Below are 54,483 nucleotides of genomic sequence, written 5' to 3' on the forward strand. Positions count from 1 at the left end.
TGGAAAAGAGTTCATAGGTTTGTTTTTCTGTTTGCTTTTTGGTATAATTTTGTCAGAATTCATTCTAGGTTTGGTGGACCTCCGGGTGATGTTACTGAATGGCTTCAGGAGGTGATACCCCAGTTATCCTAACAGTATCATCTCTAATCTCACAAGTCACAAAAAGAGTAAACTTTAATTATTTCAACCAGCAAATATCCCCCTCGGTGATACTAGATGGGCTCTCCTATCGAGGAATTTATGAGAGAGATTGAGTTAAAGGAGCAAATTCGAGAGAGTGCAAAGAAACTTGCGAGTCTGTCATTTAAAGATGCTCTTTCATTTGCAATCAACTGTGAAAAGGAAGCAACAAAGTTATACATGTATCTTTACAAGAATTTAGAAAGAGATTACCAAAAAGAGAATTTCAAAAAATTTGTCGAAACTGAACGCTTCCATGATAAAAAAGTTGAAGAAATATTCAAAACACTCTTTCCAAATGAGCGCCCAAAGCCCGTAGACCTCAAAGCATGGGAAGAATTATTCAAGAAGAAACTGAAAACCGTAAAAGACTATCTGGACATCCTTGAAATTGCCATGGAGATTGAAAAACTTGCGGAGGAGGTATATTTAACACTAAAAGAACATTCTGAAAATCTTGAATACAAAAAGATATTCATGGAGTTTGCAAATGACGAGAAAGAACATTATATGTTCGTTGTAGAAGAATATGAGTTCTACAGAAGATTTAAAGCTGAAGAAGCCCTAAAAGAATTGATTAAAGACCTCTATAAGGAGAAAAACAAAGAAACCTAAAAAATAGAAAATCAAAGGTACTCCCAGACACCGTAGCCCTTGAAGTTGTGCACTATCGTTTTTGTCGTCGTAAGCTGCTCGACAGAGTAGCCTATGCCTTCTCTTCCCACACCGCTGTCCTTCATGCCGCCAAATGGGTAGTAGCCTATGCCATGCCTCGGGTACTCGTTGATGAAGACACTCCCAACTTCAAGCTTCCTCGCGACCTTCCTTGCCCTCCTCTCGCACTCGCTGAAAACAGAGGCATCTAATCCAAAGCGGGAGGAATTCGCTATATCAACTGCTTCGTCTTCATCCTTGACTTTGATAATCAGAGTTAGCGGGCCAAAGACGTCCTCTTGAAAAGCTCTAAGCTCTTTAACCTTCTCTTTGTCCACTTCAAGGAGTATTGGCCATACATAGTTGCCCTCTCTTTTGAATTCGGTCAAAGGCTTCGCTCCCTTCTCTATGGCGTCTTTGTAGACTTCCTCAATATAATCCGCAGAATGTTTGTCAATAAGGGGCCCCATTACAGCGTTTTCATCCTCCAGCGGGTTTTTGGGTTCTATCTCTTTCAGCTTTTCAAGAATCTTCGCCTTCAGTTCCTCATAGATTTCCTCCTGAGCGAGTATAAGCCTTATTGCATCACACCTCTGGCCAGAATAGCTCACCATACCCTTAATGATTTTTTCACTCGCAAGCTCAAGGTCTGCATCATCCAAAACTATGGCAGGATCCTTGCCCCCAAGCTCAAGATGGTAAGCTTTTATTCCACCGGTTCTTATTATGTGCTCCCCAACCTCTGTACTGCCAGTGAAGGTTATAGCCCTTATACGCTTGTCCTTTACCACATCATGCATAAATCTTCCAGGTATTGTTAAGAGAGCAAAGCTCTCCTTAGGAAAGCCCGCAAGTTCTAAGACCCTAATAAATAGAAGTGCCGCGAGAGGATCTACAGATGCAGGTTTTAACAGCACTGCATTTCCACTGAAAAGGGCGGGTATTACTTTTGTTGCGGAGATAAACAGGGGATAATTGAAGGGACTTATTGCCAAGATAACTCCATATGGTTCTCTCTTTACTATTCCCTCACTTTCGAGGGTCTCTTCACTCCAGTCTCCGGGGATGTAATCACCAAGCATTCTCCTTGACTCAAAAGTAGTTTTTTCGAGCCTTTCAATGGTGGCTTTTGTTTCCCCAGTTGCATTGCTTTTCGGCTTGCCAGCATCAAGGATCAAAACTCTCACAAAGTCCTCAAATGCTTCCCTCATCAACTGTGCCGCCTTCAAAAAGCTTTCTATTCTCTTTTCCCCAGGATAATTTCTTATTTCCTCTCTTCCTTTTTCATAAACCGTGGAGAGAATTTCCTCGGTTTGTTCTTTGCTAAGTCTTGAAACCCTTGCTATAGTCCTGCCATCTATGGGACTTTTAACCTCAGAGAAACTTTCTCCAAAAACCCACTCTCCAGCGGCGTAGGTTTTAAATTCAGGGACACCATCTTCGCCAATTCTGTATATCTCATCAAAAATTTTGTTACGGACAAGTTTGTCCATTTGTAATCACCAATATATACTATTGCACACACCTATAAAAGGTTTTATCTAACCAAACTGAAATTTTATCTCCCAAAAACTTTCCAAGGAACGAATCACCAAAGTTCCGAAAACGTTAATAACTTTAACGAGAATATATAACCGGTGGTTTCTATGAAGATAACGGATAAGGAAGTTTTTGAAATTGCCGTAAATGCCGAAATAAAAGCAAAAGAGGCATACGAAAAGATGGCTTCGCTTGTAAAGAGCGATATTATTAGAGATGAGCTCCTGTTTCTGGCTAAGGAAGAAGATAAACACAGACAAATAGTAGAGAAAATGGCCGAGAAGTTTAAGGAGAGCGAAGAAGAACCAAAACAGATCGAAATTGAAATAATGGGAGAGTTCAAAGTTATTGCAGAAAAAATGAGTGAAGCCATTAAAAAACCAGATATCAACCTTGACGAAGTTTACGAGATAGCCATGGAGGCTGAACTCGTGAGTGAAAAACTTTACAACGAACTTGCAAAGTATGCAGCAAATGAAAAAACCAAAGTTCTGCTCAACATGCTTGCCGATATGGAGAGACAACACTTTAACATCCTTAAGAAGCACTATGACTACATGATGCAGTATCCCGATGTTTATAAAGAGGAGCTCTACGACCAGCTCATGAAAGACATAAACTTCAATTTCTGACGCTTTTTAACCTTCTTTTCTTGTTGTATAGAAAAGAGTAAGTAGAACTCTCTTCAATCCCTCACATCCTTGAAACTGAGTACAGCAGGCTAACCCCAAAGAGTCCGCTGAGCGAGAGCAGAATCAAAGGGCCCGCAACTTCCTTCCCAAATCCCATACTTGCCCAGTGGATGTAGAAGGCTATGGCTAGAAGGCTCTGGACTATGAAGACGAGGGAGACTCCAAAGAGCCGCTTCCCCAACTTTGTATTCTTCATTCCCAAGTAGTTTCTAAGGAGCATGAGAGCTAAGACCAGCTCGATTAACACTATGAATATATTAACTTTCCAATAAAGCCCTATCACTTTCTGTTCACCTCTACTAAGTTTTCAATTTCATTCCAACTCTCCTCCACCTTCTCGGAAGGGATGTAAATGGCCCCATAGTCTTCGCCAACCTTTTCCACGATGCCGTGTTCGAGCATGAGCTCAAGGTGGTACTTTACCGTGCGGTAGTTGAGGTTAAGCTCTTTGGCAATTTGGTATACGTTGGAAGGCTTCCTCTTGATTAACTTAAGAATTTTAATCCTTGTTCCACCACCTTTTGACCCCACCAGCAACCAGAGAAGGATGTTCCTGAGGCTTCTGTCCATGTTCAGTATTTGGTGCTCACTCCTAATAAAATTAACCTAAAAATAAATTAAAGGAAGGATCACGGGAAGTTGAAGGGGTTCACAACGAACCACACGTCCTTGACTCCCTGGCCCTTAAGGTCTCCCCTCTTCTTGTCCATGAAGAAGTAGTAAAGCGGGTAGCCCCTGAATGTTGTTTGCTTCATTCCGTCTTCCCTCGTGATTTCCCCAAAGTCACCAGCTATGACCGAAGGCGCCACTGGGTTCTCGCGGTAGAATGCTGGCCATTTTTGGGCACAGTCCCCGTAGCAGACACTCATATTGGCGTTGTCTTTGACGAAGTAGTACAGCGTCATCCCCATGTCGTCGACTAGATAAGTCCCGACGCTATCCTGGTAGGCTATCATTACGTCGTAGTCCCTCATCACGTACCAGACGTGCTTGACGTCCTCACCATTCGTGTCTCCAGCTTTCTCGTCCATGAAGAAGTAGTACAGCGGCCATCCTTTGTATGCGAGCTGTTTACTGCCGTCTTCCCTCGTTATGTATGTGAAGTCGCTCGGGCTGAGCGTTGAGGGTGCTGAGACTTCCTCCGGCGCAAAGACGGGCCACTTCTGGGCACAGTCGCCGTAGCATACGCTTGTGCCGTTTACGTCCTTGGCGAAGTAGTAGAGTGCCATTCCGCTCGGATCAACGAAATAAGTGCCTATCCCTTCTTTGTAGGCTATCATGAGCGTATAGTCGGGCTTCATGACGAACCAGACGCCCTTAACGCCCTCACCGTTCGTGTCTCCAGCTTTTTCATCCTTGAAGAAATAATACAACGGCCATCCCTTGTAAGCTAGCTGCTTGCTCCCATCGTCGCGCGTTATCACCGAGAAGTCCTCTTTGTCGAGCCCGGGCGGGAGGTTCAGCTCTTCCTCGTAAAAGACTGGCCACTTTTGTGCACAATCGCCATAGCAGGCACTTTTGCCCGAGTTAGGGACGTCTTTGGCGAAGTAGTAGAGCGCTCTCCCCTCTTTGTCCACGAGGTAATACCCCACGCCATCTTTGTATGCGATGTTTACAGTGTAGACCATTCCCTCAAGTTCACTTACCCTCTTCTCGTACTCGTTTATCTGCTCTTTTAGGTCGCTTACCTGTTTTTCATAGTCACTTATCTGCCCTTCGTACTGGCTAACTTTCTCCTGAAGGTCACTGACCTGGTTTTCGAGGCTTTTCACCTGCTCCTGGAGGGCGTTGTACTCTTCTTGGCTCACCCCTTTGGGCGCAAGCCCGTATCCGGCGAGGGTCCCAATGAGGAGCCCCACCAAAAGGAATCCCAAAACTTTTACGTCCATTTTCAACATCTCCCTTGTTATATAACAATATGTTGCCATAATATAAAAGTATTCTTTACTATTGACACAAAAATTAGGTATAAATTGGGTATGAATGTTACATAAATGGAAAATCTTAAATAATTTAAAGATTAAAATACAATGTAGGTGACGTTGGATGGAAAATTTGAAAAAACTCAGTTTTGTTGTTTTGTTCTTTGTTGGAGTAGTGTTTCTAAGCGGTTGCACCGGGGGCGGGGGCTACGGGACTCCTTCCACAACCCAAACGACTCAAAGTGAAATCCCCATCCAGCTCGGAGAATGGAATGCCGATGGCATCATCGGTGAGAACGAGTACGCCCATGAGCTCTCCCTCGCCGGAGGAAAACTCACCGTTTACTGGAGAAACGACGACACTTATCTTTACATGGCCCTTAAGGGGCAGACTAGTGGTTGGGTGGCAATAGGTTTTGAGCCCACTGACAAGATGAAAGATGCAGACATGGTTTTTGGGTGGGTTGAAAACGGGGAAGTGAAGATTATAGATGCTTATTCCACCGGAACCTATGGTCCGCATCCACCAGACGAGCAGCTCGGGGGAAGTAGTGATATTCTTGAGTATGCCGGGAAAGAGGAGAACGGCTATACTGTGATAGAGTTCAAAAGGAAACTCAACACGGGCGATCAGTACGATAAGGCCTTTACTCCCGGGCAAAAAATAAGCTTCATCTTTGCTCTAGCCGATGCGGATGACTTCACGACCAAGCACAACATAGCGAGGGGTTATGGGGAGCTACAGCTCGACGGGTGATTTTAGTGGAGCCGTTCCAGATACACGCAGTGGTGCAGACTACTGCACTCCTTTTCTTTCTCTTGGGAATTTACTACGCCAGGAGGCATAAACGAAGGTGGCATCATTTCTTTGTGTACTCCGCTGTGGGATTGCTGACAATTGGTGTGGCCTACATGCTATACATCGTCGGAGGCGTGCCCTCAATCCATGGAAAATTTGGGCTTTTTGTATACTTATACGTCCTCTTTGCGGCTATGAGCGGGAGGCTGTTCTGGGGGAGGAAGATAAAGAGAAATACACACAAGCTAATAGCGCTCTCTGCAGTTTTGCTCTTATCCCTTCAAATACTGCTTGCACTTTATCTATATGTCCTCTAACTCTCTTTTTTCAGCACAACGAACTCTTTGTAATCCATGAGCTTTTTGAAGCCCTTTTTAAGATAGTATGAGTAAGCCTCAAGATGCGGAAAGGTTATCACATATGCTTCTTTTCCGAGCTCCCTAAGCCTTTCAACTGCAAATTCCAAAAGCTTTGAGCCATAGCCTTTTCCTTTGTAGGCTGGGTCGACCATGAAGAACTCGATAAGACCAGTCTTTTTGCCTTTTATCTCCTCCGGCACCCACCATGCTTCTTTGCCTTCGAAGTTGTACACTAGAGCAACGGTACCTATTAGTCTTCCATCCTCGTTGCGAAGAACATAGAGCTCATCAAACTCATCCCTAAGCCTGAACTCAAGAAAAGGCTCATAAACTCTTTTAAATCCTTCAAAATCATCAGGGGATGGTTTGTTTTCTACCCACTCCAATGCAGGGTAAGCTCCATTTGTTCCTTGGTAGACTCTGAAGACAAATCTAAGGAGTTCATCCTTGAGGAAGAGCGGATTTTCAATTTTTACAATCTTCATGGCATATCCCAGAAATTTTTACTCTGCTTTCCTTAAAAAGCCTTGCGAGAAAAGTTTATGAATTAGGCTGCCCTAATAATTTTGGTGATCGCATGAGCTACCTCGATATTAAAGTTACAGATGAAGAAGGGAAAGAGGCTCCCTTGAGGGAGTTTGTGAAAGGAAAGTGGACTGTGCTGTATTTTTATCCCAAGGACAACACTCCTGGCTGTACAACGGAGGCAAAGGAGTTCTCTGAGCTTATTGAAGAATTTGAAAGGCTTGGAGTTCAAGTTATAGGCGTTTCCAGGGATTCCCCAGAGAGTCACAGAAAATTCAAAGAGAAGCATGGACTAAAGGTGAAGCTTCTCAGTGACCCAAGTGGCGAGCTCCACAAAGCTCTTGGAGCTTGGGGAAAGAAGAAACTATATGGTAAAGAATATGAGGGGATTATTAGGAGCACCTTCATCCTTAGCCCAGAGGGGGAAATAGCTTGGAAGAAGATAAAAGTTAGAGCCAAAGGACACGCGAAAGAAGTGCTTGAAGAAATCAAAAAGTTAATATCTCCAGAAAACCAAATTTAAATCGGTGATAGGATGAAGGAAATCAACGCACTCGCACTCGCTTTAGAAGTTGAAAAGGCAGAACTCAGGTTTTACATCGAGATGGCCAAGAGGGCAAAGGATGAAAGGGCGAAAAAAATGTTCCTTTTTTTGGCTGGAGAAGAGGCTGAACACTGGGATGTTTTTGAGAAGAAGTTTGTAGAAAAGCTCCTTCAAAAACCAGAAATGCCCCAGGTTGACGAGGAACTTTTGGAAAAGCTTACCCCGAAGTATGAGGGAGAGCTTAGCGAGGTTAAAGCTGTAGAGTTGGGGATGGAGCAGGAAAAGCTTACGTGGGAGTTTTATGAAAAAGCGGCGGAAGAAGCCGAGGATGAAAACGTTAGGAAAATCTTTAACGAGCTGGCAAAAGTTGAGAAGGCACACTATGAGCTTTTGAAAGCACAGTACGACTCGGTCATGAAGACGGGCATATGGATGGATTATCAGGACTTTAGCCTTGAGGTTGATTGAAGAGGAAGAGCTTCATCTGCCCTTAATTAGAACGTTAACAAGCTTTACTTCTTTTCTTAGCTTTTCTTTAATCAGTTCGATAATCTCCGGATCGGTAAGATCGACTATTTCACCATTTTCAATCAAATTCACATGAGGTTCCGTGTTGATCTCAATCCGGGTCTCTCCTTCAACGGAAAAAACCTCTATGAGGCCAAGTTCTTTTAAAGCCATGACATTAGAGTACAAGGTAGAGAAGCTCATGGTGGGGAACTCTTCTTTGATCTTCTTGAAAACTTCGCTGAGGGAAGGGTGAGAAGGGCCTAGTTCATCTATTACCTCAAGTAACTTAAGTCTCTGGGGAGTAAGCTTGTATCCATTTTCCCTTAGCACTCCAACCGCTTTTTCTTTCCACATGTTTTTGAGTATGCACTGCACTTTATAAGCTTTCCTAATTAGAAATTATTTCTAAATAGAAAAGCTTATTAAGAAAAAATACATACTAAAATTGGTGAAACCCATGTCGGAACACAATAGGAGATTAATTGAAAGGGCAGGAATAGATGTAGAGAAATTGCTAGAACTTCTCGTTAAAGCGGCTGCAGCAGAGTTCACAACATATTACTACTACACCATACTTAGAAACCATGCAACAGGTCTAGAAGGAGAAGCCATTAAGGAGATAATTGAAGATGCAAGGCTTGAAGATAGAAACCATTTTGAAGCCCTTGTACCGAGGATATACGAGCTCGGAGGGGATCTACCAAAGGACATTAGAGAATTTGCCGATCTAGCCTCTTGTAGAGATGCCTATCTGCCAGAAGAGCCCACTATCGAAAACCTTCTAAAGGTTCTTCTTGAAGCTGAGAGGTGTGCCGTTGGGGTTTATACGGAGATATGCAACTACACACTCGGAAAGGATCCAAGAACCTATGACCTTGCACTTGCTATTCTGCATGAGGAAATAGAACATGAAGCATGGTTTGAAGAGCTCTTAACTGGAAAGCCGAGCGGCCACTTCAGGAGGGGGAAACCCGGGGAAAGCCCATACGTCTCAAAGTTTTTGAGAACGAAGTGAGTTTTGAATTAACATCCTTTTTATTTTCTTTGGAAAACCTTATTAACATGAAAGTCGAACATTAAAATGGTGATTTGAGTGTTGGCAATAAACCCAACTCTGATAAATAGGGATAAGCCCTATTCTAAGGAAGAGCTTATGGAAGCCCTAAGGCTGGCAACCATAGCCGAGCTCGATGCTGTAAACTTGTATGAACAGATGGCAAGATTTACGGAGGATGAAAGGTTCAAAAAGGTCTTCTTGGACGTTGCAAGAGAAGAAAAGGCACACGTGGGGGAGTTCATGGCTCTTCTGCTAAGCTTAGACCCAGAGCAGATTAGTGAACTTAAGGATGGATTTGAGGAGGTTGAGGAGTTAACAGGAATTAAAACCGAACTCAACTCTCAGGAGGAGAATGAAATGGAAGAAAATGGATATCTCAAGGTTTTAAGGGAAGCCCTTCTCGATGCAATTGAAAAGGGGAGAACGTTAACTCATTCACTTCCAAAAACAAAAATAACTGGCCAATCATTTAGAGTGGACATCATAAGCTTCGAGGATGGCGTGAAAGTAGTTAAACAGGAGTACAGGCCAATCCCAATGCTCACAAAGAAGTTCTACGTTGGACTGAGAGAGCTTAACGATGGAACTTACGATCCAGCTATAGCTGTGAAAGCTGGAGAATTGCTTGTCAAAGACGAGGAAAACCTGATAATAAATGAGATACTTTCAACTGGAGGGATAAAAAGATTAAAGCTCGGCCCATGGGAAAACACAGAAGAGGCATTAGATGAACTTATGAATGCTCTCCAAGAAGCATCAAAGGCCTCTGCAGGTCCTTTTGGAGTAATAATCCATCCAAAGAGATATGCCAAGCTCTTGAGAGTTCACGAGAAGGGTGGAAGAATGCTCATAGAGGTTTTGAAAGGGGTATTCAAAGGTGGTATCCTAGTTACCCCAAGCATCGACGAAAACAAAGTAATCGTGTTCGCAAACACCCCAGCAGTTCTTGACGTTGTCATCGGCCAGGATGCAGATCTAAAAGAGCTCGGACCAGAAGGGGAAGAAGTAGCGTTTTTAGCAAGTGAAGCCCTAGCAGTAAGGATAAAGAGCCCAGAGGCAATTGTAGTCCTCGAATGACCCCCTTCTTATTTTTTGGAGGAAACTTAATGGAAAAGAACGCCCAAAAAGATATTAAAAAGACAAAGAACAGCCTCAAAAGGCTCCTAAAAGAATTACCAACAGAGGAACTTTTATCACTTTATTTTGATTTTATTCTTCAAGAAAAATTGTTAAAAGAGCTCCCTAAAGCAGAAATGGAAATAGAGAGAGTTTTGGGAAAGTTTTGGAGCGACAGTGTTGTGGAGAACGTTGAGGTGTATAATCTCGGCGGAATGTGTTATAAAGAAAAGGTTCCAGCAGTCAGAATGGGAAGAGAGGAGCTTGCAGAGAGAAGAACCCTTTTTTATGCGGAACCCTTTCCAGAGAACCTTCCCAAAGAAAAGAAAGCTACTGTTAAAGATATAGTGTTCAGATTAATTGAGGTCAACAACGCGGAACTTGAAGTTTTTGAAAAATTAAAATCAAAATCTCCCTTAGAAGACGTGATTTTCAAACTAATTAGGGAGAGTTTACTTCAGCATTCGAGACTTTTAAAGGAGTTGCTGGCTCTTCTCTGACGCTATAATGGGAAAGGTATATAACTTTCAAATACCATATTATGAACTGGTGATTCCTATGGTCGAACCTCTTGTTAAAAAGGCTGCCGAAGTTGAGGATAAGGCAGCCAAAAGCTATACCGAAGGACTGGCAAAGATTAGGGGACAGGGGTTGAAGTACACCGATACAGAGGCGGTTGTGACAAGAATAGCCGTCGATACAATTATACACAAACACTTAATGAAAGCAATCCTTGAGGCCCAGAAAGAGCTTGAGAAATTTAGAAAAGGTTATGAACACGTGAAAGAACCAGGGGAAATAGAACCTTCCAAAGAACAGGCTCTTCTTGTGAAAAGGTTTGCCGAGATGCACTTAGATATTGAGAAAGACATGATAGAAACATACAAAAAGATGGCAGAAAAGATGACCCATCCGCTCTTCAAAGGGCTCGCTGAGGCCCTTGTTAAAAATGAGGAAGAACACCACAGACTTTTGGCTGAGCTTATAGCGAAGTATAAAGAATGAGGCAAACAAAACGTCTTCCCTTTTTCAGCTTTTTTAGACTCTAGGCTCTCATTTTAGCTACTCATATTGACTCAAAGCCTTCAAGGCTAAAAGCGCTATTCCCAGAGATGCTCAACATACTTCGTTCGAAGGACTGGCTAATAATGCTCTAAGGGAGAAAATTTTAAGTACAACAAACACAAATTATTAAAGAGGTGATTGGAATGGTTGTCCTTGAGAAGCCGCTCCCCTACGTGGGAGTGAAGCCTGTTCAGGTGATAACTGCGATAGCAGTACTCATAGTGGGCTACATCGTGGCAAAGATCGTCGTCAGCATGTTCAAGAAGGGCCTGAAGAAGACGAAGCTCCCGGAGCTCGTCGTTGAGTTCCTCGGGAGGTTCCTAAGTGCCCTCCTCTACGTTGCAGTGATACTGCTGGCAGTTAGAGCGTTAGGCGTCGAAGTCGGTTCAGTAGTTCTCGGCCTGTCGGCGGTCATAGGCTTGATCTTGGGCTTCGGCATGCAGGACACGCTAACAAACCTGGCAGCCGGCGTCTGGATTGCCGCTTTAAGGCCAATTGACATGGGTGAGGTCGTTGAGGTAGCTGGAAAGGTCGGTAAGGTCAACGTCGTCGGCATAATGAGCACCGAGCTTTTAACAGGTGACAACGTGCTCATAACGATCCCCAATAAGCTCGTCTGGGGCAACGTAATAACCAACTACACCAGGATGCCCACGAGGAGGGTCGACGTCAACGTCGGCGTCGCCTACGGAACGGACCTCGACAAGGCCATTAAGATCGCCATGGACCTCATGCAGAACCACCCGAAGGTTCTCAAAGACCCAGCTCCGACGGTGGTTATAACAGAGCTCGCAGACTCGTCAATAAACCTCCAGCTCAGGGCTTGGGCTAAGACCGAAGACTACTGGGCGGTCAAGGGAGACATCACCAAGGGCATCTACGAGGCCTATGTGAAAGAAGGAATAGAGATACCATTCCCACAGATGGACGTTCACATAAAAGAAATGCCAAAGTGAGCTAAAAACTCCTCTGCTATCTCTTGCTCTTCTCTTTCTTCGAAGTCAAACTTTCTGTTGAGTTCTCTCATAGTTTCAACGCTGATTTTTTCTTCAAGCCTCTTTAGTGTAGTAACAGCTTTTTCAGGTAAGTCTTTGCCGATTATGATCGCCTCATAAACCGGAATTGCCTTTTTGTCGTCCTCAAGTGTCCTCAGATTAAACACTATTACTCTTGCGTCGGTCGTAAAGGCAGTGATCACATCTACTTCGCCCTTCGATATGGCCTCGTACATCTCCCGGGGCATAAGGGGCTTTATCTCCCTGAACTCAAGGCCGTAAACAGCCTTTAGCCTCGGCAGACCGTCGGGCCTCTCGACGTAGGGAGCAGGACAGGCGAAGGTAAGGCTTTTCGATATCCTCGCGAGATCGCTTATGGTTCTAAGGTTATTCTCTTCGGCGAATTCCTCTCTTACAGCCAAGGCAAAATCATTCCGAAAGCCGAGCCTCGCAACTACTTCTATTCCCTTCCCTTTGAACCCCTCCCTGACGGCCTCAAAGACCTTCTCCTCGTCCCACTCCTCCATGGGCGGGAGCTTAAGAAGGGCGTTGTAGGCCGTTCCGGTGTACTCGACGTAGAGGTTTATCTCTCCCATCTCAAGCGCCTCAAAGTTTGCCTCCAGCCTCGGTTCGCTTACCCTCACCTCGTACTCAAACCCTTCCATCTGGAGGAGCTTACCAATGATATGGGCGAGGATCTTCTGCTCGTTGAAGGGCTTTGCCCCTATGACAACCTTCATTCAAGCACCCCCTATGCCCTTTGGAGTAATTCTTTTTTCGATGTAGGAAAAGCTAACGTCAATAAACACCGCCATCAGTATGGCTGGAATCGAACCCGCGAGGATTTTGTCCGTGTTAAAGCTAGCTAAACCCTCAAAAACTAAACTTCCCAGCCCTCCGGAACCAATTATTGCGGTTAATATCGCTATCGAGTTTGCCAGAACGGCGGCAAACTTTATGCCTGCAAACATGGCCGGATAAGCATGTGGAAAGCGTACGTACCTTATGATTTCCCATTCCGTAAGCCCAATACCCCTAGCAGCGTCTATCATTGCTTCATCCACCTCGCTGAGACCAACATAAGTATTCTTCACTATAGGGAGGAGTGCCCGAAGGAATATTGCAAAAACCGCAGGGGTAAACCCTATTCCAAGGAGAGGAACCACTATCGCAACAACAGCAAAGCTCGGTATCGCTTGCACGAGGTTGGCGAAGCCCATTATAAATGAGGCTAACCTTTTGCTCTTGAGTGAGAGTATGGCTAGAGGTATTCCAACGGCTATGCTCAGGAAGAGAGAAGCATAAGTCAAAACGAGGTGCTCCCCAAAGACTCCAAGAACCCTCTCAACGCCTACCATAGCGATCCCTCAGATAGCGTTCTATTAATGCAGCAACTCCATCGAGTATTAATGCCAGAATCCCAACCCACAAACCTGTGACGATAATTATGTCCCTGTCGTAGAGGTGTATGCCCGTCTGTATCGGAGCCCCAAGGCCACCAGCCGCTATCAGGCCGCCAAGTGTAACGACGCCCATGGTAAAAACAACAGCTATTCTTACGCCGGCCGCTATTAAAGGTAAGGCCAAGGGAAAGCGCACCTTTATGAGCATCTCCCGCTCGTTGAGGCCTATCGCTTCGGCCACCTCGATGTAGCTCCTCTCAACGCTCGTCAGCCCCGTGTAGGTGTTTCTAGCTATGGGAAGGATGGAGTAGATGACCGAGGCCGCTATCGTTGGCCTCTCCCCGAGGCCAAGAATGGGCAGGAGGAGAACGAGGAGTGCGAGCGTTGGCACGGTCTCCAGGATGTTGAGGACGTTGAACACTATTGGAGTCAACTTTGGCCGCCTGTAGAGGTAAAGGCCGAGGAGAACGCCGATAACGATCGATAAGGCCAGGGCTATCCCGAACATGCGGAGGTGCTCAAGCGTCCTTTGGGTGAGGTTCTGGCTCTCCCATACCCATCTAATGTCCATTAAAGACCCTCACAAGAGCTTTAAAAGAACTTCATTAGCAAGTAAAATGCCAACGGGCTTTTCCCTCTCAACTACAACTCCAAGAAAGGCATTCCTGCGTTTCATCTCAGCCAAGGCGGAAGCGAGTGAATCATCGGGAGAAAATACAAGGGGCTCCATAAGAGCTTCCTCTAAATCCTGCGACTTTAAGAGAGATTTTAAATCCGTAACCCCTTTAAGTGCTCCTTTTTCCACTATAACTGCAAATTCGATGTTTTTATCTTTCATCCACTGGAGTAACTCGTCCTTTTTCTTCACTTCCACTGTGTATCTCTCAACGTCCACCATGAGGTCTTTCACCTTCAGGGTGTCGAGATGCTTGAACTTCTTGTCCGCATTAACTAACTTAGCAACGAACTCATCCGCTGGATTAAGCACTAGCTCGTCAGGATACCCCACCTGAACGAGCTTTCCTTTTCTCATTATCGCTATTCTATCGCCGAGCTTGAAGGCCTCCTCTATGTCGTGGGTTACAAAAACAATAGTCCTTCCAAGAACTTCTTTTATTCTCAAAAACTCCTCCTGGAGTTGCTTTCTCAAAATAGGGTCTAAAGCCCCAAAGGGCTCGTCCATAAGGAGGAGGGGAGGGTTCAAAGCCAAGGCCCTTGCGAGGCCAACCCTCTGCTGTTGACCACCACTTAGCTGGTGAGGATAACGAGTGGCGAAGTCTTCAGGAAGAGCTACGAGGTGCAAGAGCTCTTTAACCCTCTTATCAATCTCTTCCTCACTCCAGCCCTCCAGTTTCAAAAGAAGTCCTATGTTATCTCTCACGGTCATGTGGGGGAAGAGTCCTATCTGCTGGATAACATAACCAATGCTCCTCCTAAGCTTTACAACATCAAACTCCTTAATGTTTCGCCCGTTGATAAAGATCTCACCCTCATCTGGCTCAATAAGGCGGTTTATAGTTCGCAGAAGAGTTGTTTTTCCAGAACCGCTTGGCCCTATGAGTATTAAAAGTTCACCGCCTATGATCTCAAGATTGACATGATCAACAGCCGTGAAATCCCCGTATCTTTTTGTAACATCTCTGAGCTCGACGGTCTCTATTCTGTTGAAGAGCATTTCAATCACCATAAAGAAAAAAGAATCAGCCCTTAAGGAGGCCTTTCTCAATTAAAAACTCTCTCGCTATTTCCCTCGCATCCTTCTTCTCCACGTCGTACTGGTAGTTAAGTTCTCTCATCGTGTCAGTGTCAATGAGCCCCTCGAGCTTCTTGAGGACTTCCACTACTTCCGGATATTTGTCGGCGAACTCCTTCTTGATGAGTATGACGGCATCGTAGGGCGGTAGAGCTCCTTTATCGTCCTCGAGGATTTTGAGGCCGAATAGGTCGACCCTCGCATCGGTCGTGTAGGCGGAGATGGCATCAACCTGTCCGTTCTTTATTGCCTCGTACATAAGCGTTGGCTCCATCTGCTTTACTTCCCCAAAGGTGAATCCGTAAACCTCCTTAATCCTAGGCAGGCCGTCCGGTCTCGTCGCAAACTCCGGGTCGGTTCCTAATGTCATCTTAGGTGCGTATGGAGCAAGATCACTGAGTTTTTCTAAGTTGTTCTTCTCTGCAAATTCTTTCTTAACGGCTATTGCATAATCGTCTCTAAAACCAAGCTTTACAAGGGTTAGAACGCCATCACGTTTTAACATCTCTTCCTTGCTTTTCTCATAGACGTAGTCGGGATCCCACTTCTCCGGGGGATCGAGCTTGAGGATGTTGTTGTAGGCAGTTCCCGTATATTCTACATAGACGTGAATCTGCCCCCTCTTCAAGGCTTCATAATTAACCAAAGTCCCTCCAAGGCCCTCCTTAACCTCTGCCTTGAAGCCGTTCTCCTCAAGGAGAAGAGCTATCATGTGGGCTAAGATGTACTGCTCGTTAAAGGGCTTAGAACCTATCACTATAGTGGGAACTTCTTCCTTCTGGCCAATGCAACCGCTTAAAAAAGCGACTACAATCAAACCAGCTAAAGCCAATGCACCAAACCTGTTCATCTTTACACACCTGTATTTAATTGTTCGGTCTTTCTAATAAAGTTTTCGAAAAATTAAAAACAAAAGTACCAACTTCGAACTACCCAAGCATCGAATCAAGGAAGAGCATTATATAAAAACCTAGGAAAAAGCCAGCAGTTACTAAAAGTTCATTCTTCTCGTGTTTATAAATCTCTGGAATCATTTCCTTCACCGTTACATAGAGCATTGCTCCCCCTGCTAAACCAAGACCATAAGGGAGCAAACCATGAAATATGGTGAAGAAAAACGCGCCCACAAGAACCATAACCCATTCTGCAACTCCGCTTAAAGCTCCCATCAGAATGGGCTGGAACCTTTTCTTTTGAAGAGTCGCAAGAGGTAATGAAACAACCGTTCCCTCGGGAAAATCCTGTATTCCTATGGCTATTGCCGTCACAATCCCTGTCTTTAGGTCAAAGACAATAGATGTTCCAACTGCTAAGCCCTCGGGCAGGTTATGTATTATAACTGCCAAAACTATCAGCCAAACAACCCTCAGCTTGTTTTTGAGCTCTTCGGGGCCTTCGTAGCCTTTAACCAAATGCTCATGAGGTACAAAGCGGTCGATAGCGTATATAAGAACTATTCCGAGCAAAATTCCCACTCCGGCAGGTACGAAGCTACCAGTGGCTTCAATCCCCGGGAGTATTAAACTCGTAAAGCTCGCAACAATCATTACCCCAGCGGCAAAAGATAAGCTGAAGTCCATGCCCCAATCAGGCATCTTATGGGAAATTATCGCAAGCAACGAGCCAAGAGTCGTCATTAAGGCCACAAAAAGACCTGCATAAAAAGCAACCATCATCAGACTCCCGTTGGAAACTGCAAGAAGGTACGTGCTCAATGATGTTACGAAGTTTTCTAACATAATTAGGTCACCCTAACTAAAAGTTAAGCGAAGAAAATATATAAAAGTTGCGGAGGATCAAATCGGAGTCACATGCCCCCACTTTTCTAAAGCCCTTGCGAGCTCTTTATGGGTCTTTGCATATTCTTCTAGAGATATTCCCTGCATTATGGCATCTATTGCCTGTCTTACCGCCTTAGCTCCAGCAACAGGTCCGTCCGGATGACCGAGGGTTCCTCCACCGAGCTGGAGAACAATGTCGGTTCCAAGAGCCTCTATGACCGCTGGCAGGTTGCCCGGATGTAATCCACCGGAGCTCGTTGGGAATGCCGGTTTTATGTGGTAGAACTTCTGTTCAAGATGGAATACGTCGTTTTCATCGGGCTTGTAGTGGTTCTCCCTTAAGATTCTAGCGTTTTGAATAACGTCCCACTTGCCACCTTCGAGCTTTCCAGCACCAGCAGTTCCCACGTGGAGCTGGTCAATACCTATCAACCTGTAGAGCTTGGCAAGGACGAACATTGAAATTCCGTGGTAGGGATTTCTTGTGAAGGTAGCGTGCATTGCCCTGTGTCCGTGTATAGCCAAGCCGTAATCCTCGGCTAAGTCCCTTATATACTCCAACGCTCCCCAGCCGGTTATAACGACATCAACCATCGCATGTTTAAGTCCAAGGTCTGCAAGGAGCTCAAGCCTAGTTTCCATTTCCCTTATGTCCGCAGTTATGTTGGCGAACCATGTCTTCTTCTCTCCGGTTTCGCTCTCGACTTTTTCAATTATTCTCGCCATTATCTCTGCTCTCTCCTCGAAGCGGTTGTACCATGGACTTGTAAGATTTTCATCGTCTTTCATGTAGTCCGCTCCTGCAGTGAGAAGATCGTAGGCAAGCTTCTCAAACTCTTCTGGAGAATAGCCGACCTTTGGCTTTGGGACTACACCGTAAAGGGGCCTATCTTTGATTTCAAGCATCTTCCTTACTCCCTCTATACCAAAGGCAGGCCCATTGAACTCCCTGATAATCTTCTCGGGCAAGTAGAGATCTTCAAGGCGGAGACCTTTCACTCTCTTCATTCCAAAGACGTTTCCTGCAATGCTCGCAAGAAGTCCCGGTAAATTGGCTTCTTCAAAAGCGTGGAACGGATAGGCAATCTTAACTATCCAGCTTCCATCCCCCATGTCGTGGAAGTCGTAAGCTTTTGCAGATAAATCCGCCCACCTTTCTTCCTCATACCATGGATAGAGGGTAGTCCATGTTCCCGTTGAGCTTTCAGCAGCGACTCCTCCAGCGGCTTGCTCAATTGTGTATCCCTCAGCCGGAGTTATCCTAAAAACGGCTATGATGTCTCTCTTCTTGTTGGGCTCATAACCTTTGTCCACATAGTAGTCATATATCTTGTCAAATTTTTCAGGCATTTTTCACACCTCCTTATTAGTTAGGTTTTCCTAATTATTAAGCCTTTCGTTGGGTGGCATAGAAATAGAAAAGCGGAGGTTATTAAGCTTTCGATAACGGCAAAAAAGAAAAAGAAAGACGTCTCCATGAAAAGCCATCATTTATGTTTGTCATCCTCATTGATGGTTATTGCGGGTGTTTCCAATACGATGATGCGTTCTACTCTTGATATCTCCGACCTGAAGTCAAACCTGCCGTCAGCTCCAATCAGCTTTATGAAGAGCACCATGCTCTCTTCGCCCGTAGCCGGGTCCCTGAGGGTCAGGACCTCAATGATAAGCCTGTCCGGGCTGTGCTCTCCCAAACTCAAGGGTATCTCCATGATGTACTCTGGGATTCCGTTCTTAACCCCACCCCCGCCGGCTATTATGACGAAGGGTATCTGGCCTTCATCTGATGTCCCGTAGTCGGGGTGGGAAAGCCTCTCTCTAACGGCAGAGGGGACGGGCAGTTTTGCTATATCGTTTCCCTCGATCGTCTCTCCCGTGAAGGAATTCTCCATATGGAAGGGACTCAGCGTTCTCGTCAGGAACGGGCTGTAGGGGCCGGGATACGCTGTGGTTTCGTTTACCGTCAGCGGGAAGCCCCACGGCGTGCCGTTGAATTCCCCATCAATCCCATCGAGTTTTATGAACATGTCTACTGCAGATTCCGGATCGAGGACGTCCCTCATCTTCACGGGATCATGGGGTGTATCCGCGGACTCATTAAGGCCTTTGATGTCCATACTAATCCTCTCCACGTAGCGTTTTCCCTTGTATTCTTCGTTTATGGTCATTCTCATGGCAGTCATGTTGCCTCCTCCCACGAAAACGTCCACCTCCTCCAGCGGAATGCGCTCCACTTTTGGAGCATCAACCGAGCTTTCGGGACTTACGCGGAGAAGAACAGGGAGACTGCATTTTTCTTTTATGTTGAGCGTTATATCCCCATTTTCGTCCGTTTCAGCCTCCCAGCAGCCGACCTTTGCCGCCTCGGGAGTTCCACCCATAACGGCCAAAAAGAAGTCCCTTGACACCGGATTGACGGTGATGTCCTTCCGGATATCGCTTCCCTGCAATGCTGCCTCGCCAATTATCTCTCCAGTTTCGGCATCCACCATTGCGAGACCAAAGCCCATTGTGGTTACTTTGTACTCTCCAGCAGGAATTCCAATGGCCTTCGAATAGCCCTTTGCCTCCGGGATTTCCCGCTGTATCTTGACAAACTCCTCCGAGCTGAGCTCCCTGGCTTCGCTGTAGTTTCCTACCACCAGCAGCGTGCCGTTAACTGGGTAGCTACATGAGATGAAGGGGTTGTAGGGGGTTATCGTTATGACGTTGTCACCGGTTAGTATCTCGTCGTGGGGGAGGTTGGCTCCAATGCACCCAACGCCCTCGATCGCGTACACTCCCGGGCCGAGCTTAACTCCCTGTGGCTCTCCGTAGGGGATTTCACTGATGAAAGAACCCCTCCTTACCTCTTTCACCACTATATTGCCCTGCGGAAGCGCCCTGTTCACCGCTTTGGCGAGCTCGGAACCTGCCTTGAACTTCACGACCTTGAGTGAGGGAACCACGATTCTGAAGGGATTTTGGGGGACGATTTTCCACCCCTGGCTTGGGTCTTTGGTATCTGCAAACCTCAGACCGCTCGCAGGGTGGTATATCTCAATGGAGACAATTTCCTTACCCTCAACTGCCTTTAGGGTATTCTGGGCCATCTCTCTTGCCGAGACCCTCTTTCCATCCACCAGAAAAATCCCGTCCTCGTTGTAGAACTCGTTAATGGCTTCTCCTTCCTTTACCCTGTCCCAGTAGGTCCTTTCAACTGCAGCGGTTATAAGGGCGTTTCTTAGGGTCACCAGTTGGGCAAAGCGAATAATGTATGCATCGGAGAGGTATTCAAGCTTCTTGGTCTTGTTATCTTCGTTTTCGGCAAGTCTCATAAGCCTGTGAAATTCTTCCTCTTTTGGTGATGCTCCCACGAGGGAAGGTGTGCGTCCACTACCGAAAACACTGTCAATTAGCCCCACTGCTTCCTCAAGCTCCTTCAGCTTTACATCAATCTGGGCATCCTTCTCTTCTCGGGGCTGAGTTTCTGTGGGTGGCGTTGTTTCTGTTTGGGTCTCCGTTGGTGGGGGTGTTTCCGTCTCGGTTTTAGTTTCGGTTTCCGTTTTCGTTACTGTTTCTGTTGGCTTGCTGGTTGTTTCTGTGTTAACGCTTTGGTTTATACATCCAGAGATGAAAGCTCCAAGCAACACTACACTCAAAAGCAGGGCAAAGCCTGCAAACCTACCTTTCATTTTTTCACCAGCTTTTTCACACGGCGACAAAAAACGTCAAAAAACCATGTGATTATGATTTGTAATAAGCCGTCAAACTATAAAACAATTTCTGTTTAACATTTGCATATGAAGTAAAAAGATTGACTTAACAAAAGGAAAACCAAAAGAAAAATTTTAATGAAAAGCTTCACGGTCCAACATGCATCATCTGGCTGTACATCTCCCAGTCGAGGAGGAGCTCGTATTCCGTCTTTAGGATGAAGTAGTGTGTATTTTCCATCGAAGCCAGATACCTAAGAAGACCTTTCTTTGCATTGTCATCCGTCATCTCTTCGAGCTTAGAATAGAATTCTTTGGCAATCCTCTCCGCTTCCATAGCCCATCTAATCAGTTCCAACATATCCTGAACGTTTTTAATTTTCTCCGCAACGGGCTTTAACTCTGGCCCCACATGTTCCTTGGGGAACACTATCTCCTCTCCGGGGAACGACTGGGCATAAAGCTTCCTTAAAAATTCCTCGTGCTTTTCCTCCTCCCCAGCGAGAAATTCCAGCTTCTTCCTTAGAGTCTCTATATCAACATTTGCGGCCATGCTTTTGTAAAACTCCCTTGCTCCTATTTCTGCTTTTATAGCCATTCCCAAAAGCTCCTTCAGAGAGAACTCATTCACCTTTTCAAGGGGAATCCCCATGTCAATCTCCACCATTTCTTCCACCTCATTTCAAAAACAAGACATTTATTAATAGGGCTTTTCCATACTAAAATCTTTCCATCAAATAAAGGTTCTAGTGACAAACCCTCTAACTCGAATATAAAAGTCTCATGGTAGAATTGCCAAGCCTTTCAGCTGCCACGTAATGAAGCCTCACTAGGGTGTAAATCCACAAGCTTATGGAAAAGAAGTACACTGCAGGAGCTATTTCTGGAGCAAAGATGTTGAGCCAGATAAACACTACAAAAGCCCAAGACGATATTCCTGCAAGCCTCTTGTACTCTTCAGGGGTTCTAACATAGCCCGATATGGCATTGATGAGAAGAAGAATGGCCACTGAAGAGGCCAGCTCAACGGTATAAAAGCTCTCCCTTACAAAGATGGCACTCCCGGCTACAATACTAACTTGCAAGAACATTGTCCAAGTAGCCCTAACAAGTCCACTTTCCGAGAGGGAATAGGCTATTAAAACAGGCCCCAAAAGTATTGCAATAGTTATAATGCCCCTATGAACGTCAAACATTGTCGCGATAAAGCCGAGTGAAGTTAGTATTCCTCCAAAGAGGATGTACCAAGAAAGCCTCCTATGTCCTAAAAAGAAGTTCTCAATCTTCCTTGAAAGGTTCCAGGTAAGGAAAATTCCCACAAGGGTCAGCACTCCACAGAGACTCATGAGAGTTTGATAAACACTTATCATGCTTCCATCGTCCAAGTTTTTACTCAGATAATTGGGAAGAAAACTAAATAAACCTTCCGGTAAACTTTTGTAGATTTTAAAAAACATGCTAAGTTTGTTCCCAAGAAAAACTCCTTTTCTTTATGTTCTTCAAAATTTCCACACCCTCAAACATCTGGAGGGCTCCAAATAACATCCCGCTGAAAAACGAGAATTCACTAACAAGATGGTATCCCATCAGATGGGAGAAGAAGCTAATGAAGAAGAAAAGGGAAGAAGTTGCCAGAGCATCGGTGTGAAGCCAAGGAAGGAGGTTGTTAAGTCTTATTCCTAAGAGAGCAGAGAGTGCAAATAGAAGTGTCATCAATGGGAAAAGCAGTTCAACGGCCGCAAAAACAACATAAATCCCAACAGCAGCTGAAAGACCAACATACAGCCATGTCCATGCTCCAAGTCTACCAAAAGAAAACGCAAGCACAACAAAAAGAAAACTAATAGCCCCTATGAATCCGATAACGTTTCCAAACTCTGGAAAAGTGAGTTCGAGGAGAAAACCCAGTGCAAACATTGCAGAGGATAGATACATTATACTCCCCTGTGTTCCTTTTACTTTCCATGCCAGCGCCGCACCAAGAATTGAAGCACTGAGAACCAGGTAGGAGAGAGCTATCCCTATCATTCAAAGCCACCTCCTGAGGTAATCGTATATTCCCATGGCGGAGTACACCCAGAGAATTACAGCGGATGAGTAAAGGAGAACTATGAGGAAAGACGTTCCTCCCAAAGAACCCTTGTTAATGAAGTACCTCAACCAGCTGTAGGCCACAAAAAGCCAAGAGGAAAGCAAGAGGGAGTACCTCAAAAAGGGGGAAAGAATCCTAAGCATTAAAAGGGAATGAACCAGAACAAGAAGGGCTAAAAGAACGCCTATGTAAATAATCTGTGCTGTGGTATCCGAAAAGCGAGAAGCGAGAGAGAGCGATGAAAGGATCAGAAGAAACTGGACAACGAACCTCTTCGTTGGAACAAGGACTCCCAGCGTGCTAAATGAATAGATCATTATCCCCGGTCCTGCAAGAAGAAGAATGGTGATAATGTTCCTCTCAACTGCACTCGTTGGTCTCATAATGCATAAGAAGCCGATTGAAATTAGAATTCCCGCCAACAGAGGGGCAAAAACGACATACTTTTTTTCAGAAACATAACCTTTCAACTTATTAAAGATTAGGGTAACATAAGCTATCCCTAAAATCGTGAGGGCCCCGTTTAGTGCCATTATGATATGGTATTCAATCATCTCATCCACCAAACCTTTTCTCCCATTGTAAGGAACAGGAATAATATTGCTGCGAAATATAGGAACGCACTGACAACCTCAAATCCAATCAAAAACGTTGTGATGCTTAAGAGGGCAAATATGCTAGAAAAAAGCAGGGTATCCCTTATCTCCTCTCCGAGAAGAGATGCATTCTCCCTGAGGTTTAAAGGCAGGATAAGGAGAACCAACAGTGTGCCCACATGGAAGTATTCTAGATCACGGGATATAAAAACGATAAGCAGTGTAAGGGCAACAATCAAGAGGAAGTACTCGTAGCGAATTCTCCTGGCAGTGTTGACTGAGATGAACCTCTCCATAATCAATAGAATCCCTAGAATTCCAAAAAACTCTATCATATCTAAGCTGATCCCAAAGGCAATTTCTCCAATACCTGCTCCAATGAAAAACAGACCAAGTAAGAGTGCGTAGGGCTGATGGTATAAGATGGGGTTCTTTTTTGTGGAAAAGCCGGTTATTATGAGAAGGCCAAGCAAAATATCAGGCAGGTTTGAAAGTAGAGCGCACTCCACTAAATCCACCTCCTCAATGTTTCGTATGTTCTAAGTGTAGAATATACCCACATAAGTAAACTTGTGAAATAAATCAAGAGAACCCCATAATGGATGCACGTTTGGGGGTTTTTGAAGGAATAATAGCGGAGCCATGCATGGAGGATAAGAAGCCAAGATGCAACCCTCGTGAGGTTTTTGTTAAAGCGTGTGCAAGTTGGCAAAGAGGAAATCAATTTCATGAGAAAAACAAGAGAAATGAGAATAAAACTGGCTAATGCTCCTACAATTTTCCCCAAAGCAGGAAGTGGAAGAAAATAATAAATAAGGAGCGACAGCAGGAGAACAGAGAGCTGCGCTTTAAATTCCTTATCAATTTCAAAATGCCTTATTGCAAAAAAAGGCAGGAGTATAAGGAGGGATCCGGTGAAAGGTAAGAGAATGATAAAGAGGGCAGTACTGGGCGAGGAAAAGATAACTCTAGTTGCCCTTAGAACGATCATTCCTCCGGCAATCATAAATCCACCAATTAATTGAAGGACTTCAAAGAGTTTACCCTTCTTGATGTACAAGTTAAGCTCATGGAATATCAAAATAGCAAAAGAAACTCCAAGTAAGATCGTGAATTCAATAATAGGACTCAACAGCGTGTATTCATCCAAGGGGCTCACCTATGATAATTTCCTTGTTCAGTTCGAGCTTGTAAAAGCCCGTAACTCCTTTAGGAGACTTCTTAATCCTTATTCCCCTCGTTATTTTAAATCCATCAACAACCTCGACTATATCTATAACATGCGTTGCAGACTCCTCAAAAATAGCCAGGGTCTTCTCATCAAGCAGCCTCTTATCTACCATCGACATTAAGACAAAGCCACGTTCCAGAGCTATGTTGGCCAATTCAGAGAAGAAACGGTGGACTGTCTCAGGAGGATGGAAAACGAGAAGGGGCTGAAGGAAGAATATGCCAATTAAGTGATCCTTTGGTATCTCTCTCATTGCATGACTTACCTTGAAGAGCTCCTGTGGAGCAAAATCTTCTCCTAGGGTAAAGAAAATAACCCCCTCAATCCCCTCTATCTTCTCAAGTCTCTTTTTAAGGCGAGGGGTTACAAAGACAACAGCCTTTTCTTTATTCTCTCTTAGAACAGCTAAAACTATTTCTATCCCCAGCTCTCCGATGGTTGATATTAAAATCGTGCTTCCCGGTTCAACTTCTCCGAGGAGCTCATCAAGCTTAGGGACGCCAAGTTTCATATTCAGACCCCGTGAAACAGAACTTCTTGGTGGTAAACTTCAATGCCCTTGTCAGTTATCTTATAAGGCCTAATCTCCTCATCAAAGGTACTCCCTCTGAACTTCGTTATCTTAATGCCTCTAAGGGTCTTTCCACGCTCTTCGATTGATCTCAGCTCTATAACCCCGCTCACAAGATACTCCTCAATATCACTATCTCTAAGCTCTGAAGTAAGGATAATTGTAGCCTTATACTTGGATATCGTCTTCAGAAAAGCCATAAAAGTTCTTCTGTACTCAAGCTCATCTATAATCGTAAGCCTGATCATTGTTAAAGGATCTATAACTATTCTTGAGTAATTTTCAGCATTGAGTTCTTCGCTTATTGCCCTTGTAAGCTTTTCAAAGCTGGTTGCAAATTCTTCATAAAGGACGTCGGCAAAGATAGTCTTCTTTTCTCCTACGGGTGTTGCATCCACGAGCTTTATATTGGGGTGATCCAGATCAAAGCCAAATTTGCTCATGTCCTCTTTGAGGGTTGAAATGGGCTCTTCAAAAGTAATATACAGACATTTTTCTCCTTTTTTAGTCCCTTCCATCAAAAACTGCATTGCCAACGTAGTTTTACCAGCTCCAGGTCCTCCTTTTATAAGATACGCCCTCCCGGGGATGAGGCCACCGTTGAGCATTTTATCGAGGCCTTCAACCCCTGTAGAAATTCTCTTCATGTTACTCACCACTGTGAGTTAATCTACTCTCAACTTAATAAACCTTTTTAATTGTACAAGATGTTTTAATTGTATAAGGCCCTGCTTCAAAACCCCACACTATAAGTAACAAGAAAAGTAGAAAAACACCAAAGAAATCATAAAGAGGATCACTCAAGCTGAACCTCGTTCTCCCAGAGGCCGTGGATGTTACAGTAACTCAAAGCATAGAGCTTGCCCTTCTTCTTGGTCTTGAGTACAAAGTAAGCTATGGGCTCTGTGTACACATCACTCGTGTTTGGGCCGTTTACAGACTCTCCATGGGCTGTAAACTCAGCCCTTCCAACATGGTAAACAAAGTTCTCGCCCTCTGGTAAGAAGTAAAGCTCTATGTATCTGATGTGGTGCTCGGTGGTGTTTGGATGCGGGATTTCTTTACCAACTTGCACCTTAACTTTAACAAGCTCTCCTTCTCTTTCGTACTCTATAACGGGGACGTGCTTTTCTCCTTTCCAGTCCCCACTCCTTATGGTTTCACCAATCATCCCGACCACCTCAATCCTCTATCTTTTCAAACATGTCTTTTGGAGCTCCACAGAGCGGGCATACCCAATCATCCGGGATGTCCTCAAACTTTGTTCCTGGGGCAACTCCACTATCCGGATCCCCTGCTTCCTCATCGTATATGTATCCACAAACTATGCACTTCCACTTCGCCATGTTTCCACCACCCTAATATTATTAGATTAACCTTATAAAGTTTGCGCTCCGAACTAAATGGAGCAAAAAACGAAAGAGTTACTCAAACACTACGAACTTGTCCCTTGAAGTGCCACAGACTGGGCAGTACTCTGGAGCCTCGTCAACTGCTGTGTAGCCGCAAACTGGGCAGATGTAGACCTTCTTTATCTCTATGTCCTTCTTCTGCTCTGCAAGTTCTTTTGCCTTTTTATAAAGCTCTGCATGGATTTTTTCGGCCTCCAAGGCATAGTGAGTGCTCCTAACGGCTTCTTTCTCTCCTTGGAACTCTGCCACTTTATTGAAAACAGGGTACATTTCTTCAACTTCATAGGTCTCGCCATCAATAGCAACTTGAAGATTGCTTGGGGTGTCCTTAACGTTGCCTAAAGCTTCATAGTGATTTTTTGCATGAACGAGCTCTGCATAGGCTATAGCTCTAAAAAGCTTCGCTATGTTTGGAAATCCTTCCTTCTCAGCCACATCCGCAAAAATCATGTACCTCATGTGGGCCATGCTTTCCCCAGCGTATGCTTCCTCAAGAAACTTCTTGGTCATTTTTCTTTCAACCACCATACCCATCACCTCAAAACGGCATTATTAATTTCGATAGAGAAATATAAAAGGTTTTCTCTCCGAAATTTATAAGATAGGGAAAGAACATCACAGTTCATCTATGCTAACTCCAGCTTTTATCTTCCTCTCCAGCATCATTGCCTTCCTTATGTCCTCCATAACAACCGCTCCGACTATCTTGCCTCCTTCAAGGAAAACTTTTGTCTTCTCATCCAGCCACTTTCCCTCTCCCCTTGTTTTTCCAATCAGGGCTATTGAGAAATTTCCAAATTTAAAAACTGTGGAACGGAATTCAAAGTCATACCTGTCTTCTATACCTCTTAAAAGGTTAGCAAGGACTCTCGCATGCCCCATGGCAGCCTTTGCAGTGCCGCAGATTATTCCATTGTACTCGGCGCAATCTCCGATAGCATACACATCCTTTGCTGAAGTTCGGAAGTGGTCATCAATCAATATTCCCCTCCCAGCGTGAATACCGCTTTTAACGGCTATTTCCTTGTTGGGAACAATTCCAAAAGCGCATATCTTGACTTTCCCATTTACGTAACCCTTATCCGTAAGAACTCCCTCATTATCTGCCTTCAGCGCATTTGCATTGAGATAAAACTCTACCCCATCGCATTCGAGCTTCTCCATCATTACTTTCGTGAGCTCTTCATCAAGGCCAAGAAGATTACTCCTTCTGTGAACTAACTTAACTTTGTAGCCTGCTTTTGCCAGGTTCCCAGCAAGCTCAAGACCTATAAATCCGCCGCCAAGTATCAGAACGTCTTCATATTTTTCTATTTGCTCTTTAATTCTCTCGGCATCCTGGAGTGTTCTAAGGGTGTGTACGAACTCTTTGCCCTCAAGAGTTGGTTTTCTTGGCCTGGCACCGGTGGCTATAACTAAGACATCGTAGGGTATCTCGCCTTCACTTGTTATCAGCCTTTTTCGAGCCCTGTCTATTAACTCCGCTCTTACCCCTAGATTCAGGTCTATTCCTTTCTTTTCGTACCATTCAAGGGAATACGGGAAGAGCTTTTCCTTCTCAATGAATCCTGCTATGTAATGGCTTAACATAGGTTTGCTGTAATGGGGAACCTTCTCCTGCTCAACTATGCTTATCTCTTCTCCAGAAAGCTGATTGGCTAATTCCACTCCCCCGGGCCCATTTCCAACTATGACAATCCTCATATGCCTCCCTTCAGAGAACTCTTGGCTTGTAGTAGATTTCCACCTGATTGAATATCACATGAGCGGGGATATCGGCATAATCTGGCCTTCCTCTCATGAGCCCCTCCAGATATTCCTTGTGAACTTCGATTGCTTTGTAATGAGCTCTCTCCTGCGTTGCCAAGAAGTCAAAAAGAGCCTTATGCTCAGGCAGTCTCTTGGCTAGAAGTTTATAAACTCTCTCTGCAACCTTTTCATTCATTAGTGCAGTCCTCATAGCCTCAACCATTGCGCCCAGGGTTACGGCATTGACAGTGCTCTCAAGGAAGGGAATTCCCTGAGGCACTGGATAGCTCTCATCTCCGAAGAGTTTTTTGTATAAGTTTAGCAAGAGTAATCTATGCGCCTCTTCCGCCTTTGCGAGGTCTTTAAAGAAGTTCTCTATAAGCTCACCCTTTCCCTCCGCAAGTTTGAGATAAAAGGCTTTGGCATCTTCTTCAGAGGCTATTGCATAGCCTAAAATTTCCTTTTCAGAAAGGGCTTCCAGTCTTTTAACAATATCTTCTTCCATGAATACACCTCCTACGTTAAAGATTTTCTCATGGGTATATTTAATGTTTACCACTCCACTTCTTCTGAAGAATCAATAGGGTTTTGTCCTCGGCTTATAATACTGTTCAGGGTTTGAAAAGAGCTGTGCTGTTATAGGGGTTTTGGAGATCTCATTCCCCTCAAGTTGGGCTTCAAAATAGTCCTTGTACATTTTTAAGGCCTCTATATGGCCTGCTTCTTGAGTTGCCAAGTATTCAAAGACGTCCCTATGTTCAGAGGCTTTTTTGGAGAGATAATTATAAATTCTGTATGTGTTTTCTTCATTTTCAAGAACGATCCTAAGGGCATCAACTAAGTTCTGACAGGTTTCGGTGGATAGAGAAGCATGAACTGACGATACGCTTTCAACTAACTGCAATGTTTCCTCCCCAAATTTTTCTCTATAAATTCCCAGAAGGACTTCCCAATGAGCTTTCTCATCGTTGGCAACCGTTTCAAGAAACTCTGCTATCAGCTGCCCCTTATCTTTTGAAAGGTCTCTATAGAAAAGTTCGAGTTCTCTCTCAGAAGCAATCGCATAGCTTAGTATTTCTTTTTCAGAAAAAGCCTCCAGTTTCTCAATAATATTGCTCCTTTTTTCCACAAAAATCACCTGAATATAATTGCACCTAATGTTATTTAACACTTCCTGAAAGAAATCTTCATATGAGTTCGTTTAGCGAATTTAAAAGCATTTGTCCCCTTTTTAGTGCCCCCAAAAGATATTTGTCCCTTATTTCACCTCTTTCAAGGAACTCTTCGAGTTCCTTCCTTATGTTCAAAAGATGAACTCGTCTTTGCTCTTCGTTTAAGGGTTTTTCGGCCTGGAGTTTTTCTCCTCCTTCTTTAAAGCCCTCCGGAAAGTACCAGTCCTTGAACCACGTAAAGCCCAAGTTAAAAAGCTTAAAGCCGAGCCTTGTTGTTGGAGCCGGAGCCCCAAAATAGAGAGCCCTTTTGGTTTCAAGGTCTTCAACATAGCTAACAAAGATATGCTCTCCGGGTTTTAAATGACTCGCAAAAAGCTCCAGCAGGGTCTCTTCTACGGGGGAATTGAAGTACAGCAGCCCAACGTTTGGAGTCGGATTTATGGAGGAAACCTCAACCCAAGAGCTGTAGTACCTCCTACCAAAATAAATCCTTGCGTAAAGGAGGTGATCCCTTAAAGAACCTTTCTCAATGAAAATCTCAAGAAGAGCCTCGTTTGGAAATCTGCCGGGGTATTTTTCCGCATATATCTCAAATTCTCCAACTTTAATTCCACTCAGCAGTTCTTCAACGGCGTTTTCAATCATAAGGGCACCTCTAAAAATAAATTAAAGATGAAGCTCACCTTCTGAGCCTTTTTACGAGTTCTCTAACCCCTTCTCTGATTCTTACCTCATCTTCTGGCGTAGTTCTGCCCTTTACCTCTATTGTATCCACGTGATCGAACTTTGACCTCTTGATTAGTGTCTCTATCTCTCTTCCAGCCACTCCTGCCCATCCGAATGTTCCTAGTATAAGAACAGGCTTTTCATAGTTGGCTTTATCGAGCATCTCATAGAGAAGATACCTTATTCTCGGGTGTATGCCTGCTTCATATGTTGAAGCTCCAATGATAAGGGCTTCACTATCTGGAACTTCTCCAAGAATGTCGCTCACCGCTGGAGCCTCTTTGTCGGTGTATCTGTAAACTACCGGAGTGAAGCCGAGTCTTTCTAGCTCGTTAACTGCCACTCTAACGCTTTCCTCAACGAAGCCATACATTGAATCGTAAACCACCAAAACTTTGCCTTTCTTTGGAACTCCAGCGCCGACATTTGCATAGTGTTCAAAAATCTTCTGTGGGTTCTTACGCCATATCAATCCATGCCCCGGAAGAATCATCCTGACATCGTCCACTATGCCGAGCTCTTTTATCTTCTCAATGTTCTCCACGATGTACTTGTGGTAGTGGCCGATAACAGTAACTATGTACTTGGTAACGTAGGGGAGATATTTCTCAACGACTTCATCGTCACTGTCATCTATGGCTTCGGGAATTGAGTATCCTCCTCCTGCATCACAGCCAAAAATTATCTTGTCCTCAACAACATAGGTTATCATGGTATCGGGCCAGTGAAGCCATGGAACCGTTATGAACTTTAAGGTCCTGTTACCTATCTTCAGTTCTTCTCCATCTTCAATTGCATGAACGTTCTCTTTGATATCATAAAACGCCTCTAAAAGTCTCTTTGCAAATATAGTGCCTATGATCTTCGCCTTGTACCCGTTTAATTCGAGGATTTTTGGTAAAGAGCCGCTGTGATCCGGCTCCATGTGGTGGACAACTATGTGGGTTATCTGCTTGGGGTCAACTATACTTGAGAGTGCCTCAAGAAATTGATCCACATAGTCTTTTTTCCAGGCATCAAAAAGGACAACCGCACTATCTGTCTTCATGAGGTAAGCATTATAGGTTATTCCCTCTGGGATATCCCACGTTGCCTCGAAGTATTTTATTTTGTCATCGTCAATCCTCAAAAGGTAGAGCTCAGGTTCATCAAGAAGTTTCTCTATCCAAACCTTTGGCATTTTTTCATCACCCCAATTTAGTTTAAAAATAGAAATATAAAAAGCTTTTCACCCTTCCAGAAACTCGAATATCTCTTCCAAGTTGGGAAGCTCCCCTATTGGGTAAACTTTGTAGAAGGCTATCTTTCCTTCTTCATCAACCAAAACGTTTGCCCTTTCTGAAATGCCATCCTTTTCTCTAAAAAGTCCATATAGCTTTGCAACCTCACCATGAGGCCAAAAGTCGCTCAGAATCCCGAGTTTCTTAAGCCCCATGTGTTCAGCCCAGGCCTTTTTACTCGGCACGGGATCAACGCTTATACCAACCGGGAGAACGTTTAGGGTTTCAAATTTTTCGTAGTTTTCTTCCAAAGCTTTCATCTGCTTTTCGCAAATACCTGTCCATGCCAGTGGGTGGAAGGATAGGAGAACTTTCTTCCCTCTAAAATCCGAAAGCTTAAATTCCTCTCCATTTTGGTCTTTCAACACAAAATCCGGTGCTTTTTCTCCAATCACCTTACTCACCTCAAAAATTTATTAAAAAATCAAAACGTTCTCTTAGCCTCCAAAATTTTTCCAATTTCTTCAAGCTTAGGATTCCTCTGCCACAGCGGTGTTTTGTCCCTTTTATAAGCTGGAACCAGCTCTTCAAAGGTTGGCTTTTCGTGGATGTAGAACACTCCCAGCGGGAGGGGATCGCTCTCTATAGCTCTCTTAAATGCCTCCTCCCTATCGTACGGGTTGTGGTCTTTCATCCAGTAAGTGTGCTCGCGATACCATTCGTAGGTGTTCACCTTGTTGAAGCTCACACATGGATGGAAGATGTCTACTATGGCTAATCCTTTATGCTGGATGGCCTTTTTGATTATCTCCACGCTCTCTTTGAAGTATCCCATGAAAGTCCTTGCTACAAAAGATGCATCCAGGGCTATTGCCAAGGCTATTGGGTTGAATGGCTCTTCAAAGACTCCCCAAGGTTGAGTAGGAGTTTTCATCCCCAGCATTGTTGTGGGAGAAGCTTGGCCTTTAGTCAAACCATAAATCTGGTTGTCGTGGACTAAAACCGTTATGTCTGGGTTTCTTCTTATGGCATGGAGAAGGTGGTTGCCTCCTTCAGCGTACATGTCTCCATCTCCACCCTCCGCTATTACCGTCAAAGATGGATTTGCAGCTTTAACAGCTGTAGCTATTGGAATTGAACGACCGTGAAGGGTATGGTAGCCGTTAACGTTTATGTAGTGGGGCATCTTTGCAGCTTGGCCAATTCCACTTATTATGACAACATCCTGCGGCCTTAGGTTGAGCTCGGCAAAAGCAGACCTCAAGATGTTTCTAATACCGAAGTTTCCACACCCGGGACACCAGGCTATGTCCTTGCTTCCGGGTCTTTCGGGTTCAAAAATAAGCGGAGAGATCATTCTAACACCTCCTTAAGAGCATCAAGAATCTCTTCAACGGAGAAGGGCCTCCCATCATACTCCAAAATCTTGTGATGCACTTCTACTCCAAACTCTTTCTTTAAAAGCTCTGCGAACTGTGCTGTAACATTTTGCTCGATGTCTATTATCACTTTGCCTTCCAAGAGACCTTTAACCTTCTCGGGCAGAGGATACACCCACTTAAAGTGCAGAAACGCTATGTCTTCCCTGTTGAGAACTTCGAGGGCTTCTCTTATCACATGGTAGGTTGAACCCCATGCGACAATGACGTATTTTGCATCCTCTCTCCCCACAAGTTCTGGCATCATGGCATTTTTCCTTATTGTTTCAAGTTTCTTTATTGCCCTTTTCTCCTGCATCAGCCTTGAAAGTTCCTCGTCTTCGGTTATGTCTCCCCACTCGTCGTGTTCGTTTCCGTTAGCCACCACAACACCCTTTCCGTATCCGGGAATGCTCCTTGGAGAAATGCCATCTTCGGTGAGCTTGTACCTCTTGTAGTCCTCATCGCTCTCCACAATGTACTTTTCCACCTTAATTTTGCTTAGATCAAGCTCTGGAAGGTTGTAGTAGGTATCGACAAAGTATTGATCCGTTAAGATTATCACAGGCACTTGGTATTTGTCCGCTAAATTGAAAGCCTCTGCCGTAAGGTAAAAAGCCTCCTCAATGCTCCCTGGCGCGAGAACTATGCGCGGAAATTCACCATGGCCAGAATAAAGAACAAGGTTCAGGTCGCCTTGCATTGTTCTTGTGGGCAAACCTGTAGCAGGCCCCGGCCTTTGAGCAAGGTGTATTACCACTGGATTTTCTGCCATTCCAGCTAAGCTTAGGGCTTCGCTCATCAAGGCAAAGCCGCCTCCCGAGGTTGTTACCATTCCCCTTGCACCGGCAAACCATGCTCCCAGAGCCATGTTTATTGCAGCTATCTCATCCTCTACCTGCTCCACTATTATTTCAAAGTCCTCGGCATGCTGGGCAGAAAAGACGGCAACACCTGTGGAGGGGCTCATGGGATAAAAGCTCAAGAAGTTCATTCCCCCCGCAACTGCACCCAAGGCTACAGCCTCGGTGCCGCTTAAAAGAACCTCTTTCTTAACGTTTTCGTCTCTTTTAACCTCAATCCCAATTGTTCCATCTTCACACAGCTTTACTCCAAGCTCATAACCTTTCCTAGCGGCTTCAATGTTTTTTAACACAACCTCTTCTCCTTTGCTGCCAAATCTTTTTCTCAGATATTCCTCAAGAACCTCAAAGTCCCCGTGGAAGAGTCCAACCACAACTCCCGCTGCTATTGTGTTTAAATACAGAGGACTGCCAACTTCTTTTGCCATTTCATTGAGAGGCACTTCAACAAAGTTTACTCTGCTGAGGTATTCCTCCTCAACGTTTTCCTTTTCGCCCAAAACCACTGTGTTCTCTGTGAGCCTCTTTTCCACCCAAGGAAGAACTCCACGTTTGAACGGGATTAAGATATCGATTCTCCTTACAAATGCTCTTACCTTTTTTGATGATACTCTGATTTCGGTGGTGTTTATACCACCTCTAACCCTCGACATGTACTCTTTGTTTGCATAGACGTTATAACCAGAAAGCTTCAAAACCCTTGTAAGAATCTCTTCAACTGTCTGAATTCCCTGACCTGCTGCACCACCCAAAACAATAGAAACATCTTCCTTAAACTCGACCATATGCCATCACTTCCAATAAAGTTCGACTTTCGTCATAATAAGGTTTGTGGATTAGGTTTATATAATTTTCTTCCAAAGCCCTAACAATGAAGAAAGCAAACAAACTCTGGGAAAAAAGACAAAGTTAAAGAAAAGAGATCATTCAAGCTTCTTGTAGCAGAACCACCAGTCGTAGCACTCTATCTCGCCCTTGGCTTTGGCCTCTTCGCGTTCTTTAACTTGGTCAACTGTGCTAGCTGGTGGGACAATGACTTTGTTACCTATAAGCTCATTGTTGGGCCACTTGTGAGGCAAAGCAACTCCCTTTTCTGTGCTTATCTTTAGAGCCTTGACGAGCCTTAAAATCTCGTCCCAATCTCTACCAACTTCGGCTGGGTAATAGACTATTGCCCTGATAACGCCTTTGTCATCAACCACAAAGACCGCCCTGGCTGTTATTGTTGCACCACTCGGTATCATGCCGAGTCTATCAGCCAAGTCTCCCCTGTCGTCAGCGATAACTGGGAAAGTTATTTCCTCACCGAGGTTCTCCTTGATCCATTCCATCCATTTGATGTGGCTGAATACTTGGTCAACGCTGAGTCCTATAGGCTCAACACCAAGTTCTCTGAACTTATCAATTCTCTTTTGTAGAGCGTAGAACTCGGTAGTACAGACGGGAGTGAAATCTGCTGGGTGGCTGAAAAGCAAGAACCACTTGCCCTTTTCTGCAAAGTAGTCTGGAAGCTTTATTACCCCGTGGGTTGTTTTTACCTCAACCTCTGGAAACTTTTCACCGATAGCTACCATCTCCATCACCTCATTTTGTTTTCATATGAAACTTTTAAAGTTCGAATATATAAAACTTTCGGTTTTCCTAACAAAACTCAGAAACCCTAATTAGTTCAGCGACGTTCCCATCTTTAAGTTCGAAAGAATAACTCAAAGAGACACAAGTTGTAAAACTAGCTCGGATTTTTCACAGTGCTTTTTCAGTCTCTCAATGACCCTTCTATCTCCTCCAAGTACGGGCCAGAGGATAGAATCTATGTGGAGGGGCGGCACACCAACTTCCCTCGAAATTTTTCTCCAGAATTTTACTGGCTCCTCGGATGTAAATCTTTTTGTGTAGTTTTCGATTCTGAAGTCTTTTGGGATGTCGATTTCCATTGGATAGGGAATGAACTCTTTGAAAGCTATCCTTGATGCATAGCCGAACATTTTTACAGCAAAAACAATGGTTTTTGCATCTTCCTTTGAATTCATGACCCTTGCCAAATGATCCCGAAATCTCAGCATATTGTGATAGTAATCCCTTAAATCCTCCATCGTTAGGGAGCTTAAAAAAGGCTCCAGCTTTTTAAGACGATTTAACTTCGGCTGGATTAATCTCCTGTTGGTTTTTGAGTTTGGCAAAAATTCGGAGTAAGCCGCTACGATGCCTTTTGGAGGGTTTTTTGAAAAGTACCTCGAGAATTCCCACCACCATTGTTCTCCTTTAGCAGAAAGCTGATAGCTAACAATTGAATTGGCTACCACAAGCTTGAGAAAGAGCTCATCATCATTAAGGTTTTTGTAAAGGTTCTCCAAAGCTGAAAACTGCAGGTCAACCTTCTCCTCGATGGTTCTAGCGCATTCAATACCGAGTTCTTTAAGAATGTTCTTGAGGGCTTCAACTTTCAATTTTCCCACCAAAAAGAAAAGGGAGTAGAGCCTTATAGAATTTGCGAAAAAATAAAGAGGTTACTCGGCTTTCTTTTCTTCTTTAGCTTCTTTCTTCTCGGGTGGCTTGGGCTTTGCCGGTGGTTTGAGGCCATAGCCGAGAATCCTGAACTCTACAACGTCACCATCCCTCAAGATGTATCTAACTTTACCCTCCTCGAGGTGCTCTATCTTAGCTAAGGGATGCCTGTAGTCTTTGAACTTCCTTACTTTCTCCTCTGGCAGGGGAACCCAGTCAAATAGCTCGAGCTCTTCCTCTTTCCACTCGGTTGTGAGGATGTAGTTTTCCACATAGCCTAAGGCATTCGTTGGACACACATCAACACAGAACTGGCAGAAAGTACAGCGTCCGTAGTCTACTTTAGGATGGGGTCTCTTTTCTCCCTCTATCCAGGTCATCTCTATTGCCCTTGCAGGACATATCTGGCCACACATGTTACAGCCTATGCACGTTTTCCAGTTAAGCGTGTGGAACCCCCTATACTTCTCGGCTATTTGCGTTTGTTCATAGGGGATCTTAATGGTGACGGGCTTTTTGAAGAGATACTTAAGCCCAAGCCATGGCTTGAGGAATGAAGGTTTCTTCTTGACTTTCTCTTCAGGGGCAACTTTAAATTCAACCTGCTTTGCGCTCTCCATTTTTATCACCTATCTATATCGGGTGGGCAGTTATCAAGGCTCACCAAAATCACGGGCACGTCTGCTAACCTTGCTCCCACTAAAAGTTGCTCTATCACTCTGATTCCGTGGGCTATGCTTGGGCCTCTTATCTGAACCCTGTAAGGCTTGTTTCCTCCATCGCTCACGACATAAGCTCCAAAGTCCCCTTTACTTGATTCCACGTGAGCGTAAGCGTCTCCAGCTGGAACTTTAAACCTTGGAAGAGCCTTGAAGCCAGCATGCTCTACCTTATAGGGTCCGCTCGGCGGCCCCATTTCAAGGAGCTGTTCGAGGATGTAGAGATCCTGTTCAAGTTCAAACCTTCTTACGAGAGCTCTTGCCAACGCGTCTCCCTCTCTAAGCACTGGCACCTCGAAATCAAGTTCTGGGTAAAGGAGATATGGGTCGAGCTTTCTAACATCAGCTCTAACTCCCGTCGCTCTGAGGTTTGGCCCGGTTACGCCTTCTTCCAAGGCAAATTTCTTGTCCATAACCCCAATTCCTTCAAGCCTCTTGAATGTGATGTAGTTTTCGAATAGGACGTTGTCAAAGTCTTTAAGCTTGTCTTTTAGATACTCCACAGTGTCCTTCAGCTGCCTTAACCACTTGTCTCCGGGTATGTCTCTCCTAACTCCCCCGGGGATTGTATAGATGTGGTAAACCCTTGCTCCAGTAAGCTGCTCGAAGAGCGCCATGAACCTCTCTCTATAAGCGGCAGCCCACTGTCCAGCGGTATAAACACCTAGCTTAAACGCCATTCCCATAGTCCAGAACAGGTAAGCACTAACCCTCGCCATCTCGAGGACTGTTGTCCTGATCCATTGAGCTCTCTCTGGAACCTCCCATCCCATGAGCTCGTCCACGGCCATTGAGTAGATTGCCTCCGGCACATCCGGCTCAGGAACACATATTCTAAGGAGGAGAGCTATGTTGGTATACCAAGGCCTATATTCGGCAAGCTTTTCAAAACCCCTGTGGAGGAATCCTGGGTTAGCTATGGCTTTGACTACCCTGTTACCATCCATTTTAAGGATTAGGCTGTAGTTCTCGGTGGCCATGTGCTGTGGCCCAAAGAACAACTCGTAAGTGTCCTTCTCAAGGGGTAAAAGCTCCATCCCATTTTCTCTCGCTTCTCTAATCAACTCTTGTTGTGAAACCATCTTTCTCACCTCAGATCACATAGTTCTCCTTATCCTCTTCAAACCTATCGAGCAGTTTGTACTTCCTCTTGACATAGCTAAGCATGTCAAAGTCCTTCCTGTGAGAAACCCCAGCTTCTCTGTCCTCATCTTCGAGAATCCACGGCATTTCAAGCTTATCGTTACCTTCAAAGGTTACCTTGTAGAATTCATGAGCGTCTCTCTCATAGGTTTCTGCAGCTGGATAAATGTCCCTAACACTTGGAACCTTTGCTTTATCAACGTCCCTTGGAATCCTCGTCTTTACAAAGGCATGAACTGCATATGTGTAGCTCCACATCTGGTAAACAAGCTCTATCTCGCCGTCCTTTGGCCAATCAACCGCCGTTATCTGCATCATTGACTCAAAGTTGTTTTCCTTGAGGAGAGTAAGAAAGTCCCTTATCCTGTCAGCTGGAATCTTGAACTCTATTCTTCTCTGCCTTCTAACCTTTCCCTCTGCGTATGGTGCTTTTTGGAGTATGGTATCTACGATTACCTGCTCTTTTTCAAGGCTCATTGCTTTCCTCCCCCGATTTCTTTCTTCTTGTTCATAAGCCAGGGTATCCATCTTCTCGCGGTTCTCTCTCTCCAGCCCTCGCCAAAGAGCTCGTCTTGGTTCTTCTTGTAGTACTCGTAGTTTTCCTTATAGCGCTTCCATCCATCGGCTTTGCCCGTCTCGATCAATTCCATCATCTTCTTTATTCCATCCATTACAGCCTCTGGCCTCGGCATACAACCGGCTATTGCCACATCCACCGGGATGTACTTATCGAGGTGCTTTATTGCGTTGTAAGCGTCCCAGTAAATGCCGCCATTAAGGGGACATGAACCGTGGGCAAGGACGTACTTCGGGTCGGGCTGCATCTCATAGGTTATGATTATCCTCTTGAGTGTCTTTGGAGTTACATAACCGGTAATGAGGAAGAGATCGGCCATTCTCGGCGCTGGATTAGGCATCATACCGAAACGCTCTAGGTCATATCTAGAGGTCATTAATGGGGGCATCTCTATACCCCCACATCCCGTACAAAATGCAACAATCCACATGCTTCTCTTTCTCGCAAAGTTGATGAGCGGTTCATACAACCTCCAATCTACCATCTCTACCACCTCACAGACTTGCTAAGATAGCTCCAAGAGCCGCTATAATTGTGGGCCACTTCCAGTAGAACTTTGCCGCTTGGTCTATGGTAAACCTCGGGAACAGTGCGCCCATGAAGGTCGCCACTAATAACACGGCTACCTGCTTAATAAGGAGTATTCCCAAGCTTGCTATTGTGTTGAGTATTGGGCTTGAGAACGCTGTAACGACGGCTCCTCCAAGGAATATGTTGCTGAAGAACAACGTTTCTGCAAATAATGCTATGGCGTGCTGTATCTGCAGTATCCCCATGTGCTTGCCGCCGAACTCTACCATCGGTCCAAGGGAAATCTCACCTGGGGCAATCATTATGTCGAATGGCTCTTTTCCGAACATTGCCTGCAGAACGATGTCATAAGCTATCGCTGCCAGCAACAGCGGAAGGTGAATTATGCTCCACCCCATTGTCTGCTGAGCCATGACTATTTCGTAGGTGCTGAAAGTTCCGTAAAATTCAGCCAAGGCAACTATAGCAAATCCTAGAGGTACTTGAATTGCTAAAAGTGTGAGCAGTGCTCTCTGGGCACCAATGCCTGCATAGGGGTTTCCTGAACTCATTGCTGCAAACATTATTCCCAGCATTGGGATTTCGAGGAGGAAAGTGATGAGGATTAGATCACCATAGGCTCTAAGGATTCCAATGCTGCCAAGTGGAATGAACATCAAAGCCAATATTGTCGCTCCTAAAGCGTAGATTACGCCGAAGTCGTAGATCAAACCGTGGGTTATGTTGCTCTTCTTGGAGAGAAGCTTTATTGTATCAAGGATGGGCTGGTAAATCGGGGGTCCAACTCTCCTGTGAATTCTTGCCGTAACTATTCTGATTATTCCCATGAACATGAACCCTACAAAGGTCGCATAAATTAAAATTAGGAAAGCCTTCAAAGCGGTTTCAATCATTCTTCACACCCCCCACAGTGCAAGGATTAGCAAGATTATTGCCAGATACCACGCGTAGCTTTGGGCGCTTCCATTGTAAATATAGCTCCTCAAAACCTCGGCCAAGTCCTCAACCCATGCCCCTATGTCCCGATAAAGCTTATCGAAGCTTATTCTGAGCCAGAAGGCAAGGGCCTCTTTTAGTGGAAGGAAGAAGTTCCTCCTTATGGTTAGGTTGTACTCCATTGTAACGGGGTTAGCAGATTGGTAGGTATCTGTGACCGGGACTTTTCTGACCTTTGCTCCAAGGAAGTAGATTATTCCAGCGATTATGATACCTACTATAAGGTAGATGAGTATTGCCAATGCGTTGTATCTTCCAAAGCCTAAATCAAGTACAAAGAGGTTTCCGCCGATAACTTCCTTTCCAAATATTTTGTTGAGTTCTCTAGCAACTAATCCCGGAGCTATACCCAAGACAACGTTGAACAATGCCAATATCGCCATCGCTATCGCCATTGGTAGCGGGGCGTCCTTGGTGTCGTCAAGGTCGGTTGGTCTTTGTCCAAACCACACCGCATATGTGAATCTTATTAGGTAAACGAAACCTATTGCACTTCCAAAGAAGACCATGCCACCAAGTATTGGGAGATTTTGGCTTATAACCGCCTCAAAGAGCACCCACTTGCTCGCGAACCCAACAAGTGGGGGTATTCCAGCTAAGCTTAAAATCGCCACGAATGCCATTGCAAAGGTGAAGGGCATCTTCTCAGCCAATCCTCCCATGTCCGCAAAGGTCGTCTTGCCTGTGCGGTAGACAATTGTAGCAACTATGAGGAAGAACAATCCCTTAAAGAGTGCGTGGCTTAGAGCGTGGAAGAGGGCAGCTTGCATGCTTAAAGCCGTGCCCACTCCTATACCAACTAGTATGTAGCCAATTTGGCTTATACTTGAATAAGCGAAGAGCTTTCTTATGTCCTCTTGGAGAGCTGCCAAAAGACCACCGACAATTATTGTTAAGCCACCGAGGAAGGCTATTATATATCCGAACTTTGTCGTGCTTCTAAACCCTCCAAGCTCAATCGCTAGGCGAGTCCCCATAAGGATGTAGAGCATTACAAGGCCGTAAACTCCAGCCTTGCTTAGAACTCCGCTGAACATCGCTGTATAGCTCTGGTTAGTCTCGGAGTAAGCATCGGGCGCCCACACGTGGAGTGGGAACATTCCCGCTTTAACTCCAAACGCAATTAGGAAGAGCAGGTATATAAGGGCACTCTCTCCTTTGCTGAAAACCGTATCTGCTCCAAAAGCCGCTGCATAAGCTTCTTTGTACATCGCCTGCTGTATCTGGGCAAAGTCAAACGTGCCGAGCTTTGCGTAAATCATTCCCAGTGCAATAAGCATCGCATATGCTCCAAAGACGCTCAGCAGGAAGTACTTAAGTGATGCAGCTCTGTTGTAGTGGAGAACCATCATAAAGCTCGCAAAGGTCATTATCTCCCAGAAGATGAAGAAAGTCATAAGGTCGTTTGCGAGGAACACTCCAAGTACTCCGCTGAGGCTCATTAACGCAAATAACCATTCATAGCTGTCTCTACCCGTAGATACTAGGGCAAGGATTGCCGAAAATCCTACCAAGGCACCTATTCCTAGGAAGAACCAGTTCAGTGTGTTTAGAGCAAAGGTCAGCTTAAAGACGCCCAAGTTGAGGACAAAGCTAAGGCCTTCGCCTGTCTTCTGGTATAGCAGAGCGGTGTATCCGAGTGAAACCCCAGCTCCTAAAACACCAAGGATCTCTCTAATGCCTTTCATGTCAATGAGCCACGCCAGAGCACCAGCTATTAGGGGAGCAAATATAACTAAGGCAAGTTCGTTCATGGGTTCACCCCCATTAGAGGAACGTTCTTAACATATTGGGCAACGTTGAAGATATCATTTCCAGCTTTCTGCATAACATTCCAGAATGGCTCTGGATAGATTCCAATGACTATTATCAACGCCACCAGCAAGAGCATCACCAATGCTAGCACGCTGTTTTCCTTCACTTTCTCGCCCTCTCCCTTGAACCATATTGTGTGTATCAGCCTTATATAATAGGTAGCCTCCACCAAGCTTGCACCCAAGATCAGTGCGACCACCCAAGTGTACTGAGCATTTAACGCGGCAAGGATAAGTTGCATTTTGCTCCAGAAGATGTTGAAGAGTGGTACCCCAATGATGCTTATCGCACCAATGGTTATTGCAAACGCAGTTACTGGCATTCTCTTGCCTAATCCTTCAAATTTGTCCATCTCTGCCCCTCCAAGCTCCACTGCAACATAGCCAACTGCCAAGAACATAAGGGCTTTAACTATTGCGTGATTAAACATATGAAATACGCTTGCGCTTACACCGTTTGCTGTTCCTAAGGCTAAGCCCACGGCAATCAGACCAACTTGGGCTATACTGGAATAGGCAAACATTCTCTTAACATTGCTTTGCCTTAACGCACTCATCTCGCCTATAATAACAGTGAGGGTTCCCAAGATTATCAGCAACCTTAGGATTGAGCTCCACCCTTCTGCGGCACTGAGAATATACAGAATCCTTCCAATTGCATAGAGAGAGGCTTTAACGACAAAGGCGGAAAACATTGCCGTCACTGGGTGTGGGGCTTCTTGATACGCATCAGGCGCCCAGGCGTTAAGTGGGAACTGCTCTGCCTCAACTGCCAATCCAAAGATAAGCAACGCCAGTCCAGCTTTAGCAGCAGTGGGGTTAATTAAATGTGCCAATTGTGCAATGTGAGCCATGTTGAGTGTTCCGAGGCTTCCGTAAATCAAGGCGATGCCGACGAGGAAAAAGCTTGAGCCAACTCCTCCGAGGACAACGTACTTTAGAGCAGCTTCACTCGCTTCTCCGGTTTTATTGTAAGCGGTTAATGCATAAGCACTTATTGCAGTGATCTCCATGAAGACGAAGAGGTTGAAGATGTCTCCAGTGGAAATCATACCGGTTGCACCGAGCATGAGAAGCAAGAACAACATTGCGTATTTGTCCTTTGGCTCAACGCTAACGGCTTTAATGCTAAAGATTGCCATTAGAAAGCTGGCAACTGCAATAACTAAGACGAAGAGTGCTGCAAAGTGTCCTATATAAAGATTGATTCCAACAGGAGGCCTAAATCCACCGGCCATGACTATTATTGGTTTTCCTGTTGTGTAAACTTCCTTGAACACTAAAGCGGCAATTCCACTTTGTATTAACGTCACCAAAGCCAAGAATGGCATTACTGCATTTTTACTTATTCTCTTGAGTATTGGAATGAAGAATGCACTAAACAACGGTAACGCGATGAGGAGTGAAGCGTACTGACTCATCCCCTCAACCTCCTTATCTCTTCTACGTTAAGGGTCTTGTACTTCTCGTAGAGGTTTATAACAACACTCAAGGCCATTGCAGTTGTTGCAACACCAATAACTATTGCTGTAAGAACCAAAGCCTGGGGGATTGGATCTACAGCCTTGTCTGGGGTTATTCCCTCGCTAAGTATGGGTGCACTTCTCCCGCTAACATAGCCAACGCTTATGAGCAGTAAGTTAACCCCAGTTTCCATTATGCTAAGCCCAACGAGCATCTTAAGGACGTTTCTCTTTGCCAATACTGCGTAAAATCCAATAAGGATTAATGCGATTGAAGCAAAGTAGTACGGGTTCATTGCCCTCCCTCCTCGGGCTCTTTAACCATGTTGTCAACAATTCCAGTAAGTTCAGTACCGACCTTTATCCCAATTAGGGTATAGATTATTGGTATGAACCCCGCACTGAAAAGCCTTCCAATGTTCTCCTTTCCGATTCCCCATGTTTGCCATATCCAGTCAAAGAGGAAGTAGCCGCCTATTGCCAAACCTATAAGGCCAACCGTAACATAGCCAACACCGGCGAGACCTTCAAGGGGTTCAAAGATTTTGTGATCTATTTCGTAGACTGTGAAAGCCAAGTAGAGGAATAGGAACGCTGTTGCGATTGTTGCCCCACCGGGGAATCCTCCACCCGGAGTCAGGTGTCCATGGATAAAGATGTAGGCTCCAAAGAGCATTATGAACGGTAAAAGAAGCCTTGCACCAGTTGTTAAAACAACGCTTCCCTCTGTTTTTGCCGTTCTCTTCCTCTTCTTTCTCCATAGAAGGGCGGCAACACCTGTGGAAGCTATGAATAGCACGGTAACTTCTCCTAGAGTATCAAAACCTCTGTAGTTAACGACCACAGCGGTTACAGCGTTTACTGCCCCAGTCTCTTCCTTAACATGCTCGAGGTAGTATTTGCCTACGAGCATTCTATCTTCGCCGAAGGGAACTTGATCGAGGGCCTTTGCCATCCAGAAACCTATTATCAAGATGAAAACTATGGCAAGGATACGCTTCACCATCTCACCCACCATCCTGTGCCTTCTTCCTCACTCTCGTATCTCTCGGTTCTCTTTATTGCGAAGATGAAAACTGCAGCACTCAAAGCGGCTCCTATAGCTGCCTCAACCATAGCTACATCCGGTGCTTGAAGGAAGAAGAAGGCTATTGAGGCGAATAAGCTTACTGCAGCCATTCCAACTACCGCTGCCAAAAGGTCTCTCCATTCAACTGCGAAGATTGCGGAGATTACCATAAGAGCGGCTATAAAAATAGCAACCCAGTCACTCATTCGTCTCAACCTCCTGTGAAGGTTCTTCTAACTTCTCCTTTATTTCCTCTACTCGCTCCAAGGAGCTTTCTGCCTCTTTGTACCTGTCTACAATACTGCCCTCCCACAAAGGCACTCCACTCTTGTAAGCAGCTCTGATTAATGCATGTGCCGCTATTGGATTCGTGAGGAGCAGAAATACGGCAATTATCAAAGTCTTTGGAATCCAAGAGTAACTTCCCACTTCTCCAATGGCCCATATTCCAGTTCCGATTATAACGCCAAGGGATCCCAATGTAGCGCTCTTGGTTGCAGTTTGCATTCTGTTGTAAACATCAGGCATTCTAATGAGACCTAATGAAGAGAGCACGTAGAAGAAAGTTCCAAAGAGCACAAGGGCTTGGCCAATTATTGAGGCAACGCTCATAGACCTCCCTCCATGTATCTGGCGAAGGATATAACTCCAACGAAAGCAAGAACTGCATAAACTAACGCCACGTCAAGGAATATCGCTCTCCTGTAGTAGAGGGCAAACAGCACCATCAGCCCGGTGGTTAAAGTGGTCATTATGTCTACCGCAACTATTCTGTCGGCTGTCGTTGGTCCTCTGAAAAATCTGTACATGCTTAAAACAACAGCAAGGGCAATTAGGATTAGATAGACCTCTATCATTCGAAGATCACCTTCAGGAATTTTTCAAAAGGTTTTGTTATGTTCTCAGAAGCTCCCTCTATACTTTTGTCTTTAACATCAATCCAGTGGATGAAGTAGCGATCGCCTTTAACATCTAGAGTAATTGTACCCGGAGTCAAGGTTATTGAATTGGCAAGGGTCAGCTTTCCAACGTTGTTGGTGAGTGTTGTTTTACATTCAACAATTCCTGGGTTTATTGGTCTTTTTGGGTGCAAAACACGGTATGCAACATCTAGATTTGCCATTATCATTGCCCAAAGGAAGTAGGGTATGTACGCTATGAAATACAGCACCCTTTTTGGATTAAGGTTTCCTAAGCCTCTCTCTGTAAAAACTTCGTAGGTCAGCGCTCCAACCACTAATGAAAATATCGCTCCAATGGTGAGTTCTTGAGGATCAAGGCTGCTGGTTAAAAACAACCAAATAATAAACAATATCAAAACGGTATAGATGTATCGGCTTATCTTGCTTGCTTCTCCCATTTAACAACCCTCCACAAGCCAAGGTTGAAATTTTTTACACCTAACGTTTCTAACCTTTATTGGGGGATTGATATTTATAAACCTTATCAAAACACCAAAAGGTTAAAAACCAATGGTTAAACAAATAAAAACTTGCTTTCCCAAATTTAACAAAAAGAAAAATTATACACCCAAATTGTACAAAAATTAAAAGCAAATACTGACAAATCGTATTAAGATTATGCCCTAATGTGTACATCAAGATAATAAGTTAAAAGAGAGCTCAGTAAATGGAAATACGCTTAACACCCTCAAGCTTCGATAGTTCATTTATCAGTTCCCCAGGAATAGGCTTCTCAGTAATGATGGTTAAAGTTGCCTCTGGATAAAGCTCCGGATCTTCTGCAACAACCTGTACAATGTTTATTCCCCTCTCTGCAATCTTTGATGCTATCTTTGCCAGTATCCCTATGGCTCTTGGCTCGGGCTCTATCTCTATGACCCCATAGCCGACATGCCTTCCGACGAACTTCATGTGAACTGTGGGTTCGAGGTTCGTGTACACCTCTCTAAGCTCTGGGATTTTTAGTATCATAGCAACAGTTTCTTTGACAACCCTCCTGTCTACATCAAGGGCTTTGGCTATTTTTGTGTATGGAACTTCTATGTTGCCGCATTTTATTTTCATATCATCCGAAACCTTGAGACCATATTTCAATAACAGTTTTGCTATTTGTTTTCTGACTGGATACTCATCAAAGTAGTGCTCGAGTTTGCCCCACATTTTCCCCACCCCTGTTCATAATAGTTCATCATTAGACCATTTGCTACAAAAGTATTAAAATGTTTCCATGCAGAACTGTGTCCAATTATATTTTATAAATTTTGCTAAAATTTTAAAAGACCGTATCATTAAAGGGAACGTGATGAGAATAAAGCTTCCAAATTCGTATTTCGAGGAAGTTGACAATAGCATAAGATTAATCTGGAGAAACACCCTCTATGCTGATTTTGAAAAAGCCCTCCTTGAAAAGGCCATTAGAAGAAAATTTAGAATTAAACCCGAAATTCACGTTGAGGACGGATATCTTGTAGTGAATATGGAAAACGAAGAGATTGAAAAATTCATTGCCTTCTTCATTCAGAGCCACATCGGAGAATTTTTAAAAAGCAAGTACACGAGAAGGAAAGTGATATACATCCACGAAGGGATGGAAGTGCCTCTTTTGGGATATAATGGATTTGGTCTAATAGATAGGGGAACGAATCTAATCCAGATCAGAGGCTCAACTGGGTGTAATGTCTCATGCATCTTCTGCTCCGTTGATGAAGGACCATACTCAAGAACTCGGCTTCTCGACTACGTTGTTGATATCGACTATCTGCTGAAATGGTTCGATGAGGTTGCCAGGTTTAAGGGCAAAGGTCTGGAAGCCCATTTAGATGGGCAAGGGGAACCTCTGCTATATCCGTTCATTGTAGAGCTCGTCCAGGGGCTTAGGGAAAACCCAAACGTTAGTGTAATTTCGATGCAGAGCAATGGGGTGTTGCTAAACGATAGGCTAGTTGAAGAGTTGGCAGAGGCGGGACTTGACAGGGTAAACCTCTCAATTCACTCCCTCGACCCCGAAAAGGCAAAAATGTTAATGGGAATGAAAAATTATGATCTCAACCATGTTTTGGAGATGGCCGAGGCACTTGTAAATGCCGGGATTGACGTTCTTTTGGCTCCGGTAATAATTTTTGGGATAAACGACAATGAAGCGGAGGCATTTATAGAGTTTGCAAGAAAAATTGGTGCTGGGAAAAGATGGCCTGCTTTGGGCTTCCAGAACTACGTCCCCTACAAGTTTGGGAGACATCCCACAGTGAAGTTTCTGTCGTTTAAAGAATTTTACACATGGCTGAGAAGCCTTGAAGAAAAAACCGGGATGAGACCGCTTGTCTTAAGGCCCGAACACTTTGGGATGCACAGGAGAAGGTTTATTCCCCTACAGTTCCACATCGGAGAAGTTGTTAAAGTAAAAGTCATCCTCCCGGGAAGAATCAAAGGAGAAATGCTCGGAACTGCAAGGAACAGGTTAATAGAGATAATAAACACGAACGCAAAAGTTGGCGAGGAAATTAAGGTCAAAATAGTGAGAACAAGGCACGGAATCTACGTTGGGACTCCTGTTTAGAAAAATTTATTAATTTCTAGCTCTAATCAGATCTTTGGGAGAGTTAGATGAAGCGTTCATATATTGCCGCACTTATTGGAATAATAATCGTAGCTTTTATTTTTGGGAATTTTGCATTTATCAAGTCAAAAACAGAAAGTGGAGCCTCAGTAGGAGCGGGGAGATCCTGTGGAAACGTAACCGTCAAAGATGGCTTTTGCATCTACCCAAATTCCAATTTTGGAAAGATTGTAGCAGACGAATTAAGAGCCAGAGGAGAAAATGTTGTAATGCTTGACTCCCCTACAAAGTGCAACGGGCAATTTTTAGCGGTGTGGGTTGAAGAAGTAAACATCACATACACCCCGTTCTTCTCAAAAGGCAGTGAAAAAGTGCGCTTCATCTATTCCAGCACCGGCGATCCAAGTCACTATCTAAGGTACGAAAACGCCACGGACAAGGAACGGGAGTTTATTACCTTCATAATAAACAATTCTGAAGTCGAGGCTTCGGGAGAGATAATAGTGAACGACAACTCCAAGGGATTAATGAGCTTCATGGGATACCAGAGGTATCTGCTCAAGCAAGCAGCGGCCACTATAGTCAACAGGGTGCAAAAAATTGCTCTCGACAATATAGAATGTCCAAACTAATCTTAATTCTCCACTTAACAAAACTTTAATATATCTCCAGAATAATCACTATCGGTGATACACAATATGAAGAGAAGGCTCTCTGGGGTAGTGATGGTAATTCTCATAATAGGAATAATAGCTTCTGGATGTCTTCAACAAAGTACTCCTCAAACTACTGAACAAACTCTAACCCTTCCAGAAGGCAACTACAATACGATTTACCTCAATGAAGAAACCAAAGACACTTGCCCTCCAGGAAAAGTCCCTGTAACTTTCACTTATAATCCACAGGGGGAGAATGTCACCTCTGTTAGCTTACGCGGAACTTTCAATGACTGGGGAGAGTGGCCAATGAAAAAAGGGAATGGAGTATGGACAATTTCCGTGTGCTTGGAACCTGGTAGATACGAATACAAGTTCTTTGTGGATGGCGAATGGATAAAGGATATGTCCGCTGTAGATCCAACGGCAGATAGCTACGTTGATGACGGCTTTGGCGGAAAAAATGCTGTCAAAATCGTAAAAGGCGAAAAAGGTCCGGGAATAGAGCATGACACCAAAAATCCCGCATATCTATCAATCGCCGATAATAGGACGGTAATCAGGTTCAAAATACATCCCAACCAGATAAAATCAGCCCTTCTCATAACCTCCAATGGAGAATACGAGATGGAGCGCCAGCTTTGGTGGGGTTCTGGAGAAGTGTGGAGGGCTGAAATTCAGGAAGTGAAGCCAATTAAATATTACTTTAGGCTTACGACGAAAGATGGAGACGTTCTTCTTCTCAATACCTCCACCAATCCCTTCTTTACATTCGATGGGGTAAACAGGTTCCCCCAGGTTGAATGGGTGAGCAAAGGAATAGGATACCAGATATTCCCAGATCGCTTTAACAACGGTGACCCGAGCAATGATCCCTTAGCCCTCCAAAACGACGAGCTCTGGTTTAATGAACTCACGGATAAAAAACCCGTCCTGTCAAATTGGAGTGATCCCATAGGTCCACTCCACTGCTGCCACCAGTACTTTGGTGGAGACGTAAAGGGAATAATCGAAAAGCTCGATTACCTCCAAGAACTTGGAGTTACTGTTATCTACCTAAACCCAATCTTTTTAGCTGGAAGCGCTCACGGCTACGATGTATACGACTACTATCGCCTTGATCCACAGTTTGGGAGCGAGGAAGACTTAAAGACCCTTATTGAAGAAGCCCATAAGAGAGGTATCAAGATTATCTTCGACTTTGTCCCCAACCACAGCGGAATCGGACATTGGGCCTTCCTAGATGTCGCATCAAGGGGGAAGAAAAGCCCCTACTGGAACTGGTACTTTGTGCAAAGATGGCCCTTCAAATTGGGTGATGGAAAGGCCTATTTAGGATGGTGGGGACTTGGGAGTTTACCAAAGCTCAACACCGCTAACCCAGAGGTCAAGGAATACCTAATAGGAGCCGCTCTTTACTGGCTCGATTTTGGATTTGATGGGATTAGAATAGATGCTCCGCAGGAGCTCATAAACGGCGAGGAATTTTTCTCCGAGCTAAGGAAAGCCGTCAAAGAAAAGCATCCAAATGCGTATATAGTTGGAGAAATCTGGTCATTATCTCCAAAATGGGTTCAGGGGAATATGTTTGACTCTCTTATGAACTACGCCCTAGGAAGAGACATCCTTCTAGCTTACGCAAGAGGGGACTGGAATGGAGAAAGAACACTCGAGCTTTTGGGCAGATACTATGCAAGCTATGGGGAAAACGTCGTTGCCATGGGCTTTAATCTGGTAAGCTCCCACGACACATCGAGAGTCCTCACCGACCTTGGAGGTGGGAATTTAGGAGATACACCTAAGCCAGAAGCTATTCAGAGGCTAAAACTTCTCTCAACACTCCTTTACACGCTTCCAGGCATGCCTGTGACTTTTCAAGGGGACGAACGGGGTCTCCTTGGAAATAAGGAGCACTTCGATTCACAGAGGTACCCAATACAGTGGGATACGGTGAATGAAGAAGTTTTAGATCACTACAAAGGCCTTGCAGATTTGAGAAAAAGCGTTCCAGCATTAACAAGCAGCAAAATAAAGTTTTACACCGCAAAAGAAGGAGTACTGGCGTTCTTTAGAGGGCACGATAATGAAGTCCTTGTAATCGCTAACAACGCTCCAAAAGACACAGATATCTCTCTTCCTCCGGGCAAATGGAAAGAGGTGTGGCCAAATGGGGATAAAACATACGAAGGGAAGTTAACCGTCCCCGGGTTAAAAGTTTTGGTGCTTGTGAAAAGCTAGGTTCTCTTTTTATTTTTAAATAAACCTCGAACTCTTCACCCTAAGTTCTCCCTTTTCGTAAAGACCGATAAGTATTTCAGCAATTCTTTCGCCAGCCTTTCCATCTCCAAAAGGATTCTTAGCATTTGCCATCCTGCTGTAAAACTCTTCATCGTTTAAGAGCTTATCGACATAATAAAGAACCCTATCCTTCTCAAGACCGACTAAAACGTTCCCTCCCGCTTTTATTGTCTCCGGCCTTTCTGTATTATACCGTAGGGTTAGGCATGGGATGCTAAGGATTATGCTCTCTTCCTGAATCCCACCCGAGTCTGTTAAAACAAACCTAGCATTTTTCTGCAGTTTTAAAAAGTCAAGGTATCCCAGAGGTTTTGTTAGAATGACGTGCTCCTTTGCTTCCAGTTTTTCCCACAATCCAAGGGCTTTTAACCTTTTTTCAGTTCTCGGGTGGACAGGATATACCACAACTATTGGAAGAGAACCGATTATTTCCACGAGTTTTTTAAGGTTCTCCTCGCTGTCGGTGTTCTCAGCTCTATGAGCTGTTAAAACGGCATATCCCTTTGGTTTTAATCCAAGAGTTTCCAAAATTCTGCTTTTCCTTTCGGCTATCTCCGAGTTTTGGAGAACCGCATCGACTATTGTATTTCCAACCACGTAAACCCCTTCAATGATGCCCTCTTTCTCAAGATTTTTCTTTGCCTCCTCAGTCGGGGCAAAAAGAACTTCACTCGCGTGGTCAGCTAGAATTCTGTTTATCTCCTCAGGCATTGTCCTGTCAAAGCTTCTTAAGCCTGCTTCAACGTGTGCAACGGGAATTTTAAGCTTAACACTCGCCAAAGCTCCAGCTAAGACTGTGTTTGTGTCTCCTTGAACCAAGGTAACATCGGGCTTCTCTTTCATAAGAACTTCTTCTATCTTTATCATTGCCATTCCCGTTTGATAAGCTTGGGTTCCAGAACCCACTTCGAGATGGTAATCGATTCTATGTAGCTCGAGCTCTTCTAAGAAAATCTTGCTCATCTCGTAATCGTAGTGCTGTCCCGTGTGGACTATTAGCGGCTCAATGCCCCTCCTTTCGAATGCCCTTATCACAGGAGCAAGTTTTATTATTTCCGGCCTTGTACCAAAGACAAACGCCGGTTTCAATACTCGCCCCTCCCGATCCCTTTGAATATAAATCCTTTCGGAGGCTCTTTTACGACATGCCTTCCGTCTATGAGTATTTTGTTTCTCATAAGGGCTCCAAGGGCTTGCCAGTCTAAACTCTTAAACTCCGAATGGTCTGTTGCTATGACAGCTGCATCTGCTCCCTTTAAAGCCTCCTCAAGACTCCCATGAGTTCCCTCAACGTAGGGATCATAGGTTCTCACTTCAGCAACAACCTCCTTTATCTCCTCAATGAACTTAAGAGATGGAGAATTTCTGGTGTCGTCTGAATTGCCCTTGTAAGACAGCCCCAGTACCACCACTACAGCCTCTTCTGGTGGAAGATTAATCAACTTTAAGGAATCCATAAGAAGGTCCTTTGCAAAGAGAGGCATGTCTTCATTGATTTCTCTTGCTTTCTTTATCAATCCAAAGTCTTCTTTTGCAGAACTGAGGAGCAAATATGGGTCTTTCGGCAAACAGTGGCCTCCAACACCAATTCCCGGGATATGGATTTTAACCCTCGGATGAGTGTTGGCCAGCTCTATTGCCTCAAAAACATTGACCCCATACTGGTGAGCGAGGAAAGCGAATTCGTTAGCCAGAGCTATGTTTACATCCCTAAAAGTGTTCTCCATTAGCTTTACCATTTCGCTTGTGGTTGAGTTTGTTTTAAAAATTTGACCCTTTACAAATGCCCTATACAAAAGCTCAGCAAGTTCGGAGCTTTCTTCATTTATCCCCCCAATTATTCTGGAGTTGTAAACGAGCTCCTTAAATATTCTGCCGGGCATGACCCTCTCAGGAGCATGAGCCATATAGAAGTCCTCCCCAGCTTTGAAGCCCGTCAGATCCTCTATAAGCTTCGCCATCTTTAGAGTCGTCATAGGGGGAACGGTGCTCTCTATAATCACAAGAGAACCCTTCTTCATAGATTCAGCAGTTGTTCTAACGGCGTTTTCGAGATAGCTCAAGTCTGGAGTTTTGTCCTCCTTCAAAGGGGTTTGGACGCATATTATGTAGACATCCTTGCCCGCTATCTCCTTTTTATCTGAAGTAGCTCTCAAATTTCCATTTTCAATTGCTCTCTTTAGCATCTCTTCTATTTCCGGCTCGATTATGTGGGAATTCCCTGAGTTTACCTTTTTCACTACTTCTTCCCTTATTTCATATCCTATTACTTTGAACCCAGCATTGGCAAACATAATTGCCGTAGGAAGACCGATATAACCCAAACCTATGACAGCGATTTCTGCACTTCTGTCTATTATTTTCTCTCTCATGGATTCTCACCAAGAAGAAAGATTGAGCACCAAAATTTAAGGTTTTTCCACGAAACAATTTCGAGTGGTAATCTCAAAGATTTCCCAGCAAGCTCAAGAAAATTTTCATAAACTACGTTTATCCTAGCATCTCTACATGATTACTCCAATATAAAACCTTTTCTCATGAACAGAAATCGTAATAAACGATTAACAAAATAAAGAGTTTTTGAGTAACTTGAAAAATAAAGGCAGGAAAACCGTTTTACGGAAACCCTTTTAATGGACAAAGCTGTCCATAATAATGGGTGAAATCCGTGAAGATATGGGTAGATATTGTCAATGCACCTCACGCTCACTTCTTCAAGGGTATAATCAGGGAGCTTGAAAAAAGAGGACATGAAGTTTTGGTTACCACAAGGGAATTTGACGGCCTAACTGGAATCTTGGATATGTTGGGAATAGACTATTACGTTGTAGGAAAGCATGGCGGATCAACCCTTGAGGGAAAGCTTATAGCAAGTGTTGAGAGACAATACAAACTTGCTAAGCTGATAATTGAAGAAAAACCAGATTTGGCGCTCTATAAAAATTCTCCCGAAGCTCCAAGAGTAGCTTTTGGATTGGGAATCCCAACAATTGGATTTGCTGACAACGATACCGCCATAGCGGTCAACAAGCTCATGCTGCCCTTCACAAGGAGATTAATATACCCCAAAGCCATAGACGCTTACGAGCTCATAAAATGCGGGGCAGATGTAAATTCTCTCAAGCCAATAAACGGCATACCAGAGTTGGCCCATGTATATGGCTTTATCCCTAGTAAAAAGCCCCTAAAAGAATTGGGCATATCTCCACACAGCTACATTGTAATGAGAACCGAGCCCATAAAGGCTAACTACTTTAACGGCGACGCCGAGAAGAGCGTTCTTGAAAATATAATCCCTCTGCTCCCAGATATCCCCATAGTTTTATTCCCAAGAACAGAAAGTCAAAAGAAGCGCTTTGAACACTTTGAAAACGTCATAATTCCAGGGCACGTTACGGACAGCTTGTCCCTCCTCTACTATGCAAAGCTAATGATCGGTGCAGGGGGAACGATGAACAGGGAGGCCTTGGCTTTAGGAACTCCAACCATTTCAACTTACCCGGGCAAGCTTTTGGCGATCACAAGGTGGCTTATAAGCCTCGGCATTAAGTTCC

Annotated in this window: 66 protein-coding genes and 1 pseudogene (1 of these 67 only partly in view); 16 read left to right on the top strand and 51 right to left on the bottom strand. The window is 44.4% G+C overall.

All coding sequences use genetic code 11. The annotated features are described in order from the left end of the window. Together NF859_RS09625 and NF859_RS09630 are read left to right on the top strand one after the other, a co-directional pair. Window positions 1-132 (top strand): annotated as a pseudogene (locus NF859_RS09625) (IS6 family transposase); the annotation flags it as partial. 84 nt (window positions 133-216) lie between these two features. After that, window positions 217-795 carry a ferritin-like domain-containing protein gene (locus NF859_RS09630; RefSeq protein WP_252744055.1) on the top strand — a complete coding sequence of 193 codons (579 nt, stop codon included), beginning with the start codon at window positions 217-219 and terminating at the stop codon, window positions 793-795. An 11-nt stretch (window positions 796-806) separates the two neighbouring features. On the opposite strand, the gene gapN is transcribed toward NF859_RS09630, so the two are convergent. Beyond that, window positions 807-2,327, bottom strand: coding sequence for an NADP-dependent glyceraldehyde-3-phosphate dehydrogenase (gene gapN / locus NF859_RS09635; RefSeq protein WP_252744056.1), 1,521 nt, complete (start codon window positions 2,325-2,327; stop codon window positions 807-809). 153 nt (window positions 2,328-2,480) lie between these two features. Here gapN and NF859_RS09640 point away from each other — a divergent pair, with 153 nt between their 5' ends. Continuing rightward, window positions 2,481-3,005 (top strand): ferritin-like domain-containing protein, encoded by a 525-nt coding sequence (locus NF859_RS09640; protein WP_004068496.1) that lies wholly within the window; start codon window positions 2,481-2,483, stop codon window positions 3,003-3,005. Between the two features lie 61 nt (window positions 3,006-3,066). Here the strand turns inward: NF859_RS09640 and NF859_RS09645 are convergent, their stop codons facing one another. Genes NF859_RS09645 through NF859_RS09655 form a run of 3 tightly spaced genes read right to left on the bottom strand, consistent with a single transcriptional unit; the run spans window position 3,067 to window position 4,954 of the window. Continuing rightward, window positions 3,067-3,348: a hypothetical protein gene (locus NF859_RS09645; RefSeq protein WP_252744057.1), complete on the bottom strand. Its 282-nt coding sequence runs from the start codon at window positions 3,346-3,348 to the stop codon at window positions 3,067-3,069. After that, window positions 3,345-3,635: an ArsR/SmtB family transcription factor gene (locus tag NF859_RS09650; RefSeq protein ID WP_252744058.1), complete on the bottom strand. Its 291-nt coding sequence runs from the start codon at window positions 3,633-3,635 to the stop codon at window positions 3,345-3,347. The genes NF859_RS09645 and NF859_RS09650 overlap by 4 nt, the downstream gene beginning before the upstream one ends. A gap of 59 nt (window positions 3,636-3,694) precedes the next feature. Then, window positions 3,695-4,954 carry a hypothetical protein gene (locus NF859_RS09655; RefSeq protein ID WP_252744059.1) on the bottom strand — a complete coding sequence of 420 codons (1,260 nt, stop codon included), beginning with the start codon at window positions 4,952-4,954 and terminating at the stop codon, window positions 3,695-3,697. A 157-nt stretch (window positions 4,955-5,111) separates the two neighbouring features. On the opposite strand from NF859_RS09655, the gene NF859_RS09660 reads away from it, so the two are divergent. Both NF859_RS09660 and NF859_RS09665 read left to right on the top strand, forming a co-directional pair. Continuing rightward, entirely contained in the window at window positions 5,112-5,744 is a 633-nt protein-coding gene (locus tag NF859_RS09660) for a DOMON domain-containing protein (protein WP_252744060.1), read from the top strand. A gap of 5 nt (window positions 5,745-5,749) precedes the next feature. Then, entirely contained in the window at window positions 5,750-6,103 is a 354-nt protein-coding gene (locus tag NF859_RS09665; protein WP_252744061.1) for a hypothetical protein, read from the top strand. Here NF859_RS09665 and NF859_RS09670 read toward each other — a convergent pair. Then, window positions 6,100-6,630: a GNAT family N-acetyltransferase gene (locus NF859_RS09670; RefSeq protein WP_252744062.1), complete on the bottom strand. Its 531-nt coding sequence runs from the start codon at window positions 6,628-6,630 to the stop codon at window positions 6,100-6,102. The genes NF859_RS09665 and NF859_RS09670 overlap by 4 nt on opposite strands. 92 nt (window positions 6,631-6,722) lie before the next feature. Here NF859_RS09670 and NF859_RS09675 point away from each other — a divergent pair, with 92 nt between their 5' ends. After that, complete coding sequence (locus tag NF859_RS09675) at window positions 6,723-7,193, top strand: peroxiredoxin (protein WP_252744063.1); 471 nt, start codon at window positions 6,723-6,725, stop codon at window positions 7,191-7,193. Window positions 7,194-7,205: 12 nt separating this feature from the next. After that, window positions 7,206-7,682, top strand: a complete 477-nt coding sequence (locus tag NF859_RS09680; protein WP_087036421.1) for a ferritin family protein — start codon at window positions 7,206-7,208, stop codon at window positions 7,680-7,682. 12 nt (window positions 7,683-7,694) lie between these two features. On the opposite strand, the gene NF859_RS09685 is transcribed toward NF859_RS09680, so the two are convergent. Next, on the bottom strand, window positions 7,695-8,078 hold the full coding sequence (locus NF859_RS09685) for a Fur family transcriptional regulator (protein WP_252744064.1): 384 nt from the start codon (window positions 8,076-8,078) through the stop codon (window positions 7,695-7,697). 103 nt (window positions 8,079-8,181) lie between these two features. Between NF859_RS09685 and dps the strand changes: the two genes are divergently transcribed. The 5 genes from dps (at window position 8,182) to NF859_RS09715 (ending at window position 11,918) form a co-directional block, all read left to right on the top strand. After that, the gene (gene dps, locus NF859_RS09690) at window positions 8,182-8,739 is read left to right on the top strand and encodes a DNA protection during starvation protein (RefSeq protein WP_252744210.1); all 558 of its coding nucleotides are present in this window, start codon (window positions 8,182-8,184) and stop codon (window positions 8,737-8,739) included. A gap of 78 nt (window positions 8,740-8,817) precedes the next feature. After that, the gene (locus NF859_RS09700; RefSeq protein WP_353936098.1) at window positions 8,818-9,858 is read left to right on the top strand and encodes an encapsulin; all 1,041 of its coding nucleotides are present in this window, start codon (window positions 8,818-8,820) and stop codon (window positions 9,856-9,858) included. A 176-nt stretch (window positions 9,859-10,034) separates the two neighbouring features. Continuing rightward, the gene (locus NF859_RS09705; RefSeq protein WP_252744065.1) at window positions 10,035-10,397 is read left to right on the top strand and encodes a hypothetical protein; all 363 of its coding nucleotides are present in this window, start codon (window positions 10,035-10,037) and stop codon (window positions 10,395-10,397) included. 58 nt (window positions 10,398-10,455) lie between these two features. After that, complete coding sequence (locus NF859_RS09710; protein ID WP_252744212.1) at window positions 10,456-10,902, top strand: ferritin family protein; 447 nt, start codon at window positions 10,456-10,458, stop codon at window positions 10,900-10,902. Window positions 10,903-11,105: 203 nt separating this feature from the next. Then, window positions 11,106-11,918, top strand: coding sequence for a mechanosensitive ion channel family protein (locus NF859_RS09715; protein ID WP_252744066.1), 813 nt, complete (start codon window positions 11,106-11,108; stop codon window positions 11,916-11,918). Here the strand turns inward: NF859_RS09715 and NF859_RS09720 are convergent. From NF859_RS09720 to trpY, 43 genes are all read right to left on the bottom strand, one after another. Then, window positions 11,894-12,697 (bottom strand): glycine betaine ABC transporter substrate-binding protein, encoded by an 804-nt coding sequence (locus NF859_RS09720; RefSeq protein ID WP_252744067.1) that lies wholly within the window; start codon window positions 12,695-12,697, stop codon window positions 11,894-11,896. The two genes, NF859_RS09715 and NF859_RS09720, sit on opposite strands and share 25 nt — an antisense overlap. Beyond that, window positions 12,698-13,315 (bottom strand): ABC transporter permease, encoded by a 618-nt coding sequence (locus tag NF859_RS09725; RefSeq protein WP_252744068.1) that lies wholly within the window; start codon window positions 13,313-13,315, stop codon window positions 12,698-12,700. Beyond that, entirely contained in the window at window positions 13,302-13,931 is a 630-nt protein-coding gene (locus tag NF859_RS09730; RefSeq protein ID WP_252744069.1) for an ABC transporter permease, read from the bottom strand. Before NF859_RS09730 ends, NF859_RS09725 begins: the two co-directional genes overlap by 14 nt. A gap of 9 nt (window positions 13,932-13,940) precedes the next feature. After that, window positions 13,941-15,035 carry a betaine/proline/choline family ABC transporter ATP-binding protein gene (locus NF859_RS09735; RefSeq protein WP_252744070.1) on the bottom strand — a complete coding sequence of 365 codons (1,095 nt, stop codon included), beginning with the start codon at window positions 15,033-15,035 and terminating at the stop codon, window positions 13,941-13,943. Window positions 15,036-15,060: 25 nt separating this feature from the next. Beyond that, complete coding sequence (locus NF859_RS09740) at window positions 15,061-15,963, bottom strand: glycine betaine ABC transporter substrate-binding protein (protein WP_252744071.1); 903 nt, start codon at window positions 15,961-15,963, stop codon at window positions 15,061-15,063. Between the two features lie 79 nt (window positions 15,964-16,042). After that, window positions 16,043-16,852, bottom strand: a complete 810-nt coding sequence (locus NF859_RS09745; protein ID WP_252744072.1) for a ZIP family metal transporter — start codon at window positions 16,850-16,852, stop codon at window positions 16,043-16,045. Between the two features lie 57 nt (window positions 16,853-16,909). Then, a complete protein-coding gene (gene rbcL, locus NF859_RS09750) occupies window positions 16,910-18,244 on the bottom strand; it encodes a type III ribulose-bisphosphate carboxylase (protein ID WP_252744073.1) in 1,335 nt (444 codons plus the stop codon). Window positions 18,245-18,381: 137 nt separating this feature from the next. Beyond that, complete coding sequence (locus NF859_RS09755; protein WP_252744074.1) at window positions 18,382-20,568, bottom strand: hypothetical protein; 2,187 nt, start codon at window positions 20,566-20,568, stop codon at window positions 18,382-18,384. 169 nt (window positions 20,569-20,737) lie between these two features. Continuing rightward, window positions 20,738-21,256 (bottom strand): ferritin family protein, encoded by a 519-nt coding sequence (locus tag NF859_RS09760; RefSeq protein ID WP_252744075.1) that lies wholly within the window; start codon window positions 21,254-21,256, stop codon window positions 20,738-20,740. Window positions 21,257-21,350: 94 nt separating this feature from the next. After that, window positions 21,351-21,959, bottom strand: a complete 609-nt coding sequence (locus NF859_RS09765) for a hypothetical protein (RefSeq protein ID WP_252744076.1) — start codon at window positions 21,957-21,959, stop codon at window positions 21,351-21,353. 88 nt (window positions 21,960-22,047) lie between these two features. Next, entirely contained in the window at window positions 22,048-22,617 is a 570-nt protein-coding gene (locus NF859_RS09770; RefSeq protein WP_252744077.1) for a hypothetical protein, read from the bottom strand. After that, window positions 22,618-23,235 (bottom strand): hypothetical protein, encoded by a 618-nt coding sequence (locus tag NF859_RS09775; RefSeq protein ID WP_252744078.1) that lies wholly within the window; start codon window positions 23,233-23,235, stop codon window positions 22,618-22,620. It lies immediately after the preceding gene. Beyond that, entirely contained in the window at window positions 23,232-23,786 is a 555-nt protein-coding gene (locus NF859_RS09780; RefSeq protein ID WP_252744079.1) for a hypothetical protein, read from the bottom strand. The genes NF859_RS09775 and NF859_RS09780 overlap by 4 nt, the downstream gene beginning before the upstream one ends. Next, complete coding sequence (locus NF859_RS09785; protein WP_252744080.1) at window positions 23,786-24,427, bottom strand: hypothetical protein; 642 nt, start codon at window positions 24,425-24,427, stop codon at window positions 23,786-23,788. The genes NF859_RS09780 and NF859_RS09785 overlap by 1 nt, the downstream gene beginning before the upstream one ends. Next, window positions 24,420-25,019 (bottom strand): hypothetical protein, encoded by a 600-nt coding sequence (locus NF859_RS09790; RefSeq protein ID WP_252744081.1) that lies wholly within the window; start codon window positions 25,017-25,019, stop codon window positions 24,420-24,422. Before NF859_RS09790 ends, NF859_RS09785 begins: the two co-directional genes overlap by 8 nt. A gap of 2 nt (window positions 25,020-25,021) precedes the next feature. Then, window positions 25,022-25,726 carry an RAD55 family ATPase gene (locus NF859_RS09795; RefSeq protein WP_252744082.1) on the bottom strand — a complete coding sequence of 235 codons (705 nt, stop codon included), beginning with the start codon at window positions 25,724-25,726 and terminating at the stop codon, window positions 25,022-25,024. Window positions 25,727-25,875: 149 nt separating this feature from the next. Beyond that, complete coding sequence (sorA, locus tag NF859_RS09800; protein ID WP_004068456.1) at window positions 25,876-26,250, bottom strand: superoxide reductase SorA; 375 nt, start codon at window positions 26,248-26,250, stop codon at window positions 25,876-25,878. 10 nt (window positions 26,251-26,260) lie between these two features. Next, the gene (gene rd / locus NF859_RS09805; protein WP_252744083.1) at window positions 26,261-26,425 is read right to left on the bottom strand and encodes a rubredoxin; all 165 of its coding nucleotides are present in this window, start codon (window positions 26,423-26,425) and stop codon (window positions 26,261-26,263) included. Window positions 26,426-26,503: 78 nt separating this feature from the next. After that, window positions 26,504-27,019: a rubrerythrin family protein gene (locus tag NF859_RS09810; protein WP_252744084.1), complete on the bottom strand. Its 516-nt coding sequence runs from the start codon at window positions 27,017-27,019 to the stop codon at window positions 26,504-26,506. Between the two features lie 87 nt (window positions 27,020-27,106). Then, window positions 27,107-28,195, bottom strand: coding sequence for an NAD(P)/FAD-dependent oxidoreductase (locus NF859_RS09815; RefSeq protein WP_252744085.1), 1,089 nt, complete (start codon window positions 28,193-28,195; stop codon window positions 27,107-27,109). 10 nt (window positions 28,196-28,205) lie between these two features. Beyond that, window positions 28,206-28,745: a ferritin-like domain-containing protein gene (locus NF859_RS09820; protein ID WP_252744086.1), complete on the bottom strand. Its 540-nt coding sequence runs from the start codon at window positions 28,743-28,745 to the stop codon at window positions 28,206-28,208. A 72-nt stretch (window positions 28,746-28,817) separates the two neighbouring features. After that, window positions 28,818-29,378 (bottom strand): ferritin-like domain-containing protein, encoded by a 561-nt coding sequence (locus tag NF859_RS09825; protein WP_252744087.1) that lies wholly within the window; start codon window positions 29,376-29,378, stop codon window positions 28,818-28,820. Window positions 29,379-29,427: 49 nt separating this feature from the next. Then, complete coding sequence (locus NF859_RS09830) at window positions 29,428-30,057, bottom strand: DUF1122 family protein (protein ID WP_252744088.1); 630 nt, start codon at window positions 30,055-30,057, stop codon at window positions 29,428-29,430. 34 nt (window positions 30,058-30,091) lie between these two features. Beyond that, window positions 30,092-31,318, bottom strand: a complete 1,227-nt coding sequence (locus NF859_RS09835) for an FprA family A-type flavoprotein (protein ID WP_252744089.1) — start codon at window positions 31,316-31,318, stop codon at window positions 30,092-30,094. Between the two features lie 48 nt (window positions 31,319-31,366). Further along, a complete protein-coding gene (locus tag NF859_RS09840) occupies window positions 31,367-31,813 on the bottom strand; it encodes a peroxiredoxin (protein ID WP_252744090.1) in 447 nt (148 codons plus the stop codon). Between the two features lie 29 nt (window positions 31,814-31,842). Beyond that, complete coding sequence (locus tag NF859_RS09845) at window positions 31,843-32,715, bottom strand: thiamine pyrophosphate-dependent enzyme (RefSeq protein WP_252744091.1); 873 nt, start codon at window positions 32,713-32,715, stop codon at window positions 31,843-31,845. Then, window positions 32,712-34,424 carry a 2-oxoacid:acceptor oxidoreductase subunit alpha gene (locus NF859_RS09850; protein ID WP_252744092.1) on the bottom strand — a complete coding sequence of 571 codons (1,713 nt, stop codon included), beginning with the start codon at window positions 34,422-34,424 and terminating at the stop codon, window positions 32,712-32,714. The genes NF859_RS09845 and NF859_RS09850 overlap by 4 nt, the downstream gene beginning before the upstream one ends. 138 nt (window positions 34,425-34,562) lie before the next feature. Continuing rightward, entirely contained in the window at window positions 34,563-35,219 is a 657-nt protein-coding gene (locus tag NF859_RS09855) for a peroxiredoxin (protein ID WP_289846489.1), read from the bottom strand. A gap of 126 nt (window positions 35,220-35,345) precedes the next feature. Further along, the gene (locus NF859_RS09860) at window positions 35,346-36,086 is read right to left on the bottom strand and encodes an N-glycosylase/DNA lyase (RefSeq protein ID WP_252744093.1); all 741 of its coding nucleotides are present in this window, start codon (window positions 36,084-36,086) and stop codon (window positions 35,346-35,348) included. A gap of 60 nt (window positions 36,087-36,146) precedes the next feature. Continuing rightward, a complete protein-coding gene (nuoI, locus tag NF859_RS09865; RefSeq protein WP_252744094.1) occupies window positions 36,147-36,764 on the bottom strand; it encodes an NADH-quinone oxidoreductase subunit NuoI in 618 nt (205 codons plus the stop codon). Window positions 36,765-36,769: 5 nt separating this feature from the next. Next, window positions 36,770-37,945 carry an NADH-quinone oxidoreductase subunit D gene (locus NF859_RS09870; RefSeq protein WP_252744095.1) on the bottom strand — a complete coding sequence of 392 codons (1,176 nt, stop codon included), beginning with the start codon at window positions 37,943-37,945 and terminating at the stop codon, window positions 36,770-36,772. A gap of 10 nt (window positions 37,946-37,955) precedes the next feature. Next, complete coding sequence (locus NF859_RS09875; protein WP_042697173.1) at window positions 37,956-38,483, bottom strand: NADH-quinone oxidoreductase subunit C; 528 nt, start codon at window positions 38,481-38,483, stop codon at window positions 37,956-37,958. Further along, complete coding sequence (locus NF859_RS09880; RefSeq protein WP_252744096.1) at window positions 38,480-39,067, bottom strand: NuoB/complex I 20 kDa subunit family protein; 588 nt, start codon at window positions 39,065-39,067, stop codon at window positions 38,480-38,482. The genes NF859_RS09875 and NF859_RS09880 overlap by 4 nt, the downstream gene beginning before the upstream one ends. Window positions 39,068-39,077: 10 nt before the next feature. Beyond that, entirely contained in the window at window positions 39,078-40,007 is a 930-nt protein-coding gene (locus tag NF859_RS09885) for a respiratory chain complex I subunit 1 family protein (RefSeq protein ID WP_252744097.1), read from the bottom strand. Window positions 40,008-40,010: 3 nt separating this feature from the next. Then, complete coding sequence (locus NF859_RS09890) at window positions 40,011-41,864, bottom strand: proton-conducting transporter transmembrane domain-containing protein (RefSeq protein WP_004068083.1); 1,854 nt, start codon at window positions 41,862-41,864, stop codon at window positions 40,011-40,013. After that, complete coding sequence (locus NF859_RS09895; RefSeq protein WP_252744098.1) at window positions 41,861-43,345, bottom strand: proton-conducting transporter transmembrane domain-containing protein; 1,485 nt, start codon at window positions 43,343-43,345, stop codon at window positions 41,861-41,863. The genes NF859_RS09890 and NF859_RS09895 overlap by 4 nt, the downstream gene beginning before the upstream one ends. After that, entirely contained in the window at window positions 43,342-43,683 is a 342-nt protein-coding gene (locus NF859_RS09900) for an NADH-quinone oxidoreductase subunit K (RefSeq protein WP_004068081.1), read from the bottom strand. The genes NF859_RS09895 and NF859_RS09900 overlap by 4 nt, the downstream gene beginning before the upstream one ends. Further along, complete coding sequence (locus NF859_RS09905) at window positions 43,680-44,393, bottom strand: Na(+)/H(+) antiporter subunit B (RefSeq protein ID WP_087036346.1); 714 nt, start codon at window positions 44,391-44,393, stop codon at window positions 43,680-43,682. Before NF859_RS09905 ends, NF859_RS09900 begins: the two co-directional genes overlap by 4 nt. Next, complete coding sequence (locus NF859_RS09910; RefSeq protein WP_004068079.1) at window positions 44,387-44,662, bottom strand: DUF4040 domain-containing protein; 276 nt, start codon at window positions 44,660-44,662, stop codon at window positions 44,387-44,389. Before NF859_RS09910 ends, NF859_RS09905 begins: the two co-directional genes overlap by 7 nt. Further along, entirely contained in the window at window positions 44,655-45,068 is a 414-nt protein-coding gene (gene mnhG, locus NF859_RS09915) for a monovalent cation/H(+) antiporter subunit G (protein ID WP_004068078.1), read from the bottom strand. The genes NF859_RS09910 and mnhG overlap by 8 nt, the downstream gene beginning before the upstream one ends. After that, window positions 45,065-45,313 (bottom strand): monovalent cation/H+ antiporter complex subunit F, encoded by a 249-nt coding sequence (locus NF859_RS09920; protein WP_252744099.1) that lies wholly within the window; start codon window positions 45,311-45,313, stop codon window positions 45,065-45,067. The genes mnhG and NF859_RS09920 overlap by 4 nt, the downstream gene beginning before the upstream one ends. Continuing rightward, entirely contained in the window at window positions 45,310-45,816 is a 507-nt protein-coding gene (locus NF859_RS09925) for a Na+/H+ antiporter subunit E (RefSeq protein ID WP_252744100.1), read from the bottom strand. Before NF859_RS09925 ends, NF859_RS09920 begins: the two co-directional genes overlap by 4 nt. A gap of 262 nt (window positions 45,817-46,078) precedes the next feature. Next, window positions 46,079-46,579, bottom strand: coding sequence for a TrpY family transcription regulator (gene trpY / locus NF859_RS09930; RefSeq protein ID WP_087036341.1), 501 nt, complete (start codon window positions 46,577-46,579; stop codon window positions 46,079-46,081). Between the two features lie 139 nt (window positions 46,580-46,718). Here trpY and NF859_RS09935 point away from each other — a divergent pair, with 139 nt between their 5' ends. From NF859_RS09935 to NF859_RS09945, 3 genes are read left to right on the top strand one after another with little or no spacing between them, the layout of a single operon-like run. Next, entirely contained in the window at window positions 46,719-47,975 is a 1,257-nt protein-coding gene (locus NF859_RS09935; protein ID WP_252744101.1) for a radical SAM protein, read from the top strand. Between the two features lie 47 nt (window positions 47,976-48,022). Then, window positions 48,023-48,607, top strand: a complete 585-nt coding sequence (locus tag NF859_RS09940; protein WP_252744102.1) for a hypothetical protein — start codon at window positions 48,023-48,025, stop codon at window positions 48,605-48,607. 54 nt (window positions 48,608-48,661) lie between these two features. Then, window positions 48,662-50,869 (top strand): alpha-amylase family glycosyl hydrolase, encoded by a 2,208-nt coding sequence (locus NF859_RS09945; RefSeq protein ID WP_252744103.1) that lies wholly within the window; start codon window positions 48,662-48,664, stop codon window positions 50,867-50,869. A gap of 15 nt (window positions 50,870-50,884) precedes the next feature. On the opposite strand, the gene wecB is transcribed toward NF859_RS09945, so the two are convergent. Together wecB and NF859_RS09955 are read right to left on the bottom strand one after the other, a co-directional pair. After that, window positions 50,885-52,018: a non-hydrolyzing UDP-N-acetylglucosamine 2-epimerase gene (gene wecB, locus NF859_RS09950; RefSeq protein WP_252744104.1), complete on the bottom strand. Its 1,134-nt coding sequence runs from the start codon at window positions 52,016-52,018 to the stop codon at window positions 50,885-50,887. Next, window positions 52,015-53,301, bottom strand: a complete 1,287-nt coding sequence (locus NF859_RS09955) for a UDP-N-acetyl-D-mannosamine dehydrogenase (protein ID WP_252744105.1) — start codon at window positions 53,299-53,301, stop codon at window positions 52,015-52,017. The genes wecB and NF859_RS09955 overlap by 4 nt, the downstream gene beginning before the upstream one ends. Window positions 53,302-53,597: 296 nt before the next feature. On the opposite strand from NF859_RS09955, the gene NF859_RS09960 reads away from it, so the two are divergent. After that, a protein-coding gene (locus NF859_RS09960) for a DUF354 domain-containing protein (protein WP_252744106.1) crosses the window boundary here: on the top strand, window positions 53,598-54,483 show its 5' portion. It continues 203 nt past the right edge of the window; 886 of the gene's 1,089 nt are visible here — the first part of the coding sequence; its start codon is at window positions 53,598-53,600; its stop codon lies beyond the right edge, outside the window.

Source organism: Thermococcus alcaliphilus (genome assembly GCF_024054535.1).
Taxonomy (GTDB): domain Archaea; phylum Methanobacteriota_B; class Thermococci; order Thermococcales; family Thermococcaceae; genus Thermococcus_A; species Thermococcus_A alcaliphilus.

Excerpts from the sequence above, each read along its gene's own strand:
- NF859_RS09630 (WP_252744055.1), top strand. The coding sequence starts at position 217 with ATGGGCTCTCCTATCGAGGAATTTATGAGAGAGATTGAGTTAAAGGAG.
- gapN (WP_252744056.1), bottom strand. The coding sequence starts at position 2,327 with ATGGACAAACTTGTCCGTAACAAAATTTTTGATGAGATATACAGAATT.
- NF859_RS09640 (WP_004068496.1), top strand. The coding sequence starts at position 2,481 with ATGAAGATAACGGATAAGGAAGTTTTTGAAATTGCCGTAAATGCCGAA.
- NF859_RS09650 (WP_252744058.1), bottom strand. The coding sequence starts at position 3,635 with ATGGACAGAAGCCTCAGGAACATCCTTCTCTGGTTGCTGGTGGGGTCA.
- NF859_RS09655 (WP_252744059.1), bottom strand. The coding sequence starts at position 4,954 with ATGGACGTAAAAGTTTTGGGATTCCTTTTGGTGGGGCTCCTCATTGGG.
- NF859_RS09660 (WP_252744060.1), top strand. The coding sequence starts at position 5,112 with ATGGAAAATTTGAAAAAACTCAGTTTTGTTGTTTTGTTCTTTGTTGGA.
- NF859_RS09670 (WP_252744062.1), bottom strand. The coding sequence starts at position 6,630 with ATGAAGATTGTAAAAATTGAAAATCCGCTCTTCCTCAAGGATGAACTC.
- NF859_RS09675 (WP_252744063.1), top strand. The coding sequence starts at position 6,723 with ATGAGCTACCTCGATATTAAAGTTACAGATGAAGAAGGGAAAGAGGCT.
- NF859_RS09680 (WP_087036421.1), top strand. The coding sequence starts at position 7,206 with ATGAAGGAAATCAACGCACTCGCACTCGCTTTAGAAGTTGAAAAGGCA.
- NF859_RS09685 (WP_252744064.1), bottom strand. The coding sequence starts at position 8,078 with ATGTGGAAAGAAAAAGCGGTTGGAGTGCTAAGGGAAAATGGATACAAG.
- dps (WP_252744210.1), top strand. The coding sequence starts at position 8,182 with ATGTCGGAACACAATAGGAGATTAATTGAAAGGGCAGGAATAGATGTA.
- NF859_RS09705 (WP_252744065.1), top strand. The coding sequence starts at position 10,035 with ATGGAAATAGAGAGAGTTTTGGGAAAGTTTTGGAGCGACAGTGTTGTG.
- NF859_RS09710 (WP_252744212.1), top strand. The coding sequence starts at position 10,456 with ATGGTCGAACCTCTTGTTAAAAAGGCTGCCGAAGTTGAGGATAAGGCA.
- NF859_RS09715 (WP_252744066.1), top strand. The coding sequence starts at position 11,106 with ATGGTTGTCCTTGAGAAGCCGCTCCCCTACGTGGGAGTGAAGCCTGTT.
- NF859_RS09720 (WP_252744067.1), bottom strand. The coding sequence starts at position 12,697 with ATGAAGGTTGTCATAGGGGCAAAGCCCTTCAACGAGCAGAAGATCCTC.
- NF859_RS09725 (WP_252744068.1), bottom strand. The coding sequence starts at position 13,315 with ATGGTAGGCGTTGAGAGGGTTCTTGGAGTCTTTGGGGAGCACCTCGTT.
- NF859_RS09730 (WP_252744069.1), bottom strand. The coding sequence starts at position 13,931 with ATGGACATTAGATGGGTATGGGAGAGCCAGAACCTCACCCAAAGGACG.
- NF859_RS09735 (WP_252744070.1), bottom strand. The coding sequence starts at position 15,035 with ATGCTCTTCAACAGAATAGAGACCGTCGAGCTCAGAGATGTTACAAAA.
- NF859_RS09740 (WP_252744071.1), bottom strand. The coding sequence starts at position 15,963 with ATGAACAGGTTTGGTGCATTGGCTTTAGCTGGTTTGATTGTAGTCGCT.
- NF859_RS09745 (WP_252744072.1), bottom strand. The coding sequence starts at position 16,852 with ATGTTAGAAAACTTCGTAACATCATTGAGCACGTACCTTCTTGCAGTT.
- rbcL (WP_252744073.1), bottom strand. The coding sequence starts at position 18,244 with ATGCCTGAAAAATTTGACAAGATATATGACTACTATGTGGACAAAGGT.
- NF859_RS09755 (WP_252744074.1), bottom strand. The coding sequence starts at position 20,568 with ATGAAAGGTAGGTTTGCAGGCTTTGCCCTGCTTTTGAGTGTAGTGTTG.
- NF859_RS09760 (WP_252744075.1), bottom strand. The coding sequence starts at position 21,256 with ATGGTGGAGATTGACATGGGGATTCCCCTTGAAAAGGTGAATGAGTTC.
- NF859_RS09765 (WP_252744076.1), bottom strand. The coding sequence starts at position 21,959 with ATGATAAGTGTTTATCAAACTCTCATGAGTCTCTGTGGAGTGCTGACC.
- NF859_RS09770 (WP_252744077.1), bottom strand. The coding sequence starts at position 22,617 with ATGATAGGGATAGCTCTCTCCTACCTGGTTCTCAGTGCTTCAATTCTT.
- NF859_RS09775 (WP_252744078.1), bottom strand. The coding sequence starts at position 23,235 with ATGATTGAATACCATATCATAATGGCACTAAACGGGGCCCTCACGATT.
- NF859_RS09790 (WP_252744081.1), bottom strand. The coding sequence starts at position 25,019 with ATGAAACTTGGCGTCCCTAAGCTTGATGAGCTCCTCGGAGAAGTTGAA.
- NF859_RS09795 (WP_252744082.1), bottom strand. The coding sequence starts at position 25,726 with ATGAAGAGAATTTCTACAGGGGTTGAAGGCCTCGATAAAATGCTCAAC.
- sorA (WP_004068456.1), bottom strand. The coding sequence starts at position 26,250 with ATGATTGGTGAAACCATAAGGAGTGGGGACTGGAAAGGAGAAAAGCAC.
- rd (WP_252744083.1), bottom strand. The coding sequence starts at position 26,425 with ATGGCGAAGTGGAAGTGCATAGTTTGTGGATACATATACGATGAGGAA.
- NF859_RS09810 (WP_252744084.1), bottom strand. The coding sequence starts at position 27,019 with ATGGTGGTTGAAAGAAAAATGACCAAGAAGTTTCTTGAGGAAGCATAC.
- NF859_RS09815 (WP_252744085.1), bottom strand. The coding sequence starts at position 28,195 with ATGAGGATTGTCATAGTTGGAAATGGGCCCGGGGGAGTGGAATTAGCC.
- NF859_RS09820 (WP_252744086.1), bottom strand. The coding sequence starts at position 28,745 with ATGGAAGAAGATATTGTTAAAAGACTGGAAGCCCTTTCTGAAAAGGAA.
- NF859_RS09830 (WP_252744088.1), bottom strand. The coding sequence starts at position 30,057 with ATGATTGAAAACGCCGTTGAAGAACTGCTGAGTGGAATTAAAGTTGGA.
- NF859_RS09835 (WP_252744089.1), bottom strand. The coding sequence starts at position 31,318 with ATGCCAAAGGTTTGGATAGAGAAACTTCTTGATGAACCTGAGCTCTAC.
- NF859_RS09845 (WP_252744091.1), bottom strand. The coding sequence starts at position 32,715 with ATGATCTCTCCGCTTATTTTTGAACCCGAAAGACCCGGAAGCAAGGAC.
- NF859_RS09850 (WP_252744092.1), bottom strand. The coding sequence starts at position 34,424 with ATGGTCGAGTTTAAGGAAGATGTTTCTATTGTTTTGGGTGGTGCAGCA.
- NF859_RS09855 (WP_289846489.1), bottom strand. The coding sequence starts at position 35,219 with ATGGAGATGGTAGCTATCGGTGAAAAGTTTCCAGAGGTTGAGGTAAAA.
- nuoI (WP_252744094.1), bottom strand. The coding sequence starts at position 36,764 with ATGGAGAGCGCAAAGCAGGTTGAATTTAAAGTTGCCCCTGAAGAGAAA.
- NF859_RS09870 (WP_252744095.1), bottom strand. The coding sequence starts at position 37,945 with ATGGTTTCACAACAAGAGTTGATTAGAGAAGCGAGAGAAAATGGGATG.
- NF859_RS09875 (WP_042697173.1), bottom strand. The coding sequence starts at position 38,483 with ATGAGCCTTGAAAAAGAGCAGGTAATCGTAGATACCATACTCCAAAAA.
- NF859_RS09880 (WP_252744096.1), bottom strand. The coding sequence starts at position 39,067 with ATGGTAGATTGGAGGTTGTATGAACCGCTCATCAACTTTGCGAGAAAG.
- NF859_RS09885 (WP_252744097.1), bottom strand. The coding sequence starts at position 40,007 with ATGATTGAAACCGCTTTGAAGGCTTTCCTAATTTTAATTTATGCGACC.
- NF859_RS09890 (WP_004068083.1), bottom strand. The coding sequence starts at position 41,864 with ATGAACGAACTTGCCTTAGTTATATTTGCTCCCCTAATAGCTGGTGCT.
- NF859_RS09895 (WP_252744098.1), bottom strand. The coding sequence starts at position 43,345 with ATGAGTCAGTACGCTTCACTCCTCATCGCGTTACCGTTGTTTAGTGCA.
- NF859_RS09900 (WP_004068081.1), bottom strand. The coding sequence starts at position 43,683 with ATGAACCCGTACTACTTTGCTTCAATCGCATTAATCCTTATTGGATTT.
- NF859_RS09905 (WP_087036346.1), bottom strand. The coding sequence starts at position 44,393 with ATGGTGAAGCGTATCCTTGCCATAGTTTTCATCTTGATAATAGGTTTC.
- NF859_RS09910 (WP_004068079.1), bottom strand. The coding sequence starts at position 44,662 with ATGAGTGACTGGGTTGCTATTTTTATAGCCGCTCTTATGGTAATCTCC.
- mnhG (WP_004068078.1), bottom strand. The coding sequence starts at position 45,068 with ATGAGCGTTGCCTCAATAATTGGCCAAGCCCTTGTGCTCTTTGGAACT.
- NF859_RS09920 (WP_252744099.1), bottom strand. The coding sequence starts at position 45,313 with ATGATAGAGGTCTATCTAATCCTAATTGCCCTTGCTGTTGTTTTAAGC.
- NF859_RS09925 (WP_252744100.1), bottom strand. The coding sequence starts at position 45,816 with ATGGGAGAAGCAAGCAAGATAAGCCGATACATCTATACCGTTTTGATA.
- trpY (WP_087036341.1), bottom strand. The coding sequence starts at position 46,579 with ATGTGGGGCAAACTCGAGCACTACTTTGATGAGTATCCAGTCAGAAAA.
- NF859_RS09940 (WP_252744102.1), top strand. The coding sequence starts at position 48,023 with ATGAAGCGTTCATATATTGCCGCACTTATTGGAATAATAATCGTAGCT.
- NF859_RS09955 (WP_252744105.1), bottom strand. The coding sequence starts at position 53,301 with ATGAGAGAGAAAATAATAGACAGAAGTGCAGAAATCGCTGTCATAGGT.